This is a genomic window from Aliicoccus persicus, from assembly GCF_900110815.1.
Taxonomy (GTDB): Bacteria; Bacillota; Bacilli; order Staphylococcales; family Salinicoccaceae; genus Aliicoccus; species Aliicoccus persicus.
This window is the reverse complement of the sequence record NZ_FOIT01000006.1, coordinates 76549-134219: the sequence shown is the minus strand read 5'-3', so window position 1 is coordinate 134219 and position 57671 is coordinate 76549. Positions and strand designations below refer to the sequence as shown.

The following is a 57671-nucleotide window of genomic DNA, read 5'->3' as shown; positions in this document are numbered from 1 at the left end:
AGTCATTATAATAAGCCATATCTTCAGTATGTACTGAAGCAAATCCATGTGATGTTAAGTGATCAATGACACGCTCGAGATTCACTTTAATTGAATCTGTTGTATCCGTCACACTTTTTGCACGTAAATAACTGAATGCTGAGTCATATACCCAACCTGTTAATTCACCTTTTTCATCACGTTCGTAGTAGCCACCTTCAGGGTCCGGTGTATTTTTATCGATTCCAGCTGCCTCGAGTGCTTTTGAATTCACAACACCTGCATGATAATCAATGCGTGCTACAACTGTGGGCTTGTCTGTAATTTCATCGAGTTCATGAATGGAGATTTTATATTCATTCGGCAAATGTTTCTCATTGTAGCCATGTATGAAGTCCCACGCCAACATACCTGTGTTGTTTTTAATTGCTGACTTTACTTCATCAACATCTGTCATCCCTTCGAGAGATAATGTATCTAACATTTTACCAAGCATCACCATATGCATGTGAACATCTGTAAATGCTGGCAACATTGTGCGACCGTTTAGGTCAACCGTTTGTTCTGCTTCATCTTTTAATGTCTCGTATGTGCCAACTGATTTAATATAGCCGTCCTCGACAAGTACTGCTTCAACTTTTTCATTCTGTTCTTTCATCGTATAGATATTACCGTTGTAATATAATGTACGCATTTAAAGCCTCCTAATTTTCTCCACGACTAATCTCTTCGCTTCTATTTTTTGCAGCATTAAGCGTCGTTGTTAAAATCTTTCTAATGCCATCACCATCAAGTGCCTCTAGCCCAGCTTCGGTCGTACCATTTTTACTCGTTATATTTTTGCGCAATTCACTAAATGTTATGCCTGATTCCTCAACCATCTTTCCGGCACCGATGACTAAGTTTTTCGTTAAGAACATCGCTTGTTGTTCACTAAATCCAAGCTCAATTAAACTCTCTGCATATTTTTCATAAATATAGTAAAGAAAAGCAGAGCCAGATCCTGTTGCTGCTGTAATGTTATGCATTTCATCTTCTTCAACTTCAACAATTTTTCCGTAACTTTCCATCAGCTCGACCAGCTCATCACGATCTTTGAAGTTACTCGAATATGTAATACCACTCATCGAATGCTGCACCATCGCATTCGTATTCGGCATCACACGCGCAACTGGGTTGTTTGTGCCGAGCTCCGTTTGAATCGTATTGATCTGAGTTCCTGCCATGACTGAGATGACCTTCGTTTTCTCTTCGATATGGTCTCGAATGCGGTCCGCAACTTCAGGAAAGTTTTGTGGCTTAGAAGCAAGAATGACGTAATCCGCATCTTCCATCAGTTCTTTATCGTCCCAAGCGACATTCACACCGAGCTTCTCTTTAAAGAATAAAATCTTTTCTTTGTTGCTTTTACTCGTTAAAAAGATTTCCTCTGGCTTCACCACTTGGTTTTCAATCATTCCGATAAAAATCGCACTCGCCATATTTCCGGCACCATAAAATGTAATTTTCATGTGTTTCCTCCGTTAGTTTTTTAAATCATAAAAAATACAATCGCAGCATAATGACATGCACTCGCTAAAATAATAAAGAAGTGCCAAATCATATGAAAGTATTTTCTTCCCTTTTGGGCATAGAACCATGCACCAATCGTATACATAATACCACCGAGTATGATAAATAAAACAAATCCAAACGTCAGCGAATCATAGATGAAAGGCAATATCACAACAGCCATCCAACCCATGATCATATAGGCAATCATGCTGATCTTCCCACTTGGGTGCTTTGCTAATACTTTATAAAGTATGCCAAGTATTGCGGTTGCCCATTGAATCGCAAACACCGTCCATCCAAACCATCCACCGATTAATGACAGCGCAATCGGTGTGTATGTACCTGCAATCGCAACAAAAATGAAGCTATGATCAAGCAGTCTCAAGACGTATTTATGGGTAGAGTTCGGTGCCATTACATGATATATCGTCGATGATAACAACATGAATATAATGCTAATGACGAAAATTGAACCGCCCACGGCATGAAGTGTACCGCCCGCTTGGTACATAAAAATCGAGGTAAATGGTAATAAGAAGATAAAAATCACTGTCGCTACACCGTGAGTTACGGCATTTCCAACTTCTTCACCGAAGCTCAGTGGCATCATGTTGCGTAGAGAATTTTCTACCTTCTCGCCGACACGTGTATTACGCCCATTATTTCCTATATTTTGCATTGATTCATCATGCCTCCCGTCTCACTTACTCATTATACGTGTTTAAATACAGACCGCAAAAATTTTCTTGAAAAAATCACGGCTAAAAATAAAAGACCTGGATACATGCGCATACGAGCGGATGCATCCAGGTAATCATTTAGTCTGTAATAATCTTTTCAATCAATTTGATTTCTTTTTTCGATGAACCTATTACATAGTGCCCAAGCACCATTTCTTTTATCTTTTCGACATCATCTGTATTGGCGTATAGCGTAGCGAGAACATCACCGTTCTCTACCTTATCGCCGACTTTCTTATGAATGACGATACCGACAGCAAGATCAATCACATCTTCTTTTACTGCGCGTCCAGCACCGAGCATTGAAGCAGCTATACCTATACCTTCAGCACCAATTGCTTCTACATAACCCGTCTGATCTGAAATTACTTCAAATGTTTTAGATGCTTGTGGTAATTTATCTGCGTTGTCGACAACACTTGGATCTCCGCCTTGATTTTCAATGAAGACTTTAAATTTCTCAAGTGCTTTCCCATTTTCAATGACTTCATTTAGCATTTCTTTGGCAGCATCAAGCGTCTCTGCTTTGCCTGCTAACACTGTCATTTGCGCTGCTAAAACTAACGAGATTTCTTTTAGATCTTCTGGTCCTTCACCACGCAACACATCGATTGCTTCCTCAACTTCTAAACTATTTCCGATTGCATAACCAAGTGGTTCCTGCATGCTTGAAATAATCGCCATCGTTTGTCGTCCAACATTACGACCGATGTCCACCATGCTTTTCGCCAATCGTTCCGCATCTTCAACCGTCTTCATAAATGCACCGTCGCCGTACTTTACATCAAGTACGATTGCGTCTGCACCCGCTGCTATTTTCTTACTCATGATTGAACTTGCAATGAGTGGGATTGAATTGACAGTTGCAGTCACATCACGCAGTGCATACAGTTTTTTATCTGCAGGCGTTAAATTACCGCTTTGACCAATCACTGCAACTTTGTGTTCGTTGACTAACTTAATGAAATCTTCTTCATCGATTTCAATATTGAAGCCATCAATTGCTTCTAATTTGTCGAGCGTACCGCCTGTATGCCCAAGCCCACGTCCACTCATCTTAGCGACAGGTATGTCAAGTGCTGCAACGAGTGGTGCTAATACCAACGTTGTTGTATCACCGACACCACCTGTTGAGTGCTTATCTACTTTCACACCCTCGACTGCAGATAAATCAATCGTATCACCAGAGTTGACCATCGCCATCGTCAATGTTGCAAGTTCTTCTGATGTCATATCATTAAAGTAAATTGCCATCAGTAGGCTCGCGACTTGATAGTCTGGAATTTCATCATTCGTAAAACCGTTGACAAAAAACTCAATTTCTTCTTTAGAGAGTTCAATATTGTCTCTTTTTTTCGCGATAATATCGCTCATTCTCATAAAATCCGCTCCTTAAATAAGGACACTAACTCGCTTTGTGTTCTACTTTCGCTTGTTCATAATATGAGAGCAGTTTTGCAGATGCCGCGTCCCAAGAATATTTAAGCGCTTCTTTTCGCGCTTCTTGACTCATTTTTTCTAATCGCTCTTTATCGTCGATGATTTTAACCGCTTCGATTAAAGAGTCTGTGTTACCACTTTTAAAAATCAATCCGTTCACACCATCATCCACTTGTTCCACAGTTGGTCCACTATATGCAGCTATGACTGGTAATCCAGCTGCCATCGCTTCTAAAATAACGAGGCCAAGTGTTTCTGATGTTGACGGGAAGATAAACGCATCACCAGATGCAAAGGCTTCCGACAGTGTATCACCATGTAAAAATCCAGTGAATACTGTATTAGTACCCTTAAATGTTTTCTCTAAATCCTTACGCGCAGGACCATCACCAACTATCGCAAGACAGACATCGCCGCGTCGCTCCAGCAATGGTTTGATTAAGTGGATGTCTTTTTCAGCAGCGAGACGCCCGACATAAATAAGTAACTTTTTCTCTGGCTGATTATTCGATAGACGATTGCGCATTTCTTGAGATTTAAATTTTGGATGTCGTTTATCTACATCAACAGCACGCGGGATGACTTGTAATCGCTCGATACCTTGTTCGACCAACTCTTCTTTCATCGCTTCAGATGTACAAATATTGACATGCGCATCACGATGATTGCGTCTGATATACCACCAGAGCAATGGACGTGCAGGTTTATATATTGTGTAATGATCTAAATATTTAGGTACATGTGTATGATATGAACTGACGAGTGTAAAACCATACTTTTTACTCGCATTCACCGCACTGACCCCCATGAGTAATGGGTTGACTGCATTGACTACGTCCGGCTGGTATTCTTTTAGAATTTTATAGACCTTCTTCGTTGGGAACCCCCACTTCCTATATCTATAAAAAGGAAAAGTGATCGGTTTTATGCCGACCACTCTTGCCCCATTGTATTCTGTAACACCAAGATCCGGAGCAATAACAAGGACTTCATGTCCTTGTTTCATAAAGTAGTCAATTGCTTTTGTCAGACGTGTAACAATACCATCAGTAGATGGTAAAAATGTTTCCGTAACAATCGCTATTTTCATACTCATTGCCTCCGTATTTTATTTCCAAGTGACCTTAGGCATCACATTGTCTTTAATCACACGCTCTTTATGTTCAATTGCTGCTTTCAAAATATCAACAAGCACTTCTTGTGTTAATAAATGTGGCTCTAAACCAAGATCGATTAATTTTGTTGCCATCGCATTGTAATAGTGTTCTTCTTTTTCTACCCGAGGGTTTTCAATATTTTTAACTGTCGTTTCGATATCCAGTGAGTTCGCGGCTTTTGTAACCATCTCAGCAAGTTCTTTAACTGAGAAACTTTCAGTGAACTGGTTGTAAACACGAAGTTCTCCTCTATCTGCTGGGTTCTCACATGCAAGTTCAATACAACGTACTGTGTCTTCGATATTTAAATAACCACGTGTCTGTCCACCGGCACCGTAAACCGTAATATCATGACCTGTAGCAGCTTGAATGATGAAGCGGTTTAACGCTGTACCAAAAACTGCATCATAGTCTAAGCGGTTTGTTAGAACTGGGTCTCTTCTTGTCTCGTTCGTTTCAAGACCGTACACAACACCTTGGTGTAAGTCGGTCGCACGAATACCCCAAATGCGGCATGCAAACTGGATGTTATGTGTATCATGTACTTTCGTTAAGTGATAGAAAGAACCCGGCTGTTTAGGGAACGGTAATGTATCTTTTCTTCCCTTATGTTCAATTTCAATATAACCTTCTTCTATATCTATGTTAGGCTGACCATATTCACCCATTGTTCCTAATTTAACAAGGTGACAATCTGGCTCAAACTCTTTGATTGCATATAAAACATTCAAGTTACCATTTACATTGTTGTTGTGCGTGTAAATCGCATGCTCACGGTCGATCATTGAATATGGTGCTGAGCGCTGCTCTGCAAAGTGAACAAATGCTTCTGGTCTTTCATTCTTAAATACTAACGTTAAGAAGTCATAGTGATTTAAGTCGCCCTCATACACTTTAATCTCTTTACCAGTTAGCTCTTTCCATTTTGCAACACGTTCCTCTAAGCTTGCGATTGGTGTTACAGAGTTCGAATGTAACTCCTCATCGATTTTACGTCGTACCATATTATCTATAATTGATACATCATGACCTTTCTCAGACAGATATAAAGCTGTTGGCCATCCACAGAATCCGTCTCCACCTGCTACGATAATTCTCATTTGAAAATCCTCCGCTTCGAAAGTAATTAAGTAATCGAATATTCGTATACTTAGTATACACCTTCTATTATAGTTAACCTTTGTAAATTTACCAATAAGATTATGTAAAAAAAGGATTGTCTATTATTTATAATACAAAAAACCCAAGAATGTTTTACCATTCTTAGGTTAAACTATTTAAGCATTTTGGGGTGTTGCTGAATTACTTTCTAATTTCTTTTCTCTATTCTTCTTTCTACGTTTCATAATCTGAATGAAGATTACAATGAAGAATAGCGCAAGTGCCGTGATATCTGTGGCAAACGAACTGTGAATGAACAATATTGCTGCAACTGGTGCAAATATTCTTTCAATCCATCCAAATTTTTCGAACATATAGTTCTGAATAAATCCAGCAAACATAAACATGCCTGCCATGGCAGATAATATGGCCGTAATAACATCAAACGTGGAGGCATCCTCTACAATTAATAACATCGCTGGGTTAACAGCAAACATAAACGGTAAAAGCAGTGCTGCCGAATCATATTTAAACCCTTGTATACCAGTTCGTATCGGTCCACTTCGTGCGATGCCTGCGGTCGCATACGCTGGTAAGTTAACCGGCGGCGTGTCGTCCGCAAGTACACCGTAGTAAAGTACAAATAAGTGTGCCACGATTACTGGTACACCTAAGTCTGTTAATGCTGGTGCGATAACAGACGCGAGAACGACATATGTCGCTGTTGTCGGCAAACCTAAACCGAGTAGTAAACAAGCAAATAAAGCTAAAATTAACGCAATATATAATTGGGTCGATTCAAACACCAAGAATTGTGGCAATGCACCTTCAACCGTTTCTGAGAAGTTAAAGATGATTCTTGAGAAGCGCGTTCCTAAACCAGTTGTCGTAATAACACCGATAATGATACCCGCAGTCGCACAGGCCGTAATGATACTTAAACTGTTTCGCGCTGCGGTTTCAAAGCCACCGATTAAGTCTTTCATCTTAAAGTCTTCCTCAGGTGCTTGTTGTTTCGTCACAATCATAAAGATTGCAAATATCATAGAAACTAACACACCACCGATGACCATTGTGAGAATTGGATCTCTCCAACGCACGATTTCACCAACGAAAATTCTTGCACCAAATACATCATTTAGCGCCATTAATCCTTGGTTAATATAGACGACAATATATTGCATTGAGAATGCAAGTGCAAGTAAAATTGCACCCCAAATCGCAGTTCGAGCGAAATTCTTTCTAAATCGATACGTCAGAAATGCGATAACGATCATCACTGTGATTGAATAAAAACCTGACGCATTTACGGATGCACGTTCTACAACGAGGAAATATAATAGTACGAGTATCGGGAATATCAAGAACCCTTGTCGTATCAGTAGTTTTCTAGCCGAAACTGTTTCACTTTTTGGAATACCATCAATACCGTATTTCAACGCTTCAAAGTGTACCATGAACAAAATACCAAAGTACGTGAGTAACGCTGGGATTGCTGCTGCTTGGATGATTTCGTAATACGGTATCCCTGTCATCTCAACCATGATAAATGCTGCAGCACCCATAACCGGTGGTAAGAACTGTCCACCAGATGAAGCGGCAACTTCAATACCACCAGCAGTTTCTGGTCTAAAACCGACACGTTTCATCAAAGGAATCGTAAACGTACCCGTCGTTACAGCATTCGCAGTTGAACTACCTGAAATACTTCCCATCATTCCTGAGGCAACAATACCTGCTTTTGCAGGTCCACCCTTCATTCCACCGACGAGTCGTATTGCGAGATCGATGAACATTTTACCGGCACCTGTTGATTCTAAGATTGAACCAAATAATATAAAAATAAATACAAACTGGGCTGATGCATAAATCGGCGTTCCAAATATACCGGTACTTCTCCACGTCATCTCGTTAACAAATCGTGTGAAGTCCGCACGGTTGTGATAGAAATCACCTGGTAAATATTCTCCCAAGAAGAAATAACCGACTGCTATCGAAGCGATGATTACGAGTGGTAAGCCAACGACACGTCGTGTTGCTTCAACAACGAGCACAATGAATACTGCTCCGACGATTAAATCTAGCTGTGTAATTCGTCCCGCAAGCACTTCTGGCGCTAACTGACGATCGATTAAATACCACCCGATGAAAAGTACTAAACCAGTGATAATCAAGTCATACCACGGAATGGATTTTTGATTGAGTCCTTTTCTAATTGGGAAAATCATAAATGCTAACATCAAACCAATTGTTAAGTGGATGATTAAGAAAGTTCTCGAACCGATATTGGGCAATCCAAATCCAGCAACATAAAGATGGAACAACGATAGGAACGAAGCGACGACCGTAATCAGTATTGCATAGAATTTAGTCGGGTTTCTGTCACTACCTTCTAACTCGTTTATAATACGTTGCTGTTCGTCGTCATCGATAAATTCGACACCCTTGTATGAAGATCCACCATCAGCAGTTGGGTTATTATCATTATCTGTTGACGTCTCTTTATTGTTTTCAGATATCTGTTTTGATTCTTTTTCTGTGTCTTGATTCAGATTCTTTTCTTCTTCTTTCTGACGATCGTTGTTTTTGTCTTTATCGCTCAAAATTCTCACCTCGTTCGTTTACCACTATTCTAATGTTTTTACCTTGAAATGGGTAGTCCGAAATTAATATTTCCTCATTACCATATGTTAAATAATGTGGATATAGTTTAGATGGCCTGACGATTAAATTATCTAATTTTTGGTTAATATCTTTAATTGCATATTTACCATCGTCTGACTCTAGCACGGTCCCTTCGTATGGTAGGCCCGCACCAAATGATTCTGTGTAGCTTTCCATCACATAAATGTCTTGACCTCTGACTTCGAATACTTCTTTTACTTCACTCTTCTCTACCGAGTGTGTATATGTCAATGAAAAAAAGTTCCCGTCATCGAGTTCAATCGATTGAATCATTTCATCTTTCGAATCATCGACTAATAGCAATTGTGCTTCTGGCTTTAAAATATGTAGGACGAGTAAAATGCTGATAATGGATAAAAAGGCACTGCTAATCAGCAATGCCTTTCTATTACTTAAAATTTCTGTCATTTTCATAAGACTAAAGTTTACTCTGAGTCTTCTTCGTCTTCTTCAGTATCTTCTTCAACTTCTTCGTCTTCAGCATCAGCATCTTCGTCTTCTTCAGTATCTTCTTCATCGTCCGCATCGTCTTCACTATCTTCTACAGGGTTGTCCTCGTAGAATTTAGCTGCACCTGGGTGAAGTGGTACTGACATACCATCTAATGCTGTTTCAACATTTAATTCTTCACCACGGATGTGAGAATTCGCAACAACATCTAAGTTATTGAAGATTGCATCCATGATGTCATAGACTTGATCTTCTGATAATTCGTTAGATGCGATTACCATTGCTTGAACGGCAACTGTTGTCGCTGTTGCATCAAAGTTCTCATAAGTGTCCTCGTCTAATTGCACTTCTGTGTAATAAGAATACTCATCTAATAAATCAGCTAATGCATCTTCTTCAAAGCTTAAGATTTTAATATCTTGTTGTGCACTTAATTCTTGAACAGCACCAGTTGGTGTACCTGCCGTAATAAATGCAGCGTCGATATTACCATCTTGTAAGTTTGTTGAAGCATCAGCGAATGATAAGTACTGTGGAGAGATATCTTCCAATGTTAAACCATGCACTTCTAAAATTTGAACTGCATTTGCTTCAGTACCTGATCCAGCATCACCGACTGCTACACGCATACCTTCTAAGTCAGCAATCGTATCGATTCCACTGTCCGCCATTACAACCACTTGGATTGTTTCTGGGTACATTGTGAATAATCCACTGAATTCTTGTAGTTCTTGGTCGAACATGTTCGTTCCTTCAAAACCATAGAATGCAATATCGTTTTGAACAAGTGCTAATTGTGCATCGCCCATTGCAAGTTCATCAACGTTTGTTACTGATGCGCCTGAAGCAACACCTGATGCATTTGCATCTGTGTTCGTGTCGATTACGTCAGCAAGCGCAATACCTAGTGGATAGTAAACACCAGCCGTACCACCTGTAAGTATGGTAACGCCGTCAAGTGGCTCAGTACCCACTTCTCCATCAAATACCGGAACTTCACTGTCGTCGTTATCATCCGCAGCAACTAAAACCGCACCAAACATGAGCAACATAAACATCATAAAATATTTACGCATAATTTCTCTCCTTTGTGATTAATTTTACATCTCGATTGTATCATATAACAATTACTAAATGAAGACGTTTTCATATTTTTTTAATAATTGTTTAATTGATTTTATTGTAAATATCGTTTTATTTTGAAGTTGCTGTCCATTCTTTACTATTTTTATAGCGTTTTACATGCGCAAAAATATTTTCACCAGCATAGTCTTCATTCGTATACACCGTAATTGTAAAGTATTGTCCCTTATCTGAGAGTTTCTCGTTTAAATAGATATCTCTTAAATGCTCGTATAAATTCTTCATCATTTCTGCTGTCAAACTTTGATATTCTCGGAGTAACTTCTTCTGTAATATGCCGTTATTTTCAAGCACTTCTTGAACGACGATGACAAATGTTTCTCCTTCTTTAATGACATCATCAAACAGATCGATTTGTCCATGTAAATTCATCTTTCTATCTCCTTTTTATAATTCTGTTCTTAATTCCCATAACTCTTTAAAGAAATAATGATCAACAACTTTCTTTAAGTAATTCACACCTGAGCTGCCGCCGGTACCTGTTTTAAATCCAATGATTCTCTCAACAGTCTTCATATGTCTAAAGCGCCATCGTGAATATTGCTCTTCAATATCAACGAGCTTCTCTAACATTTCATACAGTTCAAAATACTGATCCGTATTCTTGTAAATTTCTTTAAATGCTGCTTTAACCGATTCATTCGGTTCATAAGATTTCGTAATGTCTCTATTTATGACTGCGTCATCGATATTAAATCCTGCTCGATTGATTGCTCGGATTGCTTGGTCGTATAAGCTCACTGTGTTCAGTTGATCGTCGAGCAGCTTATAAATTTTTTTATCGTGTTGATATATTTTAAGTGCATGTGTCGATTTATAACCTAAACTAAATTCAACCAATCTATTTTGATAACTTTGAAATCCTGATGCGTGCCCGAGTGATTCACGGAATTTTAAATAATCCGCTGGTGTCATTGTCGTCAGCACATCCCACGCACTGATCAACTGACGCTGGATTGATGAAACCCGGGCAAGTTTCTTAAAAGCTTCTCTGAATTTATCCTCTGCAATATCTGTCGCTGCTGAATTGATCTCGTGTAACATCAGTTTCATCCATAATTCTTTTACTTGATGAATGATGATGAACAGCTGTTCATCGTGTTGGTCTGATTTTCCATCTTGCGCGTTTAGTATTTTATCTAGACTTAAGTAATCGCTATATGTCATCGATTTTTCAAAATCAGTTTTCACCGTTTCACCGGTTAATTTCACATCATCATGATTCATGATCTTCCTCCTTTTTGCGAACGACAGCTCTGACTGGAGAACCATCAGCACCTTTAATTTTTAACGGCAACGCGATAAAATCATACAAGCCCGAATCTACTCGATCGAGTACAATGTTTTCTATAATCATGATGTCGTGCGCATGAAGCGCATGATGGACATCGAGCGTTTTAGAATTTACAAGGTCAACCGATGGCACATCAATACCGAAAAGTTTGATACCTTGTTCAGCGAGATAGGTAACAGCGTCAAGAGTGAGTGTTGGTACTTCATTTGGGAATGCTGATTTATCCGTTGCTGCATGCGTTTTAATGAGCAAGATAGTGCCTTCTATGTTGTGTGCTTCAAGATCAGACTTGCTTATTTCTTCTTTACCAACGACTTCTATAATTGTTGCATTTCCGATATAACGATTTATATCGAGCGCTTCAATTGTCGCTCCGTCATTGTCGAAATGAAACGGTGCATCAACGTGTGTGCCGATGTGCGTACTCGTCGTTATTTTTCCGATGTTCACGGACCCTGACATCTCTTTTGTCACAGGTGTCTCAAACGAAAACGGTGTATCTCCTGGCCACTCTGCAACATTTTCTGATAGTTCAACTGTAATATCTATCCAACTCATGCAATCACTCCACGTGTGTTATCGAAATCAAGGTAGATTTTATCGTCTAATATTTCTTTTAAAATCTCTACTGCACGATAAACATCTTCAAACGAGTTATAGAGAGCAACCGGCGCAATGCGCACATAGCTTGGCGCACGAAAATCTGGTATGACATTGCGCGATTTGAGTGCGCTGTTAATTCCCGCTGCTTGTTCGTGATGAATCAAAATATGACCGCCGCGTGCATCGTCTTCTTTCGGTGTCACCACTTCAATGTTGTGATCCGCTAATACTTCTTCAATCATCTCGCTCATAAATCGCGTGAGTTTGAGTGATTTCTCTCTGACATTGTCAATGCCTGCTTCGTTAAATATCTCCAAGCTACCGATGAGTGGTGCCATTGAGAAAATGTGTGGCGTCCCCACTTGAAGTTGACTCGCGTCAGATGCTTGGTCAAATTCATGTGACATATCAAATTGAGTCGCTTTATTGTTACCGAACCAACCTTTTAAACTGACTGGTAAGTGATGGTGACGCTTCGCCATGTAAATGCCTGCGACAGACCCTGGCCCACCGTTTAAATGCTTGTATGTACACCATACTGCGAAATCTACTTCGTGCTCAGATAACTGATGTGGCACACTACCGATCGAATGACATAGATCAAATCCGATGATGATATTTTTATCGTGTGCTGCTTTTGTAATGGTCTTAATATCCAGCACTTGCCCACTCCGATAAAGTACAGATGGCAACAGTATCAGTGCTACATCGTCATCCATCGCTGCGATGATATCGTCAGTCGTTAGCGTATGACCGTCTTGTGACGCGACCTTTTTCAGCCCATCAGAATAGCCATGATCATCAAGAATTGCTTGCAGTGCATATATATCAGAGGGGAAATTTAAATCATCTGCTAAAATTTTGTAACGGTCTTCCGTCGGATTATATAGCGTGCGTACCGCTTGATGAATGTTCGTTGTCGTCGAATTTGTCGCCAGCACTTCTGAATGATCTGCCCCAACTAAATTGGCCATCGACGTGCCGAGTGATTCGCTCATGTAAAACCATGGATTCTCACCATTTGTCCAACCATCAATCCCATATTCTTTCCAATCATTAAACGCGTTTTGCAATGCACGTTCCGCTCGTTTACTTGCAAGTCCAAGAGAGTTTCCATCCATATAAATTTGACCTGGCTTAATGTAAAACTCTGCTTTAAATTCGCTCAGTTTATCTTGTGCATCCAAACTTCGCGCATGTTCTAGAAAGTGTTTCAATGTCGTGCCACCTCGATTATTATTTTTTCGTATATGTATTATTGTACATGAATATAATTGTGTTGTAATTAACGAGTTACACGATAAAAAATCCGATGAACTAACGCCTCGCGGAATTAGTTCATCGGATTGATATTGAATTATTTCACAGGTGTCACATTCCAGATTTCAGCTGCGTACTCTTCAATCGTTCTATCAGATGAGAACTTACCAGAGTTAACAGTGTTTATGAAACCTTTCTTGTAAAATTCTTTTTCGTCTTTAAAGTCCTGTGCAATTTGATCTTGCGCTTGACGGTATGACTCGAAGTCTTCTAATACTAAGTACTCGTCAACATTCATTAAACTGTCATGGATGTCTTTGAACATACCCGTATTATTGTCATGATACGTGCCGTCGACTAATGAATCCACTGCACGTTTCAAGCCCTCAGTGTTTTCTAACGGTACAGCCGGATTGTAGTCCTTCTTCTTCTCGATTGCTTCTGCTGCATCTAAACCGAAGATATAGTTGTTTTCTTTTCCTGCTTCTTCAACTATTTCAACGTTCGCGCCGTCCATCGTACCGACAGTCACTGCACCGTTGATCATGAACTTCATGTTACCTGTACCTGACGCTTCTTTACCCGCCATAGAAATTTGTTCTGACACATCTGCAGCAGGGAATAATCGTTCTGCATAAGAGACACCATAGTTTGTCACGAAGATCACTTTAATGAATGAATTCACATCTCCATCCGTGTTGACTTTGTTCGCAATCTCATTGATGAACTTAATAATTGCTTTTGCCATATAGTAACCCGGCGCTGATTTAGCACCGAAGATAAACGTACGTTTCGTCCAGCCACCATCCGGATTTTCTTTAATTCTGTTGTACAAATCTTGAATATATAAAGCCAACATTAACTGGCGTTTGTATTCATGCAAACGTTTGATATGAATGTCAAAAATTGAAGCCGGATCGACTGACTCGTATTCATGCTTTTGAATATAGTCTGCTAGCTCCTGCTTTTTTGCCTTTTTCACATCGATAAAACGCGCGAGCGTCTCTTCGTTTAAGTGTTGCTCAAGATTTTTAAGTTGAGATAAGTCCGTCACCCATTCATCATTGCCAAGTGTATCTGTAATCAATCCACTTAACTGTGGGTTTGAGTGAAGCAACCAGCGGCGCTGTGTCACACCGTTCGTCTTGTTGTTGATGCGTTCAGGATACACTTTATGCCAATCTTGAATGACCGTTTCACGGAGTAAATCCGTATGAAGTGCTGCTACACCATTCGTCATTTTCGTGGCATAAATTGACATAAATGCCATATGGATTTGATCATTTTGTAAAATTAAATATTTGTTCCAACGGTCTTTATCGATTCCCCATACCTTCAAGTTATCGATCAAACGGTTATTAATTCTTTCTATAAATTCATATAAGTTAGGTAATACTGATAAGAACAACTTCTTATCCCATACTTCAAGCGCTTCTGCAAGTAACGTATGGTTTGTATAGGCGAAAGTTTTTTGAACGATATTGAACGCGCGCTCAAACTCAAGTCCTTCTTTTTCAAGCAAGCGTACCATTTCTGGAATTGCCAGTGCTGGATGCGTATCGTTTAATTGAATCGCATGTAGTTTGTGGAATGCTTCAAAATCTTCATAGCCTTCTGCTTTAAACTTTCGAATTAAGTCTTGAAGTGAAGCCGAAGTGAAGAAATATTGTTGTCTTAATCGCAACTGCTTACCTTCATATGTCGAATCGTTTGGGTACAAAATACGCGAAATAGTTTCTGCTTCATTTTGTTCTCTTACAGACTCGATATAGCGGCCTTCATCAAATGCCTTAAAGTCGAATTGTTCAACCGCTTCAGCTTTCCATAAGCGAAGTGTGTTAATCGTATCCCCACCATAACCGATGATCGGCATGTCGTGTGGGACAGCGCGTACTTTTTCAGATTCGCTGTATTCAACAATAACAGATTCATTCGCATTTTTAATCAACCACGGTGAGTCGTTTTCTAGCCATGGATCACGGCGTTCCACTTGGAATCCGTCGATGAAATACTGTTTGAAAATACCGTATTCATAAAGAATCCCGTAACCGGATAACGGCAAGTTGAGCGTTGCACCTGAATCTAAGAAACAAGCTGCCAGGCGTCCGAGACCACCGTTTCCAAGTCCTGCATCATCTTCCGCTTCCTCTAGTTCGTTATAATTAACGCCCATTTCCTCAAGCGTCTGTTTGATATTGCTATCGATACCCGAGTTGATAATATTGTTTGATAGCGCGCGACCCATTAAAAATTCAGCTGAGAAATAGTATGCCTGTTTTTTTCCTTTGAATTTATTTCTAGAGTCAATCCACTTTGGAACGAGATCTTCCATCAATGCTTTTCCTAAAACGATAAACTGCTCTTTCGAATTGAGTTCGTAAAATGACTGTCCATGACTCTGGTAAGCTTTTCTCTCAATACGTATCTTTAAATCTGTCATAATATCCTCCCGAATATTTGGTTCATGTTTTTAATTTTTTCTGTCATTTCATCCGTAATGTAATCTGACTCTACACGCCACATCCAGTTTCCACCGACCGTCGATGGTTCGTTCATGCGTGCTTCATCATTTAAATTCATCCAATCTTGCATCGGAATGATCGCTAAATATGAATGTGAGGCATATGTCCCACGGATAAAACCATTCGTATAACCTTCGTTCAGCGTCAAGTTTAAGTAGTCCTTTGCACGACGTAATTCATCTGTATTCGCTTGGAGCAACCAACCTTCCATAGTCATGGTATCATGATTTGATGTATATGCAATGGAATTGTACTGATGATTATGTGGTGCAAATTCTGCATCATCACCACCGAAACCAAACTGCATGACGTTCATGCCTGGATAACCCGTTTCTTCAATCATCTTATGTACTTCAGTAGTAATATATCCTAAGTCTTCAGCTAAGATATCTTTTTCACCGATCGCGTTGTTAATTGCGTGGAACAGACGATTTGCCGGTCCTTTTACCCATTCACCTTCAACTGCTGTTTCGTTGCCAAATGGAATTTGCCAATATGCTTCAAATCCTCTGAAATGATCGATACGTACCGAATCGTACAGTTTAAAACTCTCTTCAATACGCTTGATCCACCATTTAAAGCCATCTGCTTCATGCACGTCCCAATCATAAATCGGATTACCCCAAAGCTGACCGTAGTCACTCATTAAATCTGGTGGCACCCCCGCGACAACCGTCGGTGCCAGGTTCTCATCGAGTTTATAATATTTTGGATCTGCCCAAACATCCGAGCTATCCACTGCAACATAGATCGGTATGTCACCGATTATGTATATGCCAGCACTGTTTGCATAGTGCTTCAACGCATCCCACTGAGTTTTGAAGAAATATTGTGTAAATACCCAGAACAGAATGTCTTCTTGATGAGATGATTCAAAAGATTCTAGTGCACGTTTATCGCGTCGTTTAAAATCATCTGACCACTCTTGCCATGAACGCCCGTCATGATAATCTTTAAGCGCCATGAAGAGTGCAAAGTCATGCAGCCAATCCTCATCCTTTAAAACCTGATTGAGCTTCGATTCCACTTCAGGCAACGCATTTTTAAATGCTTTACGAAGCAGTGGATACTTGTTGTAATATAGGGCCGCATAATCAACTGCAACAGGATTATCACCTAGATTGGTATTGTCCACTTCATCTTGATCGAGCCAACCCTTGTCGATAAATTCGTCTAAATCAATAAAATAAGGATTCCCAGCAAATGCTGAGAAAGATTGATACGGAGAATCTCCGTAACTTGTTATCCCCATCGGCAGTACTTGCCAGTATTTCGTTTGTGTCTCTTTAAGGAAATCTACAAACTGGTATGCCGACATACCAAAATCTCCAATCCCATACTGCGAAGGAAGAGAAGAAATGTGCATTAAAATTCCACTTGCACGCTTATTCATATGATGCCTCCACTCTATTTTTATATCCATAATTATACCATTTTTAAGACATAAAAAAACACCTAAGGTAGCGTTTCCATACATTACGGCTACCTTAAATGTTTTATATAAATTTCGATTGTTTTTATGTATTTTTTTACATATTCGCCGCTTTTTTACCGATGACTTTTAACATCTCCGTGAGCTCATATTTCTCTTCGTCACTAAGATCACTCATGATCTCTTCAATGACTTTCTTATGCTCTGGAAATACGCTGTCCATCATTTTACGTCCTGCATCTGTTAAGTGGATATAAGTAACACGCTTATCTTCCGTACATTTTTGTTTCTCAATGTAACCATCTTGCTCTAACTCGTTGACAACATATGAAATAGAACTCGATGCGACAAGCACACGTTGACGCAAGTTGTTTATCGTTTGCTTGCCCTTATGGTAGAGCAGTTCTAATACACCAAACTCAGTAATGCTCATATCTTTTGCTTTTATATGTTGATGTGCTACTTGATCGATGGACTTAAATGCCAGATGCAACACGATAAACAACTTCAAGGCAGCATTCTTTTCTGTTTTTCCATTTTCCAAATCTATTATCTCCTTCGTTCATAGTAATCTTTTTATTGTGGGTTGAGGTGAGGTTTAGATGGCTTGAGTGTTCCTCAGTACCGATTACTTCCTCATGTGGAACAGTTTATAGACCAAAGTGTTCCTCAGCACCGATTTTTGTCTCATGAGGAACAGTTTAGATACCTAAGTGTGCCACAGCACCAATTTTTCCTCGCGAGGATCAGTTTTACTCTCCAGCTGTGCGGCAGCTCTGATTTTTAGGACTTGACGCACACTTTTACTCTCTAACTGTGCGGCAGATCCGATTTTTAGGACTTGACGCACACTTTACCACGCCAACTGTGCGGCAGATCCGATTTTTAGAACTTGCCGCACACTTTCACTCTCTAACTGTGCGGCAACTCTGATTTTTAGAACTTGCCGCACACTTTCACTCTCTAACTGTGCGGCAGCACCGATTTTTAGGACTTGACGCACACTTCACCTCTCCTGCTGTGCGGCAGATCCGATTTTTAGAACTTGCCGCACACTCACCAACTGCACTCACTCAAATTAATCCTAGTTGCTCTAATCCTTTTTGTATTCCGTCGTCATCCACGTGGGCAGTGACCAAATTTGCCTCGGCCTTCAATGCATCGCTACTGTTTCCCATCGCAACACCGACACCGACCTCGCGTATCATTTCATGATCGTTTGGGCCATCTCCAAATGCGATTGTATCCTTGATATCTACACCTAGTGTTTCAATGAGATGTCTTATACCCAACGCCTTAGATCCGCCTTTAGGCAAAATATCCATACAAACATCATGCCACTGAATAAAATGAAAATCATCAGTATAATGGTCTAAAATATCATTATACTCAGACTTATTTGCAAATAACAATCCTTGCAACACATCGCGTTCTTTGAAGTATTCAGGATCGTGTCGATAACCAAATGGTAAGCCGAGCGTATTTAAAGCCACATCATAACGCGGATGTTCTTTTAATCGTGACACCATATTTTCATGGTCCAAAAAGATAAAAGGTCCTTCTTTTTCTTCGATTGTCATAACGAGTTCTCGAAGTTTATCCTTATCCAACGGGTTTTTAAATACCACTTGATCATTATGTACGACATATTGGCCATTCATCGATACATACGAATGGATATTCAATGTTTCTCTTAAGTCTTTAAACATCATTGGTGCTCGACCTGTCGCAATCAATGGGACGTGACCATTCTCTTGTAATCGCAAAATTGATTCCCGCGTTGATTCTGGAATATTCACTGATGTATCATACAATGTTCCATCGATATCAAAAAACACAAATTTTCGTGACATACGACTCTCCTATTTATTGAAGCGTGATAATTTAAACTTACTCATATTAATTTCAATATCATCCACTTCATCATTTGCCATCATTTTTAATATTTCTCCGATGGCACTAGAGAATTTAAAAGCGTGTCCACTAAATCCACAAGCAAGAATAATCTGCTTGCTCTCATCTGTATAGTCTATAACAAAATCCATATCCGGTGTTGTTGCATAGGTACATACATCACCTGACTTCGTGTTCAATGTACTATCCGCAAAGTGTGTCTCAACAAATTTTGTTACGCCCAGCTCTGCATCGTCGTTGAAATATCCGAAAGGTTCCATCTCTGTCGCCGGATCGATTTCTCGACCGCCATCATGACGCCCAACTTTAATTACATCCTCTTCAATATTAGGGAATCCATAATAAATTTTCCCTTCATCATCGACGTATGTCCATGCTGGGAAGATATCCTGTTTATATAGATCTTTATTGCCATCAAACCAAGAGAAAGTCTTGCGCAATACAGTAATCGGAAGTTCCATATCCATGTGCTCTAAAATTTCATTCACCATCTTACCGCCAGTGATGATAATTTTTTTCGCCTCAATCGTATGGTCGCCTAAGTCTATAAATACGGCATCTTCTTCTCGTTCGATACTTCTGACAGTCTCGTTCATATACATGTCCGCACCAGATTCCTCAGCCAGTCTTCGGTACGTACCGACTACTTTCTCGTTCAACAAAATTCCAGTGTCTAACTCTAAGTATCCTTCATAATCACTCGGCAAATCAAAACCTGGCCAGCGCGCGTTGATTTCATCGCCATTCAGAAAATCATAGAGCACATGGTTTTTATCGGCTGCATTAGCAATTGCGTGAACGTACTCACTACCGTTAGGACCAAAGCACAGCATGCCATTTGTAATATATATATTTTCATTAGAAAATGCCTCAAGTTCCTTGAACAGCACGTGGGCACGCGTCGCGAGCGGCGTGTATGTATCAGAATCCAAATGCGCCCGTCGCATCAAACGTGATTCCCCATGGTGTGCACCATTTTTATGTGGTGGATCATTTTTATCTATTAAAGCCACTTTCTTACCATCTTTCGCCAGATAAAAACCAGCTGCCATCCCCATCGTGCCTGCACCAACAATTGCTACATCATACATTCACTTCACCTCATCCTTTATGTTAATTAAATTAAGTCTACTAAACAGAATATGATTATTCAACGACTCTGAGATATTTTGAAACCCATTTCAATAGGACTCCAATTACGATAAAGACCGCAGTCGTTCCGAGTATATTCACGAGCGAATACTGGAACAATGACAGTTCGTGTAAAAACGGACGACTATGTATGAAGAAATAATTGGCATCCAGCCATTCGTTTATTAATAATATGCTGATGTAATAGACTGTGAAAGCACCACTGGCAATGAGTGCACCTTTAATACTTGGCTTAAAATCTCCACTCAATAACATGATCAACGGAAATATGACGTTCATCGCATGCATGATGAAGAACGCAATCCCAGCGATATTGTAGTACGGCCAAATGCCGATTGGATATACAAATGCTGCAGCTGCAAACAATCCGAAGTAAAAGATGATGTGATTTAATATTGGTTTTTTGACGATGCATTGAATAATGATTAACCAGACAACTACGCGGCATATTTGTAATGGTAACGCACTCGTTAATGTGTAAATGTCATTATATATGTACCAAAAAACGATGAGACTGCGCTGAAAAATGCCTAAAAAGAAGAATGAAATATATACCCATTTTAAACGGGAGTGAAATGATTTTCTAAACAGGATGACAATCACGAGCAGTCCTATAAAAGAAAACAAATACAAGAAATACGATATATCTCCTATTTCAATTTGAGGCACACGTGCATCCAGCAATTGATTCATGGCAAACCATCCCTTTTATTAAAAATAGCACAGTTCCGTCAAGAACTGTGCCACTCATTATACTATAGAAAATTTAAGAGATATCCGAGACCCAGACCGATGAGCACGATGCTCCATGCTGGCAACTTCCAAATAATTAACAGCATAAAGAGCACGAGACCTAAGAAAAAGTCTCCACCTGAAACGATACCATTTGTCAGTATAGGATCATAAAATGCTGCGACAAGTATTCCGACAACTGTCGCGTTTACACCCATTAATGCACTTTGGAAATAATGGTTTTCACGCAGCTGTGCTAAAAACGGAAGTGCCGCAATAATTAGTAAAAACGACGGTAAGAAAACTGCAATCGTTGCAACAATCGCACCCGGCACATCGGCGATGATTGCACCGAGATAACTCGCAAATGTAAATAACGGCCCAGGCACTGCTTGTGCCATACCATAACCTGCTAAAAATGCATCTGAACTAATTAATCCAGCTGGCACAATTTCACGTTCGATCATCGGTAACACAACGTGACCCCCACCGAAGACGATTGCACCGACTCTAAAAAATACATCGAACAGCGTGATATAGATGTTGTTTATCCAGTTTGCTAATAACGGCATTAACACGAGTAACCCACCGAGTGCAGCGAGTGAATAATAGCTCACTTTTTTCGGTATGTTGATATTGAAAATTTCAATTTTCGTACGCTCACGCTTTTGGAATAGCACAAATCCGACGAGTGCCCCACCTAGAATTGTTAAAATCTGCACCCAAACATTTGGATATATGAGCATGACCCCAGATGCAATGATTGCAATAATAATTCTTGGTTTGTCCGGCGTTAAGTTTTTCGCCATCCCCATAATTGCATGCAGGACGACTGCGACCGCAACAACTTTTAAGCTGCTGATAAATGCTTGATCACTTATATCCATCTGTAGATAGAGCATTGCAAATATGACGAGTACGATAACCGACGGCATCGTGAAACCGAGCCATGACAGAACACCACCGAGAATACCACCGCGCATCATCCCAATGGATATACCGACTTGAGAACTTGCCGGTCCAGGTAAAAACTGACACAGGGCAATGATGTCTGCGTACAACTTGTCATCTAACCATTTCTTTCGATCAACATATTCATCTTTGAAGTAACCCAAGTGCGCCACTGGACCACCGAACGATGTTAAACCAAGCTTTAACGCAGTCATGAAAATTTCTAGTAATTTGCCAGAGTTTGAAGTTTGTTCACTATGTAATTGTTCATTCTGATTATTATCTGCCATGAATGTTCCTCTTTTCACTGTGAAACGCTTATTTTAAATTTTAACGACTGCGCGTTAAGATATTGTTAATTTCTTGTAACGATTAGATTTTTTATCAACATTAGAAATGTTTATAAGTGTTGTAACGGGCTATACTCTAGTATCAAGTTTAAAGGATGATAATTTATGGCAAACAAAGACCCAAGAACGAAATATCATCAAGATGGATTTAACAAACAGAAGCAAGCGTACCCTGGCTTACAGGGTGAAATGGATTTCGTACCCGATTGTGGAGAAGAATCTTACGTAGGAAGCGGAAAACTAAATGGATTAAAAGCACTGATTTCCGGCGGCGATTCCGGTATTGGCCGTGCAACTGCAATTGCATATGCACGAGAAGGTGCAGATGTGGCGATCACCTATTTGGATGATGAGGAACAAGATGCACAAGAAGTTAAACGATATATTGAAGAAGCAGGACAAAAAGCGGTATTAATTCCCGGTGACTTGCGTGATGAACAGTTTGCGAGAGACGTTGTTGGTGAGAGCGTTGAGAAACTCGGCGGACTTGATGTGCTCGTGTTAAATGCCGGCTACCAACAGTGGCAACCAGATTTACAAGACTATACATTAGAGCATATGACAGACACATTTACGATCAATGTATTCTCTCAAGTATTTATGATGCAAGAAGCCGAAAAACATATGAAACCAGGTGGCAGCATCATTTTAACGACATCAATTCAAGCTTTTAGTCCGGCAAATATTTTAATGGATTACGCCATGACGAAAAGTGCACAAGTATCATTGATCAAGTCACTCATGACGCCATTCATACAAAAAGGCATTCGAATCAACGGCGTTGCACCCGGACCAGTCTGGACAGCACTGCAGATTAGCGGCGGTCAACCACAAGAAAAAGTGGCGAACTTCGGAGAATCGAGCCCACTCGGACGCGCTGGCCAACCTGCCGAACTCGCGGCCGTGTATGTTTTACTCGCATCCGAAGAAGCAAGCTTTATTACCGGCGAAGTATACGGTGTAACAGGTGGCGGACCGATAGTTTAGGGTTTATGGGAGTTTGGACTGCCTACGAGAGGCGCTTGCTGGCGTGATAATCAGTCTGACGGACTATGTGCTACTCTCATTGGCGCGCAAATCTGTTTAACGGACTATGAGCTACTCTCATGGGCGCGCAAATCCATTTGACGGACTATGTGCTACGTTCATTGGCGCGCAAATCTGTTTGACGGACTATGTGCTACTCTCATTGGCGCGCAAATCAGTCTGACGGACTATGTGCTACGCTCATTGGTGCGCAAATCAGTTTGACGGACTATGTGCTACGCTCATTGGCGCGCAAATCTGTTTGACGGACTATGTGCTACTCTCATTGGCGCGCAAATCCATTTGACGGACTATGTGCTAATCTCATTGGCGCGCAAATCTGTTTGACGGACTATGTGCTAACCTCATCGGCGCAATCACCCTCAATAATGCCCGATTCACCTACAAAACCCACAAAAACCCCGAGCTGCCGACACTCAAAATGTCCGCCGCTCGGGGTTTCATTATTAATCCAATCTCAACCAAAACTAGCCTTTGTGGCGCTCCAAAAAGTCAAAGACTTGGGTATATACTTTGATTTCATTTTCTTTTTTAGAAAATCCGTGACCTTCGTCTTCTAACACGAGGTATTCGACGTCTCGATCTAACGCTTGTAGTTTCTCTACAATTTGGTCAGATTCTTCTTTCACAACGCGCGGGTCTTTCACACCTTGGATGATCAACATTGGTTTTGTCATTGTATCCAAGTAAGTGATTGGGCTATCCTCAATAAATTTCTCTTTATCTTTAACCGGATCTCCGACCCACTGTTTCATAATCGGTTTCCAATGGTCTGGCACTGACTCTACGAATGTGAACAAGTTACTTACTCCAAAAATATCAACGACTGCTTTAAACTTCTCACTGTGTCGTCCGTGAAGTAACAGTGCCATATAGCCCCCGTAACTTCCACCGATTAAAAACAGGTGTTCACTGTCAGAGATTCCTTCTGATTCCAACCACTCAACGCCTGCGATGTTATCAAGTCTTGGTCCGTGTCCCCAGTCACCTTCAACCATTTTAGTAAACTCAGAACCATAGCCTGTACTACCTCTGAAGTTCGGTGTAAATACGTTGTAACCTCGGCTCAACGCGACTTGGAACAGCGCTCTGAAAAATTTCATCTCCGCTGCTTGTGGTCCACCGTGTGGCCAAAACAATGTATAGCCATTTGCGACAGACTCCTCCGCACGGAACAACATCGCTTCGATTTCAAGACCGTCAAATGATTTATATGTCACCACTTCAGGGTCAATCAACTCTTCTGTTTCAACACCAAGTATTTTATTTTCTGTGAGTTGTGTCCATTCCGCTGCCTTCACATCATATTTAAAGATGTTGTTCGGAATGCGTGCACTCGTTCCCAGCATATATAAGTCGCCACTATCGACAACTTCAATTTGGTGAATCAAATCAATCGGTTTTGGTATGACTTTTACATCACCTGATTTTAATTCCATTTCATAGAATTCATGCTGAACACCCTTAGTTGTAACTAGATAAAGTACACCATTCTTTTTATCTTGTTTAATGGATGTGAGTTCTTCGTTTTCAATAACAAGCTCTTCAGTAAACTCAAAAGTTTTCAAATCAAACGACGCTAAATAAGAAAAGTCCTTTTCGTAATCCGTAATGAAAAATACTTTGTCATCGCCGATGAAATGAAAATCTTGTGTGATGTGAACTTTAGAGTCATCTGGGGTCACTAAGTGCTTATTGCCATCCGCATCTAAAATAATACCTCGGGTGTTCGTGTTGGCACGAAACTCTTGCAAGACAATCAATTGATCATCATCACTTTTCGCAGCAAAAAACGTAGAGTAGTTTTCCCCCTTGTTCAGAACTTCTATTTCTCCACTATCGAACGTGTATTTACAGACGTTCATAAAACTCGGGTTACCCTTTGATGATGTGAAAATCAAACCATCATTGTCTTTTGTAAACATGTACGTTAAGTGTTTTTCGCTTTCTTCTGTCTCGAATAATTTCTCAGGTATACCACCATTAAACGGCACTTTGTATAATTGGTAATTCTCATCACCATCATTATCAAATGTCGTGATGATGAATCTCTCTTCCTTATCTATAATTACGCGACCGCTCTTTTGATTATTGTTAGAGAATTGCATTGGATATGTCTTCGGTAAACGCATTTCGAACAGGTTGCTTTTACCGTTTAAATTCGTTGAAAACACAAGCTTATCCGCTGATTTAGTAATACCAAATTGTCCGATGTTATATGAAGTATAGTACTGTTCAATTGGACGTGCCTGACGTGCGTTTTGTTTCATTAAATAAAACCCTCCGCTAGTTTAAGACTTCCTCAACTGGTGCTTCTTTTTTACGAATGGCATTATTCGTATCATTATCGAAGTAATGACATTTTTCCATATCAAAGCTGAACTGTACGACGTCGCCGACACTCACGTCTGTACGCGCATCAACGCGTGCGATAAATTCTCGACCGCTCATTTCAGCAAACAGCATAATTTCTGAACCATGAAGTTCAACAACTGAGACTTCGACATCGAACGCCGTACTTTTATTCGATTCTTCTAATGTATGTGTTTCTCTAATATCTTCTGGTCGTACACCGAATTTAATCGCTTTTCCATCATATCCACTGTCTCTAAGCATTTTCTGATGACTCTCTGGCAACACAATAGATTGATCACCAATATACAATTGGCCATCTCTTAATTCTGCTTCGAATATATTCATGGCTGGTGAACCGATGAACTCGGCAACGAATACATTGTCCGGCATATCATAAACTTCCTTCGGTGTACCGACTTGCATGATTTGACCTTTATCTAAAACGACGATGCGAGATGCCATAGTCAATGCTTCAGTTTGGTCGTGTGTAACATAAATGGATGTCGTGCCTAATCGATGGTGCAACTTAGAAATTTCAGCACGCATTTGCACACGTAATTTTGCATCTAAGTTTGAAAGTGGCTCATCCATCAAGAATATCCCTGCATCACGCACGATTGCGCGTCCGAGTGCAACACGCTGACGCTGACCACCGGATAATGCCTTCGGTTTACGTGTTAAGAAGTCTGTTAATCCTAAAATCTTAGCTGCTTCATCTACACGTCGTTTAATTTCTGATTTTTTCTTTCCGCGTAGCTTCAAACCGAATGCCATATTATCGAACACACTCATGTGCGGATAAAGTGCATAGTTCTGGAACACCATCGCGATATCTCTATTTTTAGGCTCGATATCGTTCATACGTTTGTCATTAATGTAGAAGTCACCTTCCGTGATTTCTTCAAGCCCAGCAATCATTCGAAGTATCGTTGATTTACCACATCCTGATGGACCGACAAAAACAATAAATTCCCCATCGTTAATCTCTAGGTTAAACCCTTCGACGACTGTTGTATCTTTACCATAAGTCTTTTTAATATCTACCAATTTTAAATCTGACATTTCTTCATTCCTTCCGCGTGGATTGTCTTTCAATCACTTGTGTCGGTAATGTTATATTGCATTTTAACTTGTTTGGTTCTTGAATTAAACCAATCAACGCTCGTCCTGCTTCCCTACCAATATCCGCCGAATGAATATCCACTGTTGTTTGTGGCGGCGAAGCAAACTGTGTGAGCGGCGAATCATTAAAAGTAGCAGTCAGCATATCATCCGGCACGCGAATTTGTAACTCGTATAATGCTGCAAGTACTTTCGCATGTAAGAAACCATCAAATGTAATGATTCCTTCTGGTTGCTTACTATTAAATGCTTCATTTAATGTATCACGAATCTCCTCTAACTCTGAACCCACTTGAATAATACATTCATCACTGTCAAGTTCATTATCACGCAGTGCATCTTTAAACCCTTTCATACGATCTTTCGCAACTGTAAAACCTTCATCATCGTTGATCACTCGAATGTCGCGCATACCTTTATCTATAAGCAGCTGTGTTAACTGATATGCTGCGGTAATATTGTCATTATCGATATAGATTGCATCGTTATTCTGATTGACGTCTTTACCGACCACAACGAACGGTAACCCTACTGAAGTCAGATATTCCGTCACTTTATTGCCCGTTTTAGAGAACATGACGATAAAACCATCGACTTGGCGCAAGCGTATCAGCGACTTTACTTCTTCTAATATCTCACGCTCAGTATTTTTTGTCGTCGATATAATTGAATAGCCGTCTTCCCGACACGCCTCGACTACACCGTTATACACCGCATTGTTAAAAGGATTTTCATATGCATCGTGTGCTTCACTTTTTAAAATCATTGCAATCGTATGAGAGCTGTTCAGTACGAGATTACGTGCAGACACGTTCGGTCTGTAGTCCATCTCGTCCATGATCAGACGAATCTTCTCTTTCGTCGCTGTGCTGATCCCTTTATGGTCTTGAATGACTCGAGAAACCGTCGAAGGCGCAACACCAGCTTTTCTTGCTATGTCTTTGATCGTAACCACGAATGCAACCTCCTTTTATCCTTTCGTAGAACCTGACATCAATCCTGAGATCAAGTATCTTTGTAAGAATAAGAAGACAATCGCAATCGGGATTGCAATTAAAATTGAACCTGCTGCGAAACGCGTAAACTGGTTCGCAAATGCATCGTTTACCATGTTGAACAGTCCGAGCGCGAGCGTGTAGTTCTCTGAAGAACGCAAGACGATTCGCGGCAAGATAAAGTCCATAAATGGCGCCATGAAGTTAAACAATGCGACAACTGCGATAATCGGTTTAGCGAGTGGCAACATGATCGTAAAGAATATTCTAAAGTGCCCTGCGCCATCCATCTTCGCTGAGTCATCAAGTTCTCTTGGAATTGTGTCGAAATACCCTTTCACCAAGAACGCATTCATCGGTATTGCACCACCGACATAAACTAGGATTAATCCCCATAATGTGTCGAGTAAGCCTACTTGGTTTAATAAGATATAAATTGCAACCATCGCCATAAGAACTGGGAACATTTGTAAAATCAAGAATGCATATAGTCCATATTTTCGACCGACAAAGCGGTAGCGAGAAAACGCATATGCTGTTAATGTGACAAAAATTACTGCGAGAATTGATGTTGCAAACGCAACGAACAATGTGTTTTTGTACCACGTTAAATAGTCACTTCGTGGGTCTGTAAACAACCACACATAGTGTTCAAATGACCAGTCTTCTGGAATCATCGACGCACTGTATAAACTCGTTCCAGGGTTTAATGAAATCCCCAGAGTCCAAAGCAATGGATAGAAGATAATGACGGCCATGATTATGATCAATGTATACATAATCACTTGACTGATGCGATTCTTTGTCTTTTTGTTCATTATCGTTCACCTTCCTCTCGAACAGCTTTCGTTCGGCTAAACTGAAAAGCAGCTACGATGGCAACAATCGCACCAATAATCAATGAAATTGCAGCTGCCATGTTGTAGTTATTCGTTTCAAACGTTAGTTTATATACCCATGATATTAGGATATCGGAACCACCCGCGTTTTGACCGCGCACTGCCGGTCCCCCGTTGTTGAATAGGTATATAATGTTAAAGTTGTTAAAGTTCCCGGCATATTGCATGATGAGTAGCGGTGCTGTTGCGAACATAATATGTGGGAAAGTAATCTGAGTGAATTTCTGCCAACTGGATGCACCGTCCATATCAGCTGCTTCGTACCAGTCACTTGAAACACTCTGTAAGACACCGGTAAATAGCGCGAACACAAACGGGAATCCAAGCCATGTTTGAATCATAATGAGTGCGAATCTCGTCCAGAATGGGTCGGATAACCAGGCAATATTCGTACCGAATATCGGTTGCATAATCTGAGCGTTGATTGCACCGAACTGATCGTTAAACATCGCGGCAAAAATTAAAATTGTAACGAACGCAGGCACTGCCCACGGTAAAATTAAAATCGTACGTATCAATCGTTTAAAGCGAATCAATGGATTGTTCACGACAACTGCTAACAATAACGCTAGCGCAATTTGTAATGTCGTTGCAACTAACGTCCAAATGATTGTCCATGTGAATACGCTAAAGAATGTATTTCTCCAAATATCGACTTCCAATAAGTTTCTAAAGTTGTCAAATCCGACGTAATCCAATAGATTTGCAGGTGGCGAGTTATAGAGATTGTAATTCGTAAACGCTAGGAAGAACATATATAAAAGCGGGAATACAACGACGAAGATTAATAAAAATAACCCCGGTGCGATAATCGCATACGGAAAAGTTTTATCCCACGTGTCTCTGAAACGCTGGAACATTGTTCTGAAGTCACCAGAGTTAATCAGCTTTGCATCATTATATGCATCACGTATATTTACGAAATAAAAGATGAGAGCAATGATGATGACAAGCGATGCAATAATCCCCTGTGCAAGCAATGTTCGTGAATCGTCTTCCCGTGGCGTCTCACCAAGCGTTACAATACCCCAAATACCAGTTGCTAAAAATTGATAGAACACCGAAATAAATGAGACAAAAAGAATAAAGAGGACACCAGCTTTGATGTACCTCTTATTATATAGTTGGCCCAGCCCAGGAAGGATGGATAAGACTGCGGCCAAAATCGGATTTTTTTTCACATCCATTCCTCCTTGTTATTCCATTAAATATTATTCTGCAGAAGATCCACCTGCGGCTTCAATGTTCGCTTCAATATTAGCTTTCGCTTCTTCAAGAATTTCAGTTACATCTTCACCTTGAGAGATGAATACTAATGCGTTTTCCATCGGCTCCCAAACTTGTGCCATTTCTGGAATGTTTGGCATTGGAACAGCACTTGCAGTTTGCTCATCAAACGTTGCTAACAATTCGTTGTCGTTTTCAACATCTGAACGTGGTACTGATTCTTGCATGTTATCTACAACATACTGAGAGCTCTCTTGGTTTGTCATGAATTGTAATAACTGAAGTGCCCAGTACTCGTTTTCAGTGTATTCGTTCATCATCCAACCTTTAACACCCATGAATGGCGTCATTGGCTCACCATCAAATTCTGGTAGTGGCGCAGTTGCAAGAGAATCACCTAATCCTTCAGAGTATTCAGCAAGTTTCCATGGACCAGTTAATGCAACCGGTGCATCTCCAGCTAAAAATAATCCATCTAATACATCACCGTTGATGTTAGAAGATAAATAACCTTGTTCAAAGTACTCTTTGTAAGCTTCCGCTTGTTCAATTACACCTTCAGATGCAACTTGGATATCAGCTGAGTCGTAGTTACCTTCTTCATCTACGCTGAAGATTGATTCATCACCTGAGAATAAGAACGCATAAGCCATGTAGAAGTTAGTAGATTCCATTAAGAAACCGTATTGGTTGCTTGACTCATCTGTGTACTCTTCCATGATTGCTTCTAACTCTTCTTTAGTCGTTGGTGCTTCATCAACTAAATCCGTGTTGTAGTAAAGTGCAATCGATTCAGCAGCAAATGGAAGACCTAAAAGGTGACCATCGTAAGTGAATGCATCGATCGCATTTTCGTTGAATAAATCGAGATCTACAACGTCTTCAGGATTGATTTCTTTAACTAAACCTTGTAAGTATGCACTACCGATCATGTCGTGTGGCTGTTGGAAAATATCTGGACCATTTCCAGCAGGTCCGTCTAAAGAAATTTGGTCAAGCTGGTCGTTCATCGCAATCTCAGAAACTTCTACTTCAATACCAGTTTCTTCAGTGAAACGTGCAAAGATTTCTGGGTAAACTTCGAACTGTACGTCACCATCTAACCAAACTGTTAAACTCTCTGGTTTTTCTGGCTCATCCTGTGCATTAACAGCCTCATCGTTGCCAATCGCTATGCCTGATAAAACAAGTGCTGATGCAAGAATACCCGTGTACATAAAATTCTTGAATTTCATTGAAAACTCTCCTTTAATTAATTGTATTATACAACTCAATTTTAAAACGCTTACATACGAAAGTCAATAGAATTCGTGCAAACGATTTCGTTAAAATTAAAATTTGATGAAAATATTTCGCAATATTTATCCGTTTTGTACGCACAATTGCACCATTATGGTCCGTGTTGTATATTTATCTTACTAATGAAAGCGGTGATTGATATGTTGAGTTTTAAAATCGATGATGAACTAACTTTAAGAATTATGAATGAGCGTGACGCTTACGATGCATTTAAAGAAGTCGATGCTTCAAGAGATTATTTAGCGACTTGGTTACCATGGGTCAATTACACACATTCGGCAGAAGATTACAAAAAATTCATCCAGTTCACTCGAGATGAATTTGCCAAAGAAAGTAGTTTCCATTTTGGTATATACAATAAAAATACATTCATCGGGGGATTCTCACTGAACAAAGTGAATCGTACCGATAATAAAGTAGAGTTCGGTTACTGGCTCGGCAAGTCACACCAAAAACGCGGTATCATTACGCGCGTCGTCTCTACAATGACCGACTTTGTGTTTAACGAGTGGGACGTGCATCGGATTGAGATACACGTGTGCGAGCTCAATGAACCGAGTCGCAAGGTGCCAGAGAGACTCGGGTTTTCGAAGGAAGCCGTGCTGTGTGATGCAATGCGACTCGATGGTAGATATCACAACTTGTTGATATATGGGAAATTGAACCCGAACCATGTGAATTTATAGGTGGGTTGTTTTTGGAATTTCAAGGTGCCGTCTTGGATGATAGGTTTTTATCCTGTTATGATGGTTTATAGATGGAGGATTAAATATGAAAGTTATAGTCTTTGATGGCGACTGCACGCTGTGTAATCGCATGGTGCGGTTTGTCGTGAAATGGAATAGAAATCCAGAGTTAAAGATTACCGATTTTAATAGTGCTTGGACCAAGGCGAATGTGCCGGAGCTTGTTGGGAGGAAGTCTGTGATTTTCGTTGACCAAGATTATTATAAACACTCGACAGCAGTCATCCGAGCTTTGGATGCGATGCACCATCATATGATTCCGTTTAAATTGTTGTTGTGGATTCCGGATGTGATTCGAGACGATGTTTATAAATGGGTGGCAAGAAATCGTAGGCGATTTGCTGGCAATGCGAGTGCTGAAGATTGCCCGATGCCGAGTGAGAAGTTTAAGAAGATGTATTTGGAGTAGCTGTTGATATAGAATAAGTCCAGACCTGGCGTGATTGCCGGGTTTGGACTTTTTTGTGTGGGATTTGGTTGATGCTGGCATAAGGATAAAAATTGACTCGTGCTAACTCACCGCATTTTTCGAGCTTGAGTTAGCACGGAATCAAAATCCATGCTAACTCGAGGCACTTATTGAACTTGAGTTAGCACGGAAACAAAATCCATGCTAACTCGAGACACTTTTTGAGCTTGAGTTAGCACGAAATCAAAATCCATGCTAACTCGACGCACTTTTTGAGCTTGAGTTAGCACGGAAACAAAGCCCTCTCTACTTTAGACAATTTTTTCAAGCTTGAAGTAGCGATGATATTTTGTTACCTGCCAATTCAAAGCAATTTTCAGCCTTGAGTTGGCAGCCTCAACCAACCATCACCCTACTGCACGACTAAAACTGCTGTTCCACCTTCTACATTTCCAGGAATTTCGATCTCAACCATCTGATCATCATCCACGACGTAACTTACATCGTTATAGAGATCCATCAACTCAGTACCCGCTTCAAAGTCAACTTCAAAACTAGAAACAACAGCATCCTCACCGATATTCAGCCCGACCAATACTTGTTCGTCTTCCCAGTTTCTAGAAAACAGTGAGTAGCCGTCATCATCTGAACCTGCAACAAACATTCTATCGCCTTTAGAGAACACGACTGAATAGTCTGCACGAATGTTTAACAGTTTCTGGTAGTGTTCGTGCATTTCGGAACCATCAACACGATCCCAGTCGAAGTCATAGCGGTTTTCACTAAATTCGCCGGCATCCATGTTGCCCGCTGACACGCCGCTCATTCCAATTTCTTCACCGTAATAAATAACCGGTTGTCCTTTAGCTGTGATCTGCAATGCAGCAGCAACTTTAAACAGCCCTTCATCGTCTCCTGCAGCGGTCACTAAAAATCCGTCTTCATCGTGACTGCTCAAAAACTGTCCGAGCATCGCAGCATTATCAACTTGTTCATTTCTCTCTGCTAAGTTCGCTTCAACACTCTCAATATTCCCTGAGATAAAGTTCTGCGCTTGCGATTTAAAGTTGAAATCAAGCAATGAATCCATGCGACCTGTGTTCAACTGGTCTGCTGTATTGTTCACACTTGCGCCAAACCATTCACCTATCAATTTGAAGTCTGGTTTCAACAATGTCAGCTCATTTTTAAACGCATTCCATGTCGTATTATCGACATGCTTCACTGTATCTACTCTGAAGTAATCAATCGTGTTACCATTGTCCGTTCTCACACGCTCGATCCAATCCGTTTGCCATTCGATAATTTGGTCACGCACTGCCGCATCTTCTGTCACCAAGTCTGGCAATCCGTCCAGCTCACTCATCGTCTCGCTACCTAACACGACATCTTCACGAATCATGCCTTCAAAAACTGCCCGGTCTTCATCTGTTGGGAACAGTGGAATATCCTCTCCAGAATCGGTTGGCTTTAATCCATATCCAGTATGGTTCAACACAACATCGACCATAATTTTAATGTCACGGTCATGTGCTTCATCAATTAAAGTTTTAAACGTTTCTAAATCACCAAAATGCTCATCGATTTCTGTAAAGTCTTTCGCCCAATACCCATGATATCCGTATTGAGATTCATCTTGACCATGCCTTTGATCGTGATCGATATTATCAACAATTGGTGAAATCCAAATCGTGTTAATACCAAGTTCATCCAAGTAATCTAAGTTATTAATAATCCCTTGGAAGTCACCACCATGATAGCTTTCAGGATGGTCTGTGTCATAACCGACATCGTGTGGGTCATTATTCGATTCATCTCCATCACTAAAACGGTCCGTCAGCATGAAGTAAATGCGGGCTTCATCCCAATCAAAATCCGCGCCATCACTGACTTCTCTCTCAATAACCTCCACAGACACTTCTGACGCGTGGTGATTACCAAATTCATCGACCAGAGTCACAGGTAAAACCTTCTCACCAACGCTCGTGCCTTCAGCAACTGCTATCGTATGTGCCATCAGTTCAACATCGAACTCAACTGCTTCAAGTCCACCGACTTCAGTCAAATCGATAAAACCTCTTGAAAATTCTGCATCGTTACTGCTGCTTGCATCAATCGTTACAACAGCATGCTCTTGATAAGAGATAGCCTCAGGTGTAACTGACGTTTCGATTGAAACGTCCAATTGCTCATAGCTAAAATTACCCTCGGCATATGGATCTTCGACTTCAATCGGTTGCCCATCTTGAGTCACTAAGAAGCTATATTCATAGTCACCGGTCTCAACGCCGACGACTGTATATACGAAGTAGTTGTTCGTTGCATCATAAGTCATCTCATACGTATCTTCGAAACCTTCCCCAACGAGTTGGAGTTCAACACTGTCAATCGTATCTAGTTCATCCGCCAGATAAAGTGCAGGATCTCTATAGAAGAAAGTTACATTACCATTCACTATTTCTGGTCCATTAATCGATGGTGCTTGGTCGAATTCACCGACACCTTCGTAAACAGTCACTTTCGTAATCTGTTCATTTGGATCTATTTCAATCATACGGTCTTCGTTGTAATCATCCTCTGCTTCCCAATCACCTTGACGAATTTTGAAACCAATCTCTGTCGTATTCTGACCGATTTCGATATTTGCTACTGCACCTTCATCGGTTACTTCGTCAAATAAAATCTCATCGTCTTGTGCACCTGTGTTCCATACCCACAAGTTCCAACCATCGTAATCTTGATCTTCACGCACGTATGTGAGTTGCACAACACGTGATTCAATTTCTTCAATCGAATCATTCTCATAGTAAACTCTCGGGTCTAAGGCGTTTATCCACACTTCAACTTCTGTCTCACCTTCTGGAATAGAAATGACTCGGTCCATTTCTTGCTGTGACCAGTCACCTGGTCGTGTAATCATTGTAATCTCATCAAGTGGTAAACTTACCATCGCTTGTGCATAGCCATCTTCAGTTTCTTCAGTAAATGCATGGGCATCGCCTTCCATACCTTCACCGAATATCCACATATCCCAGTCCATTTGTGAATCATCAGAACGTGAGTAGTTTATCGTGTAGTGGTACATTTCATCGAGAACGACCACCGTGTGTGTTGTCTCTGCACCAACACTTGTCACAACGAGTTCGATTATTGATTCTGCCTCAGCATCATCTGGAACCCTTAATGTATTTTCATCGAGTTCGACGCCATTGAACGCTTCAGAAATAGAATACTCCACGTTAACTTCTGACGCTTCACCTTCGTGGTCGACATAAATTGTCGTAAATGAAACCTCAGTGCCCGCTTCAACTTCTGTCGCACCTTCAACGCGCAATCCAGGCACGATTAACTCATTATTCGTATTTTCTAATTCCACATCATTTAATGGGTCGTTGGTCCATTCATTATTGACGAACAATTTATACTCATATACACCCGGTTCAAGTTCAGCTGTGTAAGACCAGACCGAGTCTTCGCCTTCTTCCATCACGAATGCTGACTCGTCCCATTCGTTAAAACTACCTGGGACACCAACACTTGTCGTGTTGGCATCGCCTTCGAAGTAAAATGTGACTGTGCCATCTTCGTTTAAGACAGGGCTGTTTACGCCAGTACTTTCAGATGAGTCGTCTTCTGTTACAGAATCATCCACTTCAACATCCGCATCTTCATCACCGACTAATTCATTGTCAACCTCATCGCTCACTCTAACAATTACCGCAGTCAACGGCTCGAGTGTTACTTTATCAGCCTCTAAAGTCACACCCACTGGTTCAGCAATTGCTTCAGTGCCAGCAGTTTCACGATCGACGATAACATCACCGCCATTTAAGTCTACCGGTAAAGTAAATTCTCGCTCCACTTCATCAGTGTTCACAAGTACATAGAACGCATCGCCATCTGATGACTCAGCACAGTAAACGATCGCCAAGTCTTCATCTTCGATTTCTGGTACATCAATTAATGAAACAGATTCATCAACTTCATCCATCGTCCCTTTGCTAAATGCATCGGTACTTCTGCGAAGCTCAATTAATCCTTTAGTATAAGCACGAGTCTGTGTATTAATCGGATATGCTTCTTCATCCGTTGCTTTCGCCCACTCAAATCGATTGATAATATCCGTAGAGTCATATGAATCATGGATAAAGTACGGATACTCGAAAGGCTCTCCGTCTTCATCTGTCATGAACGTAGACTTGTATGGCACATCCGCTTCATCCACCGGTTCAATGAAGTCTGGATGTTTGAACTGTTTCGTGCGTCCATATTCCTGACCGGCATGGATGAACGGTGTCCCTTGTGCCGTCAGCACCATGAGGTTACCGATTCGAATGCGTTCATGAATCTCTTGTGCGTGATCTTTCGGATCCTTTTTAATCGATTGTGCGATAACGTCATGCAGCGTCAAATTGTCGTGTGCTGCAATGTAAGGCACGACGTCTCCTGGTTCATCTGCATTGAAGTTACCTGGATTTGCAACTAAGTTATTGTAAATTGTCTCAATCGAGCGTGGACCACCTGTTAAGAACATCGGTTGACCTTCGCTACCGAAACCTGATTTCAATTCATTTCGAATTTCATCTGAGAAAGAACCCACCGCTGATGTTTGGTCCATCCATTGTTGGTCTGCAGGAATGACATTGTCCCCTGCATCACCTGCGTATGTCACCCAACCTTCACCGATCATTAAGATGTTCGGATTGAGTGCTGCCGCTTCATCATACGCTTTTTGAATCGACTCTGAGTCATGGTCGCCCATCATATCAAAGCGGAAACCATCGACTTTATATTCATCCACCCAATACGTAATCGAATCGACTAAAATACGGCGTGACATCTCATGCGTCGTACCTAAACGTCCACCACCAAAACTCGTACGTGGTGTACCGTCTGCATCCATGAAGTGATAGTAGTTTGGCTCCAAATCTTCAAATAGATGCAAGCTCGCATTGTGGTTATACACAACATCTAAAATGACACCCATATCACGTGAATGGATTTCATCGATTAAGTTTTTAAATTCTTCAATACGCTTTGCCGGATCTTCAGGATCTTCAGAATACATACCCGTCAACGAGAAGTAACTGTGCGGGTCATATCCCCAGTTATAGTTATTATTTGTCGAAGAATATTCATTCAAACGCTCGTCGTTATTAAACTCATCTGCAAAGAAATAACTCATCACAGGCAAGAGCTGAATATGTGTTACACCCAAGTCTTCGATGTAGTCGAGACGTTCAATAAACGCACTAAACGTACCGAATTGACTTTCGAGTTCATCATCGATATCAACATCAGAAGTGAAGTCACGTACATGCACCTCATAGATAATTGCATCTTCACGTTTTTCAAAACTATCGATCGTTGCGTAATCCAATTCAGGACCGATGTCGCTCGGGTTCACAATCGCTGCTTTACCAACATAATTATCTGGATTTCCATTGTCCCAAGCCGCCATCGAACGTGCATATGGATCTAACGCTAGAACCGTATCCCCTTCTCGCTCAATTTCAAAATGATAAAAATACCCAGTCACATCAGATAATCCAGTCGTCTCTTCATCTAAAACAACTTCCCAAACACCTGGCGTCTCCTGTGTCATTTCGATATCGTCTCTAACAACTTCTTCTTGATTGTCTTTATCGTATAAAATGACATTCACTTGACTCGCACTTGGTGACCACACTTTAAGTGAAGGTGTGCCTTCATCATCAAAATGTAAACCTAAGTCGCCATCATACGCGTAAAGTGAATCTTTCAAACGCCAACCCATCTGAACCAACCTTTCTTGCTCATCGATAACAAGCGTGTATGCTCCAGACTCAGGGTCAAGTTCACCCGTGAGTAGAACCGTATTACTGTCATGGTCAATCGTTACTGTAGAATCTGAGAGATCATATGCTTCGCCGTCTGCATGATGTAACTCAATTAATTCCAATACTGATTCTTCATCAAGATCTTCCGTTGAGTGGAATTCAATTTCAATCTCCGTTTCTGACACGAGTTCTGCACGTGTTACGCCAACTTCACTCGAGAAATCTGGGTTCGTGTACACCTGATCATCTCCTTCACGTAAAAAGATTTGTGATTGAGTTAAATCATCAAACGACAGGTCCTCTGATTGCTCTTCAGTCTCTTTATTGACGAATAAAAACTGAATAACAGAAGCATCTTCGGCAATTTCTAAATCAAAATACGCGCCATTGTTACCCGATGGGTCTAAATCATGTGCACCGACCGGCCAGTCTTCCGTTGGTTCAGCAACGTCGCCCCACGCCCACAGTGCCCAATTTTCATAGTCTCCATCTTCGCGTATGTAATTGATACGAATTGTATTTTCTTCAGTGATGGGTTCATTCGTAAATAGCTCCCAATCACTCGTAATCCAAGCTTCGTTCATATCAGGTGTTACGAGATCAAACTCCATATCTTCTGTTTGACCGTCTCCTGATAGTGAATTGATTAACAGACCGATACGCTGTGGATTTTCAGCGAGTTCAAAATCCATGTAGTATCCATAATCAGTTTCAACTGCATCTGTAAATGGTAATGCACCCGTCGGCCAATCTTCAGATGGTGCTGCAACATCATCCCACAACCAAAGTCCTAAATCATCGATGTCATCAGATAACAATGTTTCAAAATGGACTCTGAAAAAGCCATCTTCGATTTCATCGTCCTGTGCCATCGTTTCGTTTGGTGTAATCATTAAAATAATCACACTGAATATAGACACCAATGATGCGAAAAGCAATCGAGATTCCTTACTCAATTTGTTCGTCATGTTCTCTCCCCTTAATCATTATTTGTGAAGTAAAATAGTATTACTTCAGTCTAAGAAAACGTTTGCATTTTAATATTAACAGAAGGAAAATCGACCGACAAGTGCATTATTATTCTAATTCTATTTAAATCATTCACTATAAACATCAAAATTTTCCCACAAAAAAGACCTCACATCAGTGAAGTCTCACGCATCAAAAATTCAAATTTAGTTTTCAACGTAAGCGACTAACAATTTAAATGTGTTGATAAGCGCGTCAACATGCGTGCGTTCCATCCCATGACTGCTTGCAACACCAGGACCAATCAATCCAGAGCGAATGTTTGCACCAGCACTTTGCGCAGCGCTTGCATCACTGCCGTACATCGGGTAAATATCAACCGCATAATTTAGCTCCAGTCGCTTTGCGTGATTGATCAATGTAGAAGTTAACTCGTAATCATATGGACCGGATGAATCTTTCGCACAAATTGACACATCAAACTCCGTACAATCTAAATCAAGTCCAATACAACCCATGTCGACCGCTAGAAACTCTGTAATCTCTTCAGGAATCCATGCGGCACCATGCCCCACTTCTTCATACGTCGAAATGATAAACTTCAAGTTCGTCTTTGGTTTCACATCACCTGCATGAATTGCCTTTAATACGCTCACAAGCAATGCGACTGATGCTTTATCGTCTAAGAAACGTGATTTAATAAAGCCTGACTCTGTAATTTGAACTTTTGGATCATAGCAAACAAAGTCACCATTTTGAATACCAAGTGCTTGTACTTCCTTCTTATTACTTACTTTCTCATCAATCTTCACAACTAAATTGTCGATATCACGGCTTTTCGATGATGCGTCCTTGTGTACGTGAATCGATGGTGACGTCGAAAGTATCGTACCTGTATACGTCTTGCCATCACGTGTAATAATTTCACAATATTCACTATCAAGCGTTGGCGTAATCGGTCCACCAATTTTAGTCAGTGCGAGTGTACCGTCCGAATTGATCGAACGCACCATAACGCCTAATGTATCGACGTGTCCACTTAAACCACGTGTAACTGAAGTATCTTCACCTTCAACCGATACGACTAAATTCCCTTTCGGTGTAATTTCTGTTGTAAAACCAAGTCCATCTACTATTGATTTCACAAAATCAATTGCATTTTTCGTATAACCAGACGGGCTGTTTATGGATAACAACTCCGTTAGAAAATCTAAAGTTTCTTCTTTCTTAAACATGTTAATCCTCCCTTTTTCTCTATACAACAAAGTTTACCACACCGATAATTATTCAGACAAAATAATAAAGACCCAACCAAAGTTGAGTCCGTTTTATTATTCACTCTGCATTATCCTCATAAGCTTTCTTTACATCTTCAATGCAAATTGGACCAGCGTTATCAATTGCAGCAAACATTGCCTTCGCTTGTTTTGGGTTTGCATTCTTTAAGAGATTGTGCATTCCGACCCAGTCCACAATCCAAACGATGCCCATCTTATCTTTTAACCAGCCAGAAGAGTACGCTTGACTGACAAGTCCATTATGATACCTATCAATCTCTTCTTGTGTTTCACAATCCAGTACGAGCAATGATACAGCAGTTAATGAAAACAAATCCTTCTCACTTGTCTCACACACTTGCAACTCGTAGTTTAAGATTCTGACGGATACATGGTCGATCAAACCATTGTCAAGATAGCTAATTTCTCCAAACTCGACGTCATCAAAAATATTCTCATAGTATGTTTTCATCTCACCAATTTTACCAACCATATCATCATGCATGACCAAGCTTGGAAGAATTCCGGGTGCTTCGAAATACTCAGCTGCCCAGAAGCGCCAGAGGGTGCCATATTTATCTTGTAGTAAATACAAATCATCAGAAAATTTCATGTCTTCCACATGACTTAAGTCACGGCCACCATCTCTAAGTTTTACATGTAATTGTTCCAGTTCATGACGTCTACTTTCTGGAAACACAACCATGTAAAAAATTGCTGGTACTTTATCTGGGTGATGCGGTCCACGCATCAGATAAAATTCATGGTCTAATATTCTGACATGTCTAAACTGATCGTTCTCATGATCTTTAATATATCTAGAGTAAAGCACTTCCACATCACCAAATACATCGTTATAAAAAGCAATCATTTCATCCAGATTACGATGGTTCATTATTTGTGATTTTATCATCGTGATATCTCCTCAGGTTTCTCAATCTTCTCAGGCATATCAGCAAACGCTGGGTCATCCGCTGTGTTTTTACTCAACAATTTTGCATCAAAAAACTCTTCATAATAGGCAATTGCGGCATTGGCGTCTTGAAAAATAAAATATGGTATTGCTTTAAACATGGTTAATCACTCCTTATTATTTTCAAACGCTGCTTTTACATCTTCAATACAAATTGGATCCTCTTTCATAATCGCTCCGAAAATCGCTTGTTCCTGCTGTTCATTTGCAACCGATAAAAGATCTATCATCCCCGGCCAATCGACACACCACATGACGCCCATCTTATCCTTCAACCAACCACCCGGATAATAATGATCACCTAACGCTTTGGAATAACGATCAATTTCTTCTTGTGTTTCACAGCCTAGATTCAGTGATGAAATCGAATCAAGTGAAAACAAATTCTTCACACTCGTTTCAGCAACTTGTAATTCATGATTTAAAAGCCGAATTGAGACATGCTCAATCAATCCATTGTCCAAAAATGAAACCTCTCCAAATTCAACATCATCAAAAACACCTTCGTAAAATGCTTTCATCTCATCAATCCTGCCTACTAAATCGTCACTCATCACCATGCTTGGCAAAATCACTGGAGCATCACAATACGCATCTGACCAAAAGTTCCATACGAGACCAAACTTATCTTGGAACATGTACAAGGCTTCCGTAAAATTCATATCCTTTACATCACTTAAACTTCGCGCTCCATCACTTAGTTTCTCATGTAATGTAATCAACTCATCTCGACGATTCTCAGGAAAGACAACCATATAAAATAGTGCTGGCACTTTATCTGTAATCTCTCCGTCATTCATTAGGAAAAAATCATTCCCAAGAATTTTCACATGACGGTACTGATTATTTGCATTGCCACGAAAATCTTTCGCTTCTACGACCTCTACCTCGCCAAACACATCATTGTAAAACGCAATCATTTCATCTAGATTTCCAGATGTTAATACTTGTGATACGATCATCGAATCATCTCCTCACAAATATTGTACTAACTTTCATACATAAAAATTTATTTTAATCTGACCTAAATTCCTTCACTTTACTTTTCACCGTTTCAATAAATAACTTCGGTAAATTCACAGTAATTGGCGGATCAGAAATGTGAGGTGGTCTGAGTAACAATTCACAGTTATACTTACCTGGAAATTCAAATGGTGTATCAATCTTACCTCTCAAGTTATCTTTCAGCACGAACAGTTTTGTTGGATCTAACGTTTTATGTATGACACATGCCATGACATAATAACTTCCAGGTGGCACATTACTAAAGTCGACACAGTTATTCTTTGGATAGTTCAAAATCGGAATCCCAATAACAGGTGGTCTGTCAGGAAGTGGTTTCTTAAATAAACCAACAAAGACGATGCCATCAAATTTTTCACTACATGTTATATTGACTTGTAGATCATATCCGACATCCTCTGCTTCTTCTAAATAATCTTTTTCAGAGTCGTTATAGTCTTTCAAAATCTCTAATTTATTTTTGCTCAGTTGTTTCGGTGAAATGGACATCGCTTTTTTTATCAAGTTAGAAAATGAACCTTCGCTTAAATATCCTGCCTTTAACTGCGAGCTTAAAATAGAACGATCATTTGTTATAATCTCTTCAATCGCCTGTTCACGTTTAACAGCTTGTATGTACTCGCTCGGAGATATACCCACTTCCTGTTTAAACGCACGACTAAAATACGCTTCGCTGTAGCCAAACTTATCAGCGAGCGCGTGGACAGTAACGGTGCTTGATTCAGCTTTTATATGTGAAATGACTGCTACGATATCCATATCATTCACCTTCCTAGTTTATTTATAATCGATGATGTGAATATTTACAAATGTTATGCGAGTATGTATACTGACCCTATCTACTAAAAAGGACGTGATACACATGAAAAATTTAATCGAAATTAATAATTATGTGCAGGAAGGTCGCACAGCATAAGACCTTCAAATTTAGGAGGTTTAGAATGAGAATTACTGAAGTAGAAAATAGTGAAGAAAAGGCAGCCATTGTTAAAGAAGTGCTTGCAGACTTACCAGAGTGGTTTGGTTTACCAGATTCAACTCAAGCATATATTGATGAGTCGAGAGAGTTACCGTTATGGGCAGCGTTTGATAACGAAAAATTGCTTGGGTTTGTGACTTTAAAAGAAACCAGCAATAGTACAACTGAAATCCATTGCATGGGTGTGAAAAAAGCGTACCATCATCAAGGTATTGGGAAAGCACTGCAATCAGCGCTTGAAGAATCTGTCGCAGGAAAGTATGACTTCTTACAAGTTAAAACTGTGGATGAAGGACACTACGACGAGTATGATGCAACCATTCGATTTTATGAATCAGTCGGATTTAAACGGTTAGAAGTGTTTCCGACACTTTGGGATGAATGGAATCCTTGTTTAGTGATGGTGAAGTATGTTGGGTAGTTTAATCGATGATAATCTTGAAATAAGAAAAATAGCAGAAGAAGATTTACCGGAGCTCTGGGCACTTGCGTTCAAAGATAAAAATCCCGAATGGAAAAAATGGGATGCACCTTACTATGCGCATGAGGCTTTGTCTTATGAAATATTCTTGTATAAGAAGTATGATTTTTTAAATCAAACGTCTAGACAGGCGATCGTTCTGGATGGCGAGTTCATCGGCATGGTGACGTACTACTATGAAGATGAAATGAGGAAGTGGTTAGAAGTCGGCATCCTGCTTTACGAAGGGAAAAACTGGGGCAAAGGCATCGGTACCCGCGCGCTGCGGTTATGGATTGAACATCTGTTTAATGAAGTTAATCTCCCACGAATCGGACTCACGACATGGTCAGGTAATACACGTATGATACACGTTGCAGAGAAATTAGGCATGACGATGGAAGGTCGGATGCGTAAAGTTCGCTTTTATGATGGTGAATACTACGATTCTATTAGAATGGGTGTGCTCCGTGAAGAATGGGAATCGATTGAGTGACTAAGAGCGGCGTTCATAGGCGCGTAAACGGATTTGACGGACTATGAGCGAGGCTCATGGTCTCGCAAACGGATTTGACGGACTATGAGCGAGGCTCACGGTCTCGTAAACGGATTTGACGGACTATGAGCGGGGTTCATTGTCTCGTAAACGGATTTGACGGACTATGAGCGAGGCTCACGGTCTCGCAAACGGATTTGACGGACTATGAGCGAGGCTCATGGTCTCGCAAACGGATTTGACGGACTATGAGCGAGGCTCACGGTCTCGCAAACGGATTTGACGGACTATGAGCGAGGCTCATGGTCTCGCAAACGGATTTGATGGACTATGAGTGAGGCTCACTGGAACGCAAATCCGATTTAAAGCCGTAATGCCCATAAGTTTATGAGATTTAACCGAATACTACACAAAAAGAAGCCTAGACAACATTACCTGTCTAGGCTATTCATTATGATAAGAAGTCAAAAGCAGTCAGAGCATGTATCTTCGCAAGATCTACTAACTCATCAACTTCAATATATTCCTCCGGTCCACCTAAATTATACGCACTCATTCCACAGTTCACACTTGGTATACCTTTCGATATTTTGTAATGACGTGCATCAGATGCTCCTACTCGCATCGTTGTCACAAGTTCTTCACCAGTGATGTATTTAACGTTTGCTGCAGTCAATGAAAATATCTCATGATTGATATCAAACCAACTGGGTTCATACTGATTAAATAAATTAAAAGATAATCCCTAAATGGAATCTACAATTTCTTTTATTTTCTGCTCGATGTCACGCATGTCTACACCAACAGGTACTCTAATATCAGCCTGAGCTGATGCACTTGATGGTATTAAATTCGGAGAAAGGCTACCCTCAATTATATGGTACTATGGATTTAAACAATATTAGAAACTAAATGAATTAACATACAAAAAAGTCTAATAGTTGCTATCGGAGGCGTAATTTTTGAAACCACAAATTTTAATCCTAGGATCAACCCATTATCATGAAATGTTTAACGAGAGAGATCCTTCAAATTCATTTCTAAAAAGCTTACAAACGCTAAGAGACAGCTTAAGTACGTTTCAACCAACTGATATATGTATTGAGATTGAAGAAAAGAACCAAGACGAGATTGATGAGCACTACCAGAGTTATGATAAAAATAGATTCTATAAATACGAATCTTATGATTTAGGTTTTTATCTTGGGAAAAAGAATGGAATAAAGTCAATTCGAGCCGTGGATTGGATGGAAAATGATCAAAATCAAAATGGTATTTCTGATGCTGTAGAATGGGCAGAACAACATGATCCGGAATTCATGAATAGGCTGACTGATTTACAAAATTTTCACAATCAACTCGGTGCTGCAGAAAACATTTATGATGCTACTTTAAAGTTAAATCATCCAGAAAACTATAAGCGAGATCAAGAATTGTATGGCCATATGATGTTACTTGGAGACAAATGGGAAATGTCTATTCCATGGTTAGCGTGGTGGTATAAAAGAAACATGATTATGGTGAATAATATAACGAGAAATCTAAAAGACGATTCGAGAGTAATTATGATTGTCGGTGCTGGACATATTTATATCCTAAAGCAACTGTTAGAGAGTTCCGGCAAATTTGATGTCAAAACTTTCCATGATTGGGAAGAGAATCGGTAAATAAGTAAAGAACCTAAACTAGTTTAGGTTCTTTTTAAGTCTACTTATAAATCAATTTAAACTCTTCCACGACAATCTCTTCCGATTCGTTAAACTCGTGACCCAGTTTTTCATACAACCATTCGAAAAATTCAATGTGTGACTTTCTCCAATATGCCAATGATCGGTCACCTTCACCTTCTTTGTAGGCAATCTCATCATCGACATCTGAAAACTTCATTGTGTAGACTCTCGTGTTCTCAATAATTCCTTTCGGCTGATTTTCCTCATCCAGAATAATACTCACATCACCCACTTCAGGTAGTGGCTCATTCTCCATTTGATATTCCCTAAAACTGCTGCATGTCAAAGTCTTCGTACCTTTAACTACAAGCGCAGCAAGCGTATTTGGGTCTGCTCCAAATTGCCATGCTTCATATGGTTTATCTTTATAGCTAGGATTTTTTTCGATAAAATTCTCCCAATATTTTTCTGTAATCATCATCTCATCATCCCTTCTTTTATTTATTCTACATTTAATCTAGCTAAACTATTATCGTTCAAATCAGGTGGATTTTATAATGAACTTAGCCACCCTTGATACTAAAAACGCCATGTGAATTTCATGTTATATTGAAGTTAACCACAACTCTCAATAAAGGAATGAAATCACATGACGCAATTTCATAATAACACTGAATCGATTAAAGGAAAACATCTGACACAGGCTGAACGCGCTCAAATTTCTATACTAAAAAGTGAAGGTTACTCCAATCGCCAAATCGCAGAGCGTTTAGGACGTGCCCCACAAACCATCAATAACGAAATTGAGAGAGGTACTGTGCAACAGATGAGCCGTCAGAAACAGAACGGTAAAACGTACGATTATTACCATACTGTCTATGATCCAGATTATGCACATGACGCTTACATGGAAAACCGCAAACACTGTGGGCGTCGCCCGAAGTGGAGCCTGTCGGATGCTTTCGTTGACTGGGCAGATAGACAGATGTTGGAACATAATTGGTCGCCTGATACGGTCGTCGGTACAGCTCGCGAACATGATTTCTTTTCAGACGCACTAATTCCATGTACGACCACTTTGTACAACTGGATCGACCAACATATCATGCGAACTAAAAATATCGACTTACCGGAAAAGCTGCGACGTAATACAAAAACGAAAACCTTTAAGACACGTAAACATAAACGGTATTTAGGTCCATCTATCACTGAAAGGCCGGCAGATGTTGAATCACGTACGACATTTGGCCATTGGGAAATCGACACAATGATTGGTGCAAAACAAAAGCATGATGCAGTGTTGCTGACTCTTGTGGAAAGACAGACACGATTTGAAGTCCTATTAAAGATTGACGCCAAGGATGCCAATGCCGTGACTAAAGCTGTTGAATCTCTTGTCGGACGTGCCGGTGATCATATGTCATCCTTGTTCAAAACCATTACCTCAGACAACGGTTCCGAATTTAGCACGCTTTATGAAACATTGAAGTCTGTCACGAATGTATACTTCGCTCGACCATTTGCCTCATATGAACGGGGCACAAGTGAGAATCAACATAAGTTCATTCGTCGTTTCATTCCGAAAGGCCAATCAATCTCTGACATCAGCGACCGACAGGTTCAGCGGATCCAGCGATGGATGAATGATTATCCACGTAAAATTTTGAACTATCAGACGCCACATGACTGTTTTGTTAAAGCGTTCAAACAGACCCAAATCGCTTAAAGCACGTAGTGTAAAAAAAATTTCTCCCCCGAGGGGGAGAAGGAACACCCACCATAGTACTTTCACAATCACAAGGTGGCTAACTTAAACTTGAAATTTGCGATCGTTCAAATCATAATGTATAATCAGAATTATACATACTTACAAAAGGAAATGAGAAATTATGGATGGTTTAACGATAAGAAATATAGATGAAGCGAATATTGAAGTGGTTAAAAACGTTACGATGAAAAAAGACCAAGAGTCCTTTATTGAATCTGTAGAAGAATGTCTAGAAGAAGCTGCAGAGTATGAACAGTGGTGCCCTGTCGCAATCTACCATGAAGAAGAGGTTGTAGGATTTGCAATGTATGGTGCGTTTGGTAAAAACCCGGATACTTGGATTGATCGAATAATTATCGATCAGGCACATCAAGGAAAGGGTTACGGCAAGCAGGCAATTCATTTATTGATTGATATTGTTACTAAAAAGTATCAAGTAAATGTCGTTTACTTAAGTTTTGTAAAAGAAAATGTTGTGGCAAAGCAACTGTATGAAAATATGGGATTTACTTTTACAGGTGAGTATGATCCAGAAGGTGAGTTGATTTATAAGTATGATTTAGTCGACTAATGACTTTATAGCTTTACTAATATACATATGATCATAAATTGTATTAATTTAAGCGATTTTAAAATAGACAGTGAGATCTCCCTGAATTATCCATAGTAGTAGTTAACATAAAATGGTATATATTAGTGTGATTACGCTAGATATAATCGAAAATGTATAAATATTTGACTTTAATATACATATTACAAATCTATGATTTGAATTTTATGCATGTTATATTAATAGCATTGTGTTTATAAATGAGGAGTGTTTATTGAATGAAAGACTTAAACAAAGAAATCAATGCGTTTAGGGATGAGAGGAAACTGGTGACAGTATCATAATTCTAAGGATTTAGCGTTATCTCTTTCGCTTGAGGCTGCTGAACTTTTGGAGAATTTTCAATGGGTAAGTGCTGAGGAAGGTGCTGAGCAGAATATCGAGAACATAAAGGATGAGCTCGCAGATGTTTTCATATATGGTTTGATGATGGCGGATGGTTTGGATATTGATATGGAAGAAGCAATTCGCGCAAAGATAAAGAAAAACGGTCTTAAATATCCTGCAGATAAATAGAAAAAAGTCCCAAGATCCTAATTGATCTCGGGACTTTTTTAATGAGGCCGGATGCACTATCGTGCACCACCACCGCCTCCGCCACCGGCTCCGCCTCCGCCGCCTCCGCCTGTGACGCCGCCTCCGCCTGAGGCTGCTGAGACTGCGGATGACATTGCAGAGCTCATACCACCTTCGCCAAGTCCGGTCGTGATTTGATTTCGTGTATGAAGCGTAGCATGGTGATACAGATAATAGTTATAGTAAGTCTGACGATACTCGTCTTCTTTGTTATACGTTTCAAGTATTTTGTTGTATTTCGTACTATCTCCAAGCAATGTTGCCCATTTCAAGTGATCTTTTAACTCCGACTCATCAAATGGATTATTCAAGACTTCTTCATCACGCTTGTTCAAATAGTTTTTATACTGTGCGATATGATTTAACAATGCTTCACCAGCCTCAGTTGGTCGTGTAATTAAAACAGGGAAACCATATTTCTTACCTTTTTCTTGTTCTAAATAACCATTCTTTTCTAGATATTCTATAGAATATTCATTTAAGTAATCCACGAGTATCTCAAACTGTTTAGCATTCTTCTTCGAGAATTCTCTCAGCGTTTTATTGTCAATTTTACCGTTCGAATCTGCCATCTCTATTAGGAATCGCCACATCAATGCTTCGTAACTACCATTATATTGCTTCGCTTTTATTGCCTTACCAATTTGTTCGATTGATGTTGAATACGCCTCTACCGCCGCTTCATAATCGTGAATTGTTACTGTCGTTTCATCAGTAGAAAACCAGCCTTCGCCTTCTTCAAGTTCAATCGATAAACGTCCTTCGTCATTCCACTTCATCAGATACACTTGGAAGAGTCCATCAAACGCTTCATATGTCAGATGTTTCACGAAATAAATGATGCCTGCATAGTCTTCAACGTCCGGTGCTTGTTCTTCTTCATAATCTTTATTTCTACTGACGATTGTACCTCTAGATTCGATATGACCTTTTTCCTTTTTATATCGTGCTACACCGACAGAGAAGTATGTGATTATGCCGACGAGTATTACACCCAGTCCCCCACCGATACTCAGTAGCCAAATCGCCCATGTTGGCATGCTATCTTGGTCTTCTAAATACTCTTCATATATCGAGCCATCCAACGCTTGTTCTCGTTCTTCATCGATACTGATATCATCTTCTACTGAAGTTGTGTACGTACCTTCTGGGAAATGCAGTAACACGATGACGTCATTTCCTTCTCTTACCATGTTGCTCGAATCCCAGTAAATGGTGTCATCGATCAATTCGATATCACCGATAAAACCGAATCCCCAATAATTAACGTCTTCGAAGGGTACATCTGATGTTATTTCCATTGTAAATTCGCCTGTCGGTAAGCTTAAGAATGTATCAAAGTTCCAGAATAGACTTTGTCCACCATCAATATTTCGTACCATATTTTCTAGTGTGTAATGGACCGTATATTCATTGTCGCTCCCATATTCACCGATACCAAATACGAGTTCTTGACCTGATGATGTGTCTAAAATTCCATATTTTCCTGCTTTTTCTTCTAAGCTTGCATCTGAATCCCAATCTTCAACTGCTTCATAACCGTCTACACTGAAGTTCGTTATTTCAACTTCTCCCATATCACGGTTGTTAAAGATCATGTAATTTTCCGTACCTTCATCCATATTTTGAAGACGTTCTTCAGTTATATCGACTGAACCATCTTCATTAATATGTACTTTCATGACCATTTCTTTAATGACATTTGCAGAGACTTGTGTCGTTAAAAACATGCTGCTGATGAATAATACTGCTATGATTGAGTACTTTTTCATGTTTTCACCTCATCTCTATTATTAAAAAAAGAGTGGACGGTTGTCCACTCTTTCTATTATTTGAAGAACAAATCCACTAATTCTAATGGATCTACTTTTTGTCCTGCTTTATACACACGCATGTTACCGCCAGAGATTTCATCGATCAGCATGACCTCTCCAGTCTTAATATCACGTCCAAATTCTAATTTGATATCGTAAAGGTCGAATCCTCTTTGAGCGAGTTCTTCTTTGATCAGCTTGCAAATTTTTAACGTATTTTCTACGATTACATCATGCTCACCTGGTTGTAAAATGTCTAACGCTACAAGGCCCGCTTCATTGATCGGTGGGTCTTGTCTTTTATCGTCTTTTAATGTGAACTCAACAAAGTCATCTAACTGCTCGCCATCTTCGATATATGCACCATATCGACGGATAAAACTACCCGTCGCTTTAAATCTGCAGATGACTTCTACACCTTTTCCAAATGTTTCTACTGGATGCACATACATGTAACGACTATCTAGATCTGCTGACTTAAAGTGCGTTGGGTAACCGAGCGCATTAATCTTTTCAAAAAAGTAGCTCGATAGTTTAAGACCTGCGCGTCCTGATCCTTCGACTGTTAGTCCCACTTGGTTTTCTCCCGGATCAAACACACCGTCTTTACCTGTCATATCATCTTTGAAGAACAAAACAACACCGTTATCGTCTGCACTATCTCTGTATACATCTTTCGTCTTACCTTTATAGATTAATTCCATTTTGATGACCTCTTCGTATAGGATATTACTATTGTACTAAAAAACACGAAATATATAAAGGTATTTTAAATGAAAGTTCGTGTTTATAATCTCGTGACTATTCATTTGATACCAATTACAATGTAGAAAAGAGAATGAGGAGTGGGATTATGTTTTACGATCAACATATGCATAGTTATATTTCCATAGATAGTGAAGCCGATCCATTTCAATACATAAAGAACGGTCCAAAATATGTGGTGTTTACCGATCATTTAGAATTGCAATCTCCGGGCGAACCGAAAGTCGATATTACACCAGCGTTTGATTTGCTGCTCGATCTTAAAGACGAGTTGAAGGAACGCGGCACAGAGTTATTGCTCGGTGTTGAAGTTGGCTATGCACGTGGCATTGAAGGTGCATTAGACCACATTTTTTCGAAATATCCATTTAAAGTAAAAATCATGAGTGCCCATCATAATGGGGACTACGGATTTATGAGTCGTGTGGATATCCCACGCGATGAAATGCTTAATTCGTACGTTGACACATTGCTTGAAGCTGTAACAGAGTGGAATGACTTTCATATCCTTGCTCATTTTGACTTTGGCTTTAGAATACATGACTTTGATATCTCTGAGATTGGACCATATGAAGACCGTTTAAATAAAGTTTTTGAAACGATTATCGAGAAAGATATTGCATTTGAAATTAACAGTAAGTCAATCTTTGTTCACGGGAATAAAGCTTTGTATCAATGGGGCATTGAGCGCTACATTGCGCTTGGTGGTAAGTTGATTACTCTGGGATCTGATGCCCATCATCCTGAAGACTACATGTTGGGTTTCGAAGAAATTATCGAAATGCTCGTTGGCAACGGTGTTTCAGAACTTGCTTTATTTAATGATGAAAACCGTCAGATGATTTCATTGAAAGATGCACTCGAAGTGATTCATAGATTGAAACATTGATATATTGAATTTAAAAACTGCCTCAGTCGATTTGACGGGAGGCAGCTTTTTTATCTAGTTATTATAATGTGCATCGATGATTAACCCTTGGTCACCATCATGCAGTTCGTATGTGACACTCTCAAATCCTTCTTCACGATATGGGCTCGATGGGTTATAGAAGAATCGTTCGATAACAACACGGATGTCATGTCCATCATTCGTATGCTCAATCTCTACGATTCTCCAATGTGGTACGTAATAATCATCGTACTCTCCACCTGCTTTGTTATTTTCTAATAACTGATAGAGTGAATTACCCTCATACATCATAATCAACACTTCTTCATTTTCACCTGCGTAGAAATCACGCTGTGCCTTGTAGTATCTCGTAAAGAAATCGTCGATTCGAATGTACTGATCGAATGGCAATAGGTGTCTATCATAATACGTAATATTATATTCACCGTTACCGATTGATTGTAGCTCATAAATAATCGTTTCGTTCTCACGTAAATCTTGGGCAGGATTATCGATTAGACGGTCGATGACAACTTTGATGTCATAGCCTTCATTGTGATAACCGAGCTTACCTATCTTCCAGTCCATCACTTGATAGTCATCGAAGTACCCAGACTGACGGTTGCTAACGAGCAAGTTATACAAGTCGTTCCCTTCTTCAGGGAAGTTGAGTACATCTTCGCTTTCTCCTGCATAGTACGCGCGCTGTGCTTCAAAGTATGACTCAAAGTAGTTGTTTAACAACTGCAATTCGTTTTGGTTATAATCTAGAATTTCATATGATTCGAGAATTAAATCGCCTTGCAATCCACTCATCGTATACGTCACGACTTCTGTGCCTGCATGTCGTCGAGTTGATGACGGGTTAATAAAGTCTCTCTCCATCAATATGACTGCACGTTCGTCACTTTCATACTGCACATCGATAAAACGCCAGTCTGTAATTTCATAGCCATAGTATCCACCAGATTTTCCGTTATTGTTAACAAGGTTATATAAATCAGAGCCTTCAACAATTTGGTTTAATACCGCGTTGCTACCGCCTGCATAATATTCTTTTTGATTTGCATAATACAAGTCAAAGAAATCGCTGATATCTGAAATCGTCGTATCATCATTTGACATGATGAAGTATCTTGCGATCTTCCATTCTCCATTACCTTGTAAGTGGAGGTCATAATTCACGCGTTCAAATGTATTCGTTGATCCTGGATAATTGGGTGTCGTCACTTCACGTTCAATGACGACATTCACGTCCATACCATTATTTAAATAATTCTCTTCAACAATTTCCCAATTCAATATTTCGTAGCCTTCAAAATAGCCAGATGTTCTGTTATCAATGATGAGCTGATATAGCGCACTATCTTCGTAAGGATACTTGAGCACTGCTTCACTACCACCGTTATAAAAGTCTTCTAAACCTTGGAAGTAGTTTGTAAAATGTGTTTCTAAATCTTGTGGTAACACAGTCGCAAAGTTTGTTGTTTGATATTCATCATCGTACTCGATATCCTCTTCTGATTCCTGTGCACTCACTGTGTTCATAACTAGGTTAAACGTCAGCATTAAAGCACCAAAAAAGAAAATTTTAGACAATAAATTTTTCATGTTTTTTATCCTCCGACACATCCACTAAAGTGGATTTTTTTGTGTTTGGGTCAGTAACTGAGTTACTTTCTCTTGTGTGTCATAGATTATACAATGATTCGCTAAAAGATTCATTTCCTAACCATTTTGAATATCTCTGCGTCTATAGAGCATGACGCCGATTATCATTAATATTAATGCAGTAGCATACAATATAACAATCACATTCCACATCGGTCCATCGACGAAAATGTGTCCGAGATGGTGGAATGGAGACACGTTTAACAACCAATCAGGGAACTGCAAAATCGTTCCGACATAACTGATGATGAACAAGAATGCAATGACCGGCCAAATCAGTTTAAACATTTTGTATGAAATACCATAGAATAATGTCACTAACCCGATCATTAACACGATGACACTACCCTCACTGATCAACGCATAGACATAATCTATCGGTTCTGTTGGGAAATCTTCGACCAACAATGTCATACTGTACAGTGAAATAGCATAGAGCGCATGTGCAGCAATACTTGCGACAATTGCAAATATAATATGTGTAATGATGATGCGCGTGGGATTGATACGTTTAATATCAACACCTGCACTCATCCACTCCAATCTGAGTCGCTCTTCTTTTAATAATTTACCCATAATCATTAAGCCCGGAAACATTGAGATGATTGCCGTAATTATGCTAATCATACTGATAAAGAACAGCACGGGATTATCGATTTGACCCGCTTGAACTGCAGCATTCATGATGAAGTTATTTGCCATAATCTCTTCGATATCCTCGAGTACGGAACCATATGAAAGTCCCGTCACAATCAGTGCAACAAACCATGCAATAATCAGCATGCGTGACTGGGTGAATAATAGTTTTGGATATGAAGAAATATTTCTCGACCTATGTGTGACTTTCGGATGAATGATCCCATCACCAACGTCACGCTTTAACGTCACGAAGTATGCTATAGCAAAGAATATAATGAGAATAGAAAACGGAATGAGCCATTCTATATTATTTCCGCCGTATGCATCGAGTCGAGACAACCAATGATATGGAGAGACGACAGAATAACTGATATCCACAACATCGGTAATTGCACGATATAAGTACATGCCGATAAGTACACTCAGCGCAATACCAAACGTCATGTCACTCGTTGTGACAAAGGCACCGATTGCCATCGTTAACGCATAAAATAGCAAACCAAATAACGTAATCGCACTAATAAATACCACATGATCTATAAACTCTGAGCCGTTCACATTGACGAGTGTTAATCCCAAAATTGTGATGATGAAAAATGGAATGTTAATCAAAATACCAACCATTACATGATTGACAAACAACGCTTTCCGGCCGATACCACTTGCTATGAGCAGTTCTGTGAGACCTTCATTCTCTTCGTGTTTAACCACTTGATTCGCAATCAAAATATTAAATAAACCATATGCTAATCCAAGAAAGAGTACGGTGACTACCATGAACAATGCCGCTTCTGTAAAGTCGCCAGGCGGTATTGGACCAGCCATTGCCACCATCGCTGGTGAATCCATGGCCATGCGCATGTTCATGCGCTCAAACGGATTGCTATATAGTTCACCAATCATAAATGCAATAAGAATCGTCAATATCGACAACGATCCAACCCATATGGAGACTTTTAGCCAAAGTGCTTTTATTTGTAATCGTATATAATTCATCGACTCGCCTCGTAGAATCGCAAGAAGATATCTTCAAGTTTTGCTGGCTCAGTCTCAAGATGGGTGATCTTGTATGTTTTCAATTCATTTAAAAAGTCTGGTATCGATTCATTGTCGACGAGTAAATGCAATTGTTTGCCTTCCTCTTCAACGTTATGGACATAGTCCAATTGTTTGATTGGTGATATATCTTCATTTGATTCAATGATATACTTCATGCGCGTAATATGACTAAGTTCACTGAAACGCCCACTCTCAACAATTTTTCCATCTTTAATAATTGAGATGCGATCCGCAAGCTTCTCAACTTCAGACAAAATATGACTCGATAATAGTACGCTCTTACCTTCCTGTTTCAATCGTTTCACTTCTTCATGGAACGTATGCTCCATCAAAGGGTCTAATCCAGACGTCGGTTCGTCAAAAATATACAGTTCAGCATCTGAACAAAATGCGCTGATGAGTGCAACTTTTTGTCGGTTCCCCTTTGAATACGTCTTCGACTTTTTGTGTGGATCGAGTCTAAACGTTTCGATCAATTCATCTCGACGCTTCGTATCCTTATAACCACGCGCAGCCATAAGGAAATTGATTACTTCCATACCCGTTAAGTTTGGCCACAGACTCACATCACCTGGAACGTAGCTGATTTTCGATAAGTATTTTTTATCTTTTGAAACATCCATATCATCGACAAAAATTTGACCTTTCGTAATACCGATTGCGCCGATAATCATGCGAATCGTCGTCGACTTACCTGCCCCATTCGGACCGATAAAACCATACACTTCCCCTGGTTCAATCGCCATCGAGACATCTTCAACCGCTGTAAAATCACCATAGTTCTTCGTCACTTCTTTAATTTCCAAAATTGGCATCTACATTCACTCCTTATAGTACAATTTTTTCATGACATCTAAGTGCTTCTCGAAATCTTCGTAATAGGGTTCTAAATTCTCTAAATCAATTAGCCCCATCTGCCACATGTTTTTCATCTGTTCTGCGTAACCGTCGAGTGTCCATCTGATGAGATCCATCATCCTATCTTTCGGTAAATCATCTCTAAGATTCGAAACATCGACACCTTCAAGTAATTGATTGAGTGACTTCTCTCTGAACTCATCCAATTGTTGACGATATTTCTCTGGTAATGTCTTGTCTAAATAAGCCTTGCTTAAAAACTGCGTCAGTTCCGGATGTCGCATCTGTATTGCTTGCTTTAGCTGCATAAGTTCATACATTCTTTCGATGAATCCAGGTTTTTCGTATTGGAACGCGTTCGTCTCAGTAATAGTGACGCCGATCGCGTGCTCAATACACGAGTGATAGAGTTTTTCTTTCGATCCGAAATAGTTGAACAGCGTTCCTTTCGATACACCCGCTTCATTTACAATTTTGTTCGTCGATGCAAGTGAATAGCCGTGCGACTCAAACTCTTTGTACGCCGCACGCAATATTTTCTCTTTTGTCCCTTGCAAAACGTCCGCCCCCTTGAGTTGTGTGGTAGTCTTATTGTGTTGATTTTTTGGTGTTGATTTTTCCGTTGACCACTATGGTCAACTTAAGTTTACAATAAGATAAAAGCTGTTGCAAATGAAAAAATGACGATTATTGGGGAGCCTGCCGCACATTTTTAGTCGAGTGCGATGCGGCAGCTCAGTTTTTTCGGACTTGCCGCACACTTTGAACCACTAGCTGTGCGGCAGCTCAGTTTTTTCG

At 40.0% G+C, this 57671-nt stretch carries 50 protein-coding genes and 1 pseudogene (1 of these 51 running past the window's edge); 10 read left to right on the top strand and 41 right to left on the bottom strand.

The genetic code is table 11. From position 1 onward, the window contains the following. The 20 genes from BMW30_RS09335 to chrA all read right to left on the bottom strand — a co-directional run. Positions 1-673, bottom strand: partial view of an amidohydrolase gene (locus BMW30_RS09335; RefSeq protein WP_091476336.1) — the 5' end (the start) only. The gene continues 875 nt to the left of window position 1, outside the view; only the first 673 of its 1548 coding nucleotides appear in the window; its start codon is at positions 671-673; its stop codon lies beyond the left edge, outside the window. A gap of 10 nt (positions 674-683) precedes the next feature. After that, the gene (gene proC, locus BMW30_RS09330) at positions 684-1490 is read right to left on the bottom strand and encodes a pyrroline-5-carboxylate reductase (RefSeq protein WP_091476333.1); all 807 of its coding nucleotides are present in this window, start codon (positions 1488-1490) and stop codon (positions 684-686) included. A 20-nt stretch (positions 1491-1510) separates the two neighbouring features. Continuing rightward, entirely contained in the window at positions 1511-2212 is a 702-nt protein-coding gene (gene trhA / locus BMW30_RS09325; RefSeq protein WP_091476330.1) for a PAQR family membrane homeostasis protein TrhA, read from the bottom strand. Between the two features lie 139 nt (positions 2213-2351). Further along, positions 2352-3653 (bottom strand): pyrimidine-nucleoside phosphorylase, encoded by a 1302-nt coding sequence (locus BMW30_RS09320; protein ID WP_091476328.1) that lies wholly within the window; start codon positions 3651-3653, stop codon positions 2352-2354. 25 nt (positions 3654-3678) lie between these two features. After that, a complete protein-coding gene (locus BMW30_RS09315) occupies positions 3679-4803 on the bottom strand; it encodes a glycosyltransferase family 4 protein (protein ID WP_091476325.1) in 1125 nt (374 codons plus the stop codon). A gap of 18 nt (positions 4804-4821) precedes the next feature. Next, positions 4822-5970, bottom strand: a complete 1149-nt coding sequence (locus BMW30_RS09310) for an NAD-dependent epimerase/dehydratase family protein (protein ID WP_091476322.1) — start codon at positions 5968-5970, stop codon at positions 4822-4824. A 177-nt stretch (positions 5971-6147) separates the two neighbouring features. Further along, the gene (locus tag BMW30_RS09305; RefSeq protein WP_245705676.1) at positions 6148-8574 is read right to left on the bottom strand and encodes a TRAP transporter permease; all 2427 of its coding nucleotides are present in this window, start codon (positions 8572-8574) and stop codon (positions 6148-6150) included. Further along, positions 8564-9070: a DUF1850 domain-containing protein gene (locus BMW30_RS09300; protein ID WP_091476318.1), complete on the bottom strand. Its 507-nt coding sequence runs from the start codon at positions 9068-9070 to the stop codon at positions 8564-8566. Before BMW30_RS09300 ends, BMW30_RS09305 begins: the two co-directional genes overlap by 11 nt. Positions 9071-9081: 11 nt before the next feature. After that, positions 9082-10182, bottom strand: a complete 1101-nt coding sequence (locus BMW30_RS09295; protein WP_091476315.1) for a TAXI family TRAP transporter solute-binding subunit — start codon at positions 10180-10182, stop codon at positions 9082-9084. 118 nt (positions 10183-10300) lie between these two features. Then, positions 10301-10621 carry a hypothetical protein gene (locus tag BMW30_RS09290; protein ID WP_091476314.1) on the bottom strand — a complete coding sequence of 107 codons (321 nt, stop codon included), beginning with the start codon at positions 10619-10621 and terminating at the stop codon, positions 10301-10303. A gap of 15 nt (positions 10622-10636) precedes the next feature. Beyond that, positions 10637-11476, bottom strand: a complete 840-nt coding sequence (locus BMW30_RS09285; RefSeq protein WP_091476311.1) for a tryptophan 2,3-dioxygenase — start codon at positions 11474-11476, stop codon at positions 10637-10639. Then, a complete protein-coding gene (gene kynB, locus BMW30_RS09280) occupies positions 11466-12101 on the bottom strand; it encodes an arylformamidase (RefSeq protein WP_091476308.1) in 636 nt (211 codons plus the stop codon). The genes BMW30_RS09285 and kynB overlap by 11 nt, the downstream gene beginning before the upstream one ends. Further along, entirely contained in the window at positions 12098-13363 is a 1266-nt protein-coding gene (gene kynU / locus BMW30_RS09275) for a kynureninase (RefSeq protein WP_091476305.1), read from the bottom strand. Before kynU ends, kynB begins: the two co-directional genes overlap by 4 nt. Positions 13364-13503: 140 nt before the next feature. Further along, positions 13504-15846, bottom strand: coding sequence for a glycogen/starch/alpha-glucan phosphorylase (locus BMW30_RS09270; RefSeq protein ID WP_091476303.1), 2343 nt, complete (start codon positions 15844-15846; stop codon positions 13504-13506). Further along, positions 15843-17321: a 4-alpha-glucanotransferase gene (malQ, locus tag BMW30_RS09265; RefSeq protein WP_091476300.1), complete on the bottom strand. Its 1479-nt coding sequence runs from the start codon at positions 17319-17321 to the stop codon at positions 15843-15845. The genes BMW30_RS09270 and malQ overlap by 4 nt, the downstream gene beginning before the upstream one ends. Positions 17322-17457: 136 nt before the next feature. Further along, entirely contained in the window at positions 17458-17904 is a 447-nt protein-coding gene (locus BMW30_RS09260) for a MarR family winged helix-turn-helix transcriptional regulator (RefSeq protein ID WP_091476297.1), read from the bottom strand. 529 nt (positions 17905-18433) lie between these two features. Then, a complete protein-coding gene (locus BMW30_RS09255; protein WP_091476293.1) occupies positions 18434-19213 on the bottom strand; it encodes a Cof-type HAD-IIB family hydrolase in 780 nt (259 codons plus the stop codon). Between the two features lie 9 nt (positions 19214-19222). Beyond that, entirely contained in the window at positions 19223-20365 is a 1143-nt protein-coding gene (solA, locus tag BMW30_RS09250; protein ID WP_091476290.1) for an N-methyl-L-tryptophan oxidase, read from the bottom strand. A 55-nt stretch (positions 20366-20420) separates the two neighbouring features. After that, complete coding sequence (locus BMW30_RS09245) at positions 20421-21119, bottom strand: TMEM164-related integral membrane acyltransferase (RefSeq protein WP_091476287.1); 699 nt, start codon at positions 21117-21119, stop codon at positions 20421-20423. 62 nt (positions 21120-21181) lie between these two features. Beyond that, the gene (chrA, locus tag BMW30_RS09240; RefSeq protein WP_091476282.1) at positions 21182-22399 is read right to left on the bottom strand and encodes a chromate efflux transporter; all 1218 of its coding nucleotides are present in this window, start codon (positions 22397-22399) and stop codon (positions 21182-21184) included. 165 nt (positions 22400-22564) lie between these two features. On the opposite strand from chrA, the gene BMW30_RS09235 reads away from it, so the two are divergent. Beyond that, positions 22565-23446, top strand: a complete 882-nt coding sequence (locus BMW30_RS09235; protein WP_091476278.1) for an SDR family oxidoreductase — start codon at positions 22565-22567, stop codon at positions 23444-23446. A gap of 527 nt (positions 23447-23973) precedes the next feature. Here the strand turns inward: BMW30_RS09235 and BMW30_RS09230 are convergent. From BMW30_RS09230 to BMW30_RS09205, 6 genes are read right to left on the bottom strand one after another with little or no spacing between them, the layout of a single operon-like run. After that, entirely contained in the window at positions 23974-25776 is a 1803-nt protein-coding gene (locus tag BMW30_RS09230; RefSeq protein WP_091476275.1) for a S9 family peptidase, read from the bottom strand. 16 nt (positions 25777-25792) lie between these two features. Beyond that, positions 25793-26923: an ABC transporter ATP-binding protein gene (locus BMW30_RS09225; RefSeq protein WP_091476272.1), complete on the bottom strand. Its 1131-nt coding sequence runs from the start codon at positions 26921-26923 to the stop codon at positions 25793-25795. Positions 26924-26927: 4 nt separating this feature from the next. Beyond that, entirely contained in the window at positions 26928-27938 is a 1011-nt protein-coding gene (locus BMW30_RS09220; protein ID WP_091476267.1) for a LacI family DNA-binding transcriptional regulator, read from the bottom strand. A 15-nt stretch (positions 27939-27953) separates the two neighbouring features. Next, positions 27954-28796, bottom strand: coding sequence for a sugar ABC transporter permease (locus tag BMW30_RS09215; RefSeq protein ID WP_091476264.1), 843 nt, complete (start codon positions 28794-28796; stop codon positions 27954-27956). Further along, positions 28796-30064, bottom strand: a complete 1269-nt coding sequence (locus BMW30_RS09210) for a sugar ABC transporter permease (protein ID WP_091476259.1) — start codon at positions 30062-30064, stop codon at positions 28796-28798. Before BMW30_RS09210 ends, BMW30_RS09215 begins: the two co-directional genes overlap by 1 nt. A 24-nt stretch (positions 30065-30088) precedes the next feature. After that, positions 30089-31339 (bottom strand): extracellular solute-binding protein, encoded by a 1251-nt coding sequence (locus BMW30_RS09205; protein WP_091476257.1) that lies wholly within the window; start codon positions 31337-31339, stop codon positions 30089-30091. A gap of 204 nt (positions 31340-31543) precedes the next feature. Between BMW30_RS09205 and BMW30_RS09200 the strand changes: the two genes are divergently transcribed. Continuing rightward, positions 31544-32089: a GNAT family N-acetyltransferase gene (locus tag BMW30_RS09200; RefSeq protein ID WP_180366282.1), complete on the top strand. Its 546-nt coding sequence runs from the start codon at positions 31544-31546 to the stop codon at positions 32087-32089. Between the two features lie 85 nt (positions 32090-32174). Beyond that, positions 32175-32558 carry a thiol-disulfide oxidoreductase DCC family protein gene (locus tag BMW30_RS09195; protein ID WP_091476251.1) on the top strand — a complete coding sequence of 128 codons (384 nt, stop codon included), beginning with the start codon at positions 32175-32177 and terminating at the stop codon, positions 32556-32558. A gap of 412 nt (positions 32559-32970) precedes the next feature. On the opposite strand, the gene BMW30_RS09190 is transcribed toward BMW30_RS09195, so the two are convergent. The 6 genes from BMW30_RS09190 to BMW30_RS09170 all read right to left on the bottom strand — a co-directional run bounded on the left by BMW30_RS09190 (position 32971) and on the right by BMW30_RS09170 (position 43378). Next, positions 32971-39345 carry a pullulanase gene (locus tag BMW30_RS09190; RefSeq protein ID WP_091476249.1) on the bottom strand — a complete coding sequence of 2125 codons (6375 nt, stop codon included), beginning with the start codon at positions 39343-39345 and terminating at the stop codon, positions 32971-32973. 207 nt (positions 39346-39552) lie between these two features. Further along, on the bottom strand, positions 39553-40581 hold the full coding sequence (locus tag BMW30_RS09185) for a M42 family metallopeptidase (RefSeq protein WP_091476246.1): 1029 nt from the start codon (positions 40579-40581) through the stop codon (positions 39553-39555). A 100-nt stretch (positions 40582-40681) separates the two neighbouring features. Next, positions 40682-41536: a VOC family protein gene (locus tag BMW30_RS09180; protein ID WP_091476245.1), complete on the bottom strand. Its 855-nt coding sequence runs from the start codon at positions 41534-41536 to the stop codon at positions 40682-40684. Then, positions 41533-41697: a VOC family protein gene (locus BMW30_RS10660; protein ID WP_180366281.1), complete on the bottom strand. Its 165-nt coding sequence runs from the start codon at positions 41695-41697 to the stop codon at positions 41533-41535. The genes BMW30_RS09180 and BMW30_RS10660 overlap by 4 nt, the downstream gene beginning before the upstream one ends. A 6-nt stretch (positions 41698-41703) precedes the next feature. Further along, positions 41704-42558 carry a VOC family protein gene (locus BMW30_RS09175; RefSeq protein ID WP_091476243.1) on the bottom strand — a complete coding sequence of 285 codons (855 nt, stop codon included), beginning with the start codon at positions 42556-42558 and terminating at the stop codon, positions 41704-41706. 52 nt (positions 42559-42610) lie between these two features. Next, positions 42611-43378, bottom strand: coding sequence for a helix-turn-helix transcriptional regulator (locus BMW30_RS09170; RefSeq protein WP_091476235.1), 768 nt, complete (start codon positions 43376-43378; stop codon positions 42611-42613). A gap of 182 nt (positions 43379-43560) precedes the next feature. Between BMW30_RS09170 and BMW30_RS09165 the strand changes: the two genes are divergently transcribed. Continuing rightward, complete coding sequence (locus tag BMW30_RS09165; protein WP_091476232.1) at positions 43561-44019, top strand: GNAT family N-acetyltransferase; 459 nt, start codon at positions 43561-43563, stop codon at positions 44017-44019. Further along, positions 44009-44554 carry a GNAT family N-acetyltransferase gene (locus BMW30_RS09160; protein WP_091476229.1) on the top strand — a complete coding sequence of 182 codons (546 nt, stop codon included), beginning with the start codon at positions 44009-44011 and terminating at the stop codon, positions 44552-44554. Before BMW30_RS09165 ends, BMW30_RS09160 begins: the two co-directional genes overlap by 11 nt. A gap of 451 nt (positions 44555-45005) precedes the next feature. Here the strand turns inward: BMW30_RS09160 and BMW30_RS09155 are convergent, their stop codons facing one another. Beyond that, positions 45006-45230 carry a hypothetical protein gene (locus tag BMW30_RS09155; RefSeq protein ID WP_091476228.1) on the bottom strand — a complete coding sequence of 75 codons (225 nt, stop codon included), beginning with the start codon at positions 45228-45230 and terminating at the stop codon, positions 45006-45008. Between the two features lie 69 nt (positions 45231-45299). Continuing rightward, positions 45300-45428: a peptidase dimerization domain-containing protein gene (locus BMW30_RS10865; RefSeq protein ID WP_425425802.1), complete on the bottom strand. Its 129-nt coding sequence runs from the start codon at positions 45426-45428 to the stop codon at positions 45300-45302. A gap of 88 nt (positions 45429-45516) precedes the next feature. Here BMW30_RS10865 and BMW30_RS09145 point away from each other — a divergent pair, with 88 nt between their 5' ends. Further along, entirely contained in the window at positions 45517-46221 is a 705-nt protein-coding gene (locus BMW30_RS09145) for a DUF5694 domain-containing protein (protein WP_091476224.1), read from the top strand. 40 nt (positions 46222-46261) lie between these two features. Here BMW30_RS09145 and BMW30_RS09140 read toward each other — a convergent pair whose 3' ends face one another. Next, entirely contained in the window at positions 46262-46702 is a 441-nt protein-coding gene (locus BMW30_RS09140; protein WP_091476351.1) for an ASCH domain-containing protein, read from the bottom strand. 171 nt (positions 46703-46873) lie between these two features. Between BMW30_RS09140 and BMW30_RS09135 the strand changes: the two genes are divergently transcribed. The 3 genes and pseudogenes from BMW30_RS09135 to BMW30_RS09125 all read left to right on the top strand — a co-directional run bounded on the left by BMW30_RS09135 (position 46874) and on the right by BMW30_RS09125 (position 49118). Continuing rightward, complete coding sequence (locus tag BMW30_RS09135; RefSeq protein WP_091476222.1) at positions 46874-47950, top strand: IS30 family transposase; 1077 nt, start codon at positions 46874-46876, stop codon at positions 47948-47950. Between the two features lie 163 nt (positions 47951-48113). Beyond that, on the top strand, positions 48114-48563 hold the full coding sequence (locus BMW30_RS09130; protein ID WP_091476220.1) for a GNAT family N-acetyltransferase: 450 nt from the start codon (positions 48114-48116) through the stop codon (positions 48561-48563). 257 nt (positions 48564-48820) lie between these two features. Continuing rightward, positions 48821-49118 (top strand): annotated as a pseudogene (locus tag BMW30_RS09125) (nucleotide pyrophosphohydrolase). Positions 49119-49174: 56 nt separating this feature from the next. On the opposite strand, the gene BMW30_RS09120 reads toward BMW30_RS09125, so the two are convergent. Together BMW30_RS09120 and BMW30_RS09115 are read right to left on the bottom strand one after the other, a co-directional pair. Beyond that, a complete protein-coding gene (locus tag BMW30_RS09120) occupies positions 49175-50950 on the bottom strand; it encodes a DUF2207 domain-containing protein (RefSeq protein ID WP_091476218.1) in 1776 nt (591 codons plus the stop codon). Positions 50951-51006: 56 nt separating this feature from the next. Next, positions 51007-51696, bottom strand: a complete 690-nt coding sequence (locus BMW30_RS09115) for a phosphoribosylaminoimidazolesuccinocarboxamide synthase (RefSeq protein ID WP_091476215.1) — start codon at positions 51694-51696, stop codon at positions 51007-51009. Between the two features lie 149 nt (positions 51697-51845). Here BMW30_RS09115 and BMW30_RS09110 point away from each other — a divergent pair, with 149 nt between their 5' ends. Continuing rightward, a complete protein-coding gene (locus BMW30_RS09110) occupies positions 51846-52646 on the top strand; it encodes a PHP domain-containing protein (RefSeq protein WP_091476213.1) in 801 nt (266 codons plus the stop codon). A gap of 54 nt (positions 52647-52700) precedes the next feature. Here BMW30_RS09110 and BMW30_RS09105 read toward each other — a convergent pair whose 3' ends face one another. From BMW30_RS09105 to BMW30_RS09090, 4 genes are all read right to left on the bottom strand, one after another. Further along, positions 52701-54257, bottom strand: coding sequence for a hypothetical protein (locus BMW30_RS09105; RefSeq protein ID WP_091476210.1), 1557 nt, complete (start codon positions 54255-54257; stop codon positions 52701-52703). Between the two features lie 117 nt (positions 54258-54374). Continuing rightward, the gene (locus tag BMW30_RS09100; protein ID WP_091476209.1) at positions 54375-55952 is read right to left on the bottom strand and encodes a hypothetical protein; all 1578 of its coding nucleotides are present in this window, start codon (positions 55950-55952) and stop codon (positions 54375-54377) included. Then, positions 55949-56830: an ABC transporter ATP-binding protein gene (locus BMW30_RS09095; protein ID WP_091476206.1), complete on the bottom strand. Its 882-nt coding sequence runs from the start codon at positions 56828-56830 to the stop codon at positions 55949-55951. The genes BMW30_RS09100 and BMW30_RS09095 overlap by 4 nt, the downstream gene beginning before the upstream one ends. A gap of 6 nt (positions 56831-56836) precedes the next feature. After that, complete coding sequence (locus BMW30_RS09090; protein WP_091476203.1) at positions 56837-57430, bottom strand: TetR/AcrR family transcriptional regulator; 594 nt, start codon at positions 57428-57430, stop codon at positions 56837-56839. Between the last annotated feature and the right edge of the window lie 241 nt (positions 57431-57671).

What these genes read in the sequence shown, in the direction of transcription:
- BMW30_RS09210 (WP_091476259.1), bottom strand. Translation starts at nt 30,064, where the DNA reads ATGGATGTGAAAAAAAATCCGATTTTGGCCGCAGTCTTATCCATCCTT.
- BMW30_RS09300 (WP_091476318.1), bottom strand. Translation starts at nt 9,070, where the DNA reads ATGAAAATGACAGAAATTTTAAGTAATAGAAAGGCATTGCTGATTAGC.
- BMW30_RS09195 (WP_091476251.1), top strand. Translation starts at nt 32,175, where the DNA reads ATGAAAGTTATAGTCTTTGATGGCGACTGCACGCTGTGTAATCGCATG.
- BMW30_RS09105 (WP_091476210.1), bottom strand. Translation starts at nt 54,257, where the DNA reads ATGAAAAATTTATTGTCTAAAATTTTCTTTTTTGGTGCTTTAATGCTG.
- BMW30_RS10660 (WP_180366281.1), bottom strand. Translation starts at nt 41,697, where the DNA reads ATGTTTAAAGCAATACCATATTTTATTTTTCAAGACGCCAATGCCGCA.
- BMW30_RS09270 (WP_091476303.1), bottom strand. Translation starts at nt 15,846, where the DNA reads ATGACAGATTTAAAGATACGTATTGAGAGAAAAGCTTACCAGAGTCAT.
- BMW30_RS09165 (WP_091476232.1), top strand. Translation starts at nt 43,561, where the DNA reads ATGAGAATTACTGAAGTAGAAAATAGTGAAGAAAAGGCAGCCATTGTT.
- BMW30_RS09205 (WP_091476257.1), bottom strand. Translation starts at nt 31,339, where the DNA reads ATGAAATTCAAGAATTTTATGTACACGGGTATTCTTGCATCAGCACTT.
- BMW30_RS09120 (WP_091476218.1), bottom strand. Translation starts at nt 50,950, where the DNA reads ATGAAAAAGTACTCAATCATAGCAGTATTATTCATCAGCAGCATGTTT.
- BMW30_RS09295 (WP_091476315.1), bottom strand. Translation starts at nt 10,182, where the DNA reads ATGCGTAAATATTTTATGATGTTTATGTTGCTCATGTTTGGTGCGGTT.
- BMW30_RS09245 (WP_091476287.1), bottom strand. Translation starts at nt 21,119, where the DNA reads ATGAATCAATTGCTGGATGCACGTGTGCCTCAAATTGAAATAGGAGAT.
- BMW30_RS09185 (WP_091476246.1), bottom strand. Translation starts at nt 40,581, where the DNA reads ATGTTTAAGAAAGAAGAAACTTTAGATTTTCTAACGGAGTTGTTATCC.
- BMW30_RS09180 (WP_091476245.1), bottom strand. Translation starts at nt 41,536, where the DNA reads ATGATAAAATCACAAATAATGAACCATCGTAATCTGGATGAAATGATT.
- BMW30_RS09255 (WP_091476293.1), bottom strand. Translation starts at nt 19,213, where the DNA reads ATGTCACGAAAATTTGTGTTTTTTGATATCGATGGAACATTGTATGAT.
- BMW30_RS09095 (WP_091476206.1), bottom strand. Translation starts at nt 56,830, where the DNA reads ATGCCAATTTTGGAAATTAAAGAAGTGACGAAGAACTATGGTGATTTT.
- solA (WP_091476290.1), bottom strand. Translation starts at nt 20,365, where the DNA reads ATGTATGATGTAGCAATTGTTGGTGCAGGCACGATGGGGATGGCAGCT.
- proC (WP_091476333.1), bottom strand. Translation starts at nt 1,490, where the DNA reads ATGAAAATTACATTTTATGGTGCCGGAAATATGGCGAGTGCGATTTTT.
- BMW30_RS09170 (WP_091476235.1), bottom strand. Translation starts at nt 43,378, where the DNA reads ATGGATATCGTAGCAGTCATTTCACATATAAAAGCTGAATCAAGCACC.
- BMW30_RS09225 (WP_091476272.1), bottom strand. Translation starts at nt 26,923, where the DNA reads ATGTCAGATTTAAAATTGGTAGATATTAAAAAGACTTATGGTAAAGAT.
- BMW30_RS09110 (WP_091476213.1), top strand. Translation starts at nt 51,846, where the DNA reads ATGTTTTACGATCAACATATGCATAGTTATATTTCCATAGATAGTGAA.
- BMW30_RS09230 (WP_091476275.1), bottom strand. Translation starts at nt 25,776, where the DNA reads ATGAAACAAAACGCACGTCAGGCACGTCCAATTGAACAGTACTATACT.
- chrA (WP_091476282.1), bottom strand. Translation starts at nt 22,399, where the DNA reads ATGGCAGATAATAATCAGAATGAACAATTACATAGTGAACAAACTTCA.
- BMW30_RS09135 (WP_091476222.1), top strand. Translation starts at nt 46,874, where the DNA reads ATGACGCAATTTCATAATAACACTGAATCGATTAAAGGAAAACATCTG.
- BMW30_RS09215 (WP_091476264.1), bottom strand. Translation starts at nt 28,796, where the DNA reads ATGAACAAAAAGACAAAGAATCGCATCAGTCAAGTGATTATGTATACA.
- BMW30_RS09190 (WP_091476249.1), bottom strand. Translation starts at nt 39,345, where the DNA reads ATGACGAACAAATTGAGTAAGGAATCTCGATTGCTTTTCGCATCATTG.
- kynB (WP_091476308.1), bottom strand. Translation starts at nt 12,101, where the DNA reads ATGAGTTGGATAGATATTACAGTTGAACTATCAGAAAATGTTGCAGAG.
- BMW30_RS09140 (WP_091476351.1), bottom strand. Translation starts at nt 46,702, where the DNA reads ATGATTACAGAAAAATATTGGGAGAATTTTATCGAAAAAAATCCTAGC.
- BMW30_RS09100 (WP_091476209.1), bottom strand. Translation starts at nt 55,952, where the DNA reads ATGAATTATATACGATTACAAATAAAAGCACTTTGGCTAAAAGTCTCC.
- malQ (WP_091476300.1), bottom strand. Translation starts at nt 17,321, where the DNA reads ATGAATAAGCGTGCAAGTGGAATTTTAATGCACATTTCTTCTCTTCCT.
- BMW30_RS09200 (WP_180366282.1), top strand. Translation starts at nt 31,544, where the DNA reads ATGTTGAGTTTTAAAATCGATGATGAACTAACTTTAAGAATTATGAAT.
- BMW30_RS09320 (WP_091476328.1), bottom strand. Translation starts at nt 3,653, where the DNA reads ATGAGAATGAGCGATATTATCGCGAAAAAAAGAGACAATATTGAACTC.
- BMW30_RS09310 (WP_091476322.1), bottom strand. Translation starts at nt 5,970, where the DNA reads ATGAGAATTATCGTAGCAGGTGGAGACGGATTCTGTGGATGGCCAACA.
- BMW30_RS09285 (WP_091476311.1), bottom strand. Translation starts at nt 11,476, where the DNA reads ATGAATCATGATGATGTGAAATTAACCGGTGAAACGGTGAAAACTGAT.
- BMW30_RS09175 (WP_091476243.1), bottom strand. Translation starts at nt 42,558, where the DNA reads ATGATCGTATCACAAGTATTAACATCTGGAAATCTAGATGAAATGATT.
- BMW30_RS09160 (WP_091476229.1), top strand. Translation starts at nt 44,009, where the DNA reads ATGTTGGGTAGTTTAATCGATGATAATCTTGAAATAAGAAAAATAGCA.
- trhA (WP_091476330.1), bottom strand. Translation starts at nt 2,212, where the DNA reads ATGCAAAATATAGGAAATAATGGGCGTAATACACGTGTCGGCGAGAAG.
- BMW30_RS09290 (WP_091476314.1), bottom strand. Translation starts at nt 10,621, where the DNA reads ATGAATTTACATGGACAAATCGATCTGTTTGATGATGTCATTAAAGAA.
- BMW30_RS09130 (WP_091476220.1), top strand. Translation starts at nt 48,114, where the DNA reads ATGGATGGTTTAACGATAAGAAATATAGATGAAGCGAATATTGAAGTG.
- BMW30_RS09115 (WP_091476215.1), bottom strand. Translation starts at nt 51,696, where the DNA reads ATGGAATTAATCTATAAAGGTAAGACGAAAGATGTATACAGAGATAGT.
- BMW30_RS09315 (WP_091476325.1), bottom strand. Translation starts at nt 4,803, where the DNA reads ATGAAAATAGCGATTGTTACGGAAACATTTTTACCATCTACTGATGGT.
- BMW30_RS09235 (WP_091476278.1), top strand. Translation starts at nt 22,565, where the DNA reads ATGGCAAACAAAGACCCAAGAACGAAATATCATCAAGATGGATTTAAC.